At 72.3% G+C, this 55880-nt stretch carries 55 protein-coding genes, 1 tRNA gene and 1 pseudogene (2 of these 57 only partly in view); 30 read left to right on the top strand and 27 right to left on the bottom strand.

The features are described from left to right. Both CP970_RS28325 and CP970_RS28320 read right to left on the bottom strand, forming a co-directional pair. A protein-coding gene (locus CP970_RS28325) for a YfjP family GTPase (protein WP_055546078.1) crosses the window boundary here: on the bottom strand, positions 1-562 show its beginning. 1274 nt of this gene lie to the left of the window's left edge; only the first 562 of its 1836 coding nucleotides appear in the window; its start codon is at positions 560-562; its stop codon lies off the left edge, out of view. A 4-nt stretch (positions 563-566) separates the two neighbouring features. Then, a complete protein-coding gene (locus CP970_RS28320; protein ID WP_191094961.1) occupies positions 567-2264 on the bottom strand; it encodes a GTPase domain-containing protein in 1698 nt (565 codons plus the stop codon). Between the two features lie 271 nt (positions 2265-2535). Between CP970_RS28320 and CP970_RS28315 the strand changes: the two genes are divergently transcribed. From CP970_RS28315 to CP970_RS28300, 4 genes are all read left to right on the top strand, one after another. Next, positions 2536-2608 (top strand) — tRNA-Arg (locus CP970_RS28315). 502 nt (positions 2609-3110) lie between these two features. Then, on the top strand, positions 3111-4895 hold the full coding sequence (locus CP970_RS45565; RefSeq protein ID WP_263406801.1) for a hypothetical protein: 1785 nt from the start codon (positions 3111-3113) through the stop codon (positions 4893-4895). 136 nt (positions 4896-5031) lie between these two features. Then, complete coding sequence (locus tag CP970_RS28305) at positions 5032-7509, top strand: tetratricopeptide repeat protein (RefSeq protein WP_055553095.1); 2478 nt, start codon at positions 5032-5034, stop codon at positions 7507-7509. 85 nt (positions 7510-7594) lie between these two features. Further along, positions 7595-8620, top strand: a complete 1026-nt coding sequence (locus CP970_RS28300; RefSeq protein ID WP_150494079.1) for an NAD-dependent epimerase/dehydratase family protein — start codon at positions 7595-7597, stop codon at positions 8618-8620. Between the two features lie 517 nt (positions 8621-9137). Here the strand turns inward: CP970_RS28300 and CP970_RS28295 are convergent. Both CP970_RS28295 and CP970_RS28290 read right to left on the bottom strand, forming a co-directional pair. After that, positions 9138-10250, bottom strand: a complete 1113-nt coding sequence (locus CP970_RS28295) for a sensor histidine kinase (RefSeq protein ID WP_150494077.1) — start codon at positions 10248-10250, stop codon at positions 9138-9140. 5 nt (positions 10251-10255) lie between these two features. After that, on the bottom strand, positions 10256-11062 hold the full coding sequence (locus CP970_RS28290; RefSeq protein WP_150494075.1) for a response regulator transcription factor: 807 nt from the start codon (positions 11060-11062) through the stop codon (positions 10256-10258). Between the two features lie 225 nt (positions 11063-11287). On the opposite strand from CP970_RS28290, the gene CP970_RS28285 reads away from it, so the two are divergent. From CP970_RS28285 to CP970_RS45105, 3 genes and pseudogenes are all read left to right on the top strand, one after another. Continuing rightward, entirely contained in the window at positions 11288-12001 is a 714-nt protein-coding gene (locus CP970_RS28285; protein ID WP_055543743.1) for a glycosyltransferase family 2 protein, read from the top strand. Then, complete coding sequence (locus CP970_RS28280; protein ID WP_055543744.1) at positions 11998-12663, top strand: TIGR04282 family arsenosugar biosynthesis glycosyltransferase; 666 nt, start codon at positions 11998-12000, stop codon at positions 12661-12663. Before CP970_RS28285 ends, CP970_RS28280 begins: the two co-directional genes overlap by 4 nt. Then, positions 12660-13127: pseudogene (locus CP970_RS45105) on the top strand (methyltransferase domain-containing protein); the annotation flags it as partial. The gene CP970_RS28280 and the pseudogene CP970_RS45105, both read left to right, overlap by 4 nt. Before the next feature lie 200 nt (positions 13128-13327). On the opposite strand, the gene CP970_RS28270 reads toward CP970_RS45105, so the two are convergent. Together CP970_RS28270 and CP970_RS28265 are read right to left on the bottom strand one after the other, a co-directional pair. Then, positions 13328-13828: a hypothetical protein gene (locus CP970_RS28270; protein ID WP_224058761.1), complete on the bottom strand. Its 501-nt coding sequence runs from the start codon at positions 13826-13828 to the stop codon at positions 13328-13330. Next, positions 13828-15078, bottom strand: a complete 1251-nt coding sequence (locus CP970_RS28265; RefSeq protein WP_055543746.1) for a molybdopterin-dependent oxidoreductase — start codon at positions 15076-15078, stop codon at positions 13828-13830. The genes CP970_RS28270 and CP970_RS28265 overlap by 1 nt, the downstream gene beginning before the upstream one ends. Before the next feature lie 163 nt (positions 15079-15241). Between CP970_RS28265 and CP970_RS28260 the strand changes: the two genes are divergently transcribed. Then, positions 15242-16627 carry a hypothetical protein gene (locus CP970_RS28260; RefSeq protein ID WP_055543747.1) on the top strand — a complete coding sequence of 462 codons (1386 nt, stop codon included), beginning with the start codon at positions 15242-15244 and terminating at the stop codon, positions 16625-16627. Between the two features lie 134 nt (positions 16628-16761). On the opposite strand, the gene CP970_RS28255 is transcribed toward CP970_RS28260, so the two are convergent. Both CP970_RS28255 and CP970_RS28250 read right to left on the bottom strand, forming a co-directional pair. After that, entirely contained in the window at positions 16762-18684 is a 1923-nt protein-coding gene (locus CP970_RS28255; RefSeq protein WP_055543748.1) for an AMP-dependent synthetase/ligase, read from the bottom strand. 175 nt (positions 18685-18859) lie between these two features. Continuing rightward, a complete protein-coding gene (locus CP970_RS28250) occupies positions 18860-19498 on the bottom strand; it encodes a TetR/AcrR family transcriptional regulator (RefSeq protein WP_055543749.1) in 639 nt (212 codons plus the stop codon). Positions 19499-19567: 69 nt separating this feature from the next. On the opposite strand from CP970_RS28250, the gene CP970_RS28245 reads away from it, so the two are divergent. From CP970_RS28245 to CP970_RS28235, 3 genes are all read left to right on the top strand, one after another. Further along, positions 19568-20065: an SCP2 sterol-binding domain-containing protein gene (locus tag CP970_RS28245; protein WP_055543750.1), complete on the top strand. Its 498-nt coding sequence runs from the start codon at positions 19568-19570 to the stop codon at positions 20063-20065. A 55-nt stretch (positions 20066-20120) separates the two neighbouring features. Beyond that, on the top strand, positions 20121-21836 hold the full coding sequence (locus CP970_RS28240; protein ID WP_055543751.1) for a hypothetical protein: 1716 nt from the start codon (positions 20121-20123) through the stop codon (positions 21834-21836). A 136-nt stretch (positions 21837-21972) separates the two neighbouring features. Next, positions 21973-22191, top strand: coding sequence for a hypothetical protein (locus CP970_RS28235; RefSeq protein ID WP_055543752.1), 219 nt, complete (start codon positions 21973-21975; stop codon positions 22189-22191). A gap of 64 nt (positions 22192-22255) precedes the next feature. Here the strand turns inward: CP970_RS28235 and CP970_RS28230 are convergent, their stop codons facing one another. Then, complete coding sequence (locus CP970_RS28230) at positions 22256-22537, bottom strand: hypothetical protein (protein ID WP_055543753.1); 282 nt, start codon at positions 22535-22537, stop codon at positions 22256-22258. Between the two features lie 238 nt (positions 22538-22775). On the opposite strand from CP970_RS28230, the gene CP970_RS28225 reads away from it, so the two are divergent. Then, a complete protein-coding gene (locus CP970_RS28225; RefSeq protein WP_055543754.1) occupies positions 22776-23039 on the top strand; it encodes a chaplin in 264 nt (87 codons plus the stop codon). Positions 23040-23122: 83 nt separating this feature from the next. Here CP970_RS28225 and CP970_RS28220 read toward each other — a convergent pair whose 3' ends face one another. From CP970_RS28220 to CP970_RS28180, 9 genes are all read right to left on the bottom strand, one after another. Next, positions 23123-23995, bottom strand: coding sequence for a tyrosinase family protein (locus CP970_RS28220; protein WP_055543787.1), 873 nt, complete (start codon positions 23993-23995; stop codon positions 23123-23125). Between the two features lie 30 nt (positions 23996-24025). Further along, positions 24026-24544: a tyrosinase family oxidase copper chaperone gene (locus tag CP970_RS45100; protein WP_079043129.1), complete on the bottom strand. Its 519-nt coding sequence runs from the start codon at positions 24542-24544 to the stop codon at positions 24026-24028. Positions 24545-24546: 2 nt separating this feature from the next. After that, positions 24547-25059 carry a hypothetical protein gene (locus CP970_RS28210; protein ID WP_055543755.1) on the bottom strand — a complete coding sequence of 171 codons (513 nt, stop codon included), beginning with the start codon at positions 25057-25059 and terminating at the stop codon, positions 24547-24549. Between the two features lie 140 nt (positions 25060-25199). Further along, complete coding sequence (locus CP970_RS28205) at positions 25200-25886, bottom strand: vitamin K epoxide reductase family protein (RefSeq protein ID WP_079043130.1); 687 nt, start codon at positions 25884-25886, stop codon at positions 25200-25202. Beyond that, positions 25886-26389 (bottom strand): DUF5949 family protein, encoded by a 504-nt coding sequence (locus tag CP970_RS28200; RefSeq protein WP_055543756.1) that lies wholly within the window; start codon positions 26387-26389, stop codon positions 25886-25888. The genes CP970_RS28205 and CP970_RS28200 overlap by 1 nt, the downstream gene beginning before the upstream one ends. A 175-nt stretch (positions 26390-26564) precedes the next feature. Continuing rightward, a complete protein-coding gene (locus tag CP970_RS28195) occupies positions 26565-26816 on the bottom strand; it encodes a chaplin (RefSeq protein WP_055543757.1) in 252 nt (83 codons plus the stop codon). Between the two features lie 131 nt (positions 26817-26947). Then, entirely contained in the window at positions 26948-27226 is a 279-nt protein-coding gene (locus tag CP970_RS28190; RefSeq protein WP_055543790.1) for a hypothetical protein, read from the bottom strand. A 307-nt stretch (positions 27227-27533) separates the two neighbouring features. Next, positions 27534-28286: a hypothetical protein gene (locus tag CP970_RS28185; RefSeq protein ID WP_055543758.1), complete on the bottom strand. Its 753-nt coding sequence runs from the start codon at positions 28284-28286 to the stop codon at positions 27534-27536. A gap of 276 nt (positions 28287-28562) precedes the next feature. Further along, positions 28563-28802, bottom strand: coding sequence for a chaplin (locus CP970_RS28180; RefSeq protein ID WP_055543759.1), 240 nt, complete (start codon positions 28800-28802; stop codon positions 28563-28565). Positions 28803-29196: 394 nt separating this feature from the next. Here CP970_RS28180 and CP970_RS28175 point away from each other — a divergent pair, with 394 nt between their 5' ends. From CP970_RS28175 to CP970_RS28135, 9 genes are read left to right on the top strand one after another with little or no spacing between them, the layout of a single operon-like run. Beyond that, entirely contained in the window at positions 29197-30291 is a 1095-nt protein-coding gene (locus tag CP970_RS28175) for a DUF3344 domain-containing protein (protein WP_055543760.1), read from the top strand. A 36-nt stretch (positions 30292-30327) separates the two neighbouring features. Next, positions 30328-31503: a glycosyltransferase family 4 protein gene (locus CP970_RS28170; RefSeq protein WP_055543761.1), complete on the top strand. Its 1176-nt coding sequence runs from the start codon at positions 30328-30330 to the stop codon at positions 31501-31503. Next, positions 31500-32996, top strand: a complete 1497-nt coding sequence (locus tag CP970_RS28165) for an exopolysaccharide biosynthesis polyprenyl glycosylphosphotransferase (RefSeq protein ID WP_055543791.1) — start codon at positions 31500-31502, stop codon at positions 32994-32996. Before CP970_RS28170 ends, CP970_RS28165 begins: the two co-directional genes overlap by 4 nt. Before the next feature lie 5 nt (positions 32997-33001). Next, a complete protein-coding gene (locus tag CP970_RS28160; RefSeq protein ID WP_079043131.1) occupies positions 33002-34396 on the top strand; it encodes an O-antigen ligase family protein in 1395 nt (464 codons plus the stop codon). After that, positions 34393-36018 (top strand): lipid II flippase MurJ, encoded by a 1626-nt coding sequence (locus CP970_RS28155; protein ID WP_079043135.1) that lies wholly within the window; start codon positions 34393-34395, stop codon positions 36016-36018. Before CP970_RS28160 ends, CP970_RS28155 begins: the two co-directional genes overlap by 4 nt. Then, a complete protein-coding gene (locus CP970_RS28150; protein WP_224058758.1) occupies positions 36008-36796 on the top strand; it encodes a polysaccharide deacetylase family protein in 789 nt (262 codons plus the stop codon). Before CP970_RS28155 ends, CP970_RS28150 begins: the two co-directional genes overlap by 11 nt. After that, the gene (locus CP970_RS28145; RefSeq protein ID WP_055543763.1) at positions 36793-37953 is read left to right on the top strand and encodes a glycosyltransferase; all 1161 of its coding nucleotides are present in this window, start codon (positions 36793-36795) and stop codon (positions 37951-37953) included. Before CP970_RS28150 ends, CP970_RS28145 begins: the two co-directional genes overlap by 4 nt. After that, positions 37953-38603: a YveK family protein gene (locus CP970_RS28140; protein ID WP_055543764.1), complete on the top strand. Its 651-nt coding sequence runs from the start codon at positions 37953-37955 to the stop codon at positions 38601-38603. The genes CP970_RS28145 and CP970_RS28140 overlap by 1 nt, the downstream gene beginning before the upstream one ends. Continuing rightward, positions 38600-39724 carry a GNAT family N-acetyltransferase gene (locus CP970_RS28135; protein ID WP_224058757.1) on the top strand — a complete coding sequence of 375 codons (1125 nt, stop codon included), beginning with the start codon at positions 38600-38602 and terminating at the stop codon, positions 39722-39724. The genes CP970_RS28140 and CP970_RS28135 overlap by 4 nt, the downstream gene beginning before the upstream one ends. 30 nt (positions 39725-39754) lie before the next feature. Here CP970_RS28135 and CP970_RS28130 read toward each other — a convergent pair whose 3' ends face one another. Beyond that, complete coding sequence (locus CP970_RS28130; protein WP_055543765.1) at positions 39755-41074, bottom strand: glycoside hydrolase family 26 protein; 1320 nt, start codon at positions 41072-41074, stop codon at positions 39755-39757. Positions 41075-41204: 130 nt separating this feature from the next. Between CP970_RS28130 and CP970_RS28125 the strand changes: the two genes are divergently transcribed. Together CP970_RS28125 and CP970_RS28120 are read left to right on the top strand one after the other, a co-directional pair. Beyond that, positions 41205-42503, top strand: a complete 1299-nt coding sequence (locus tag CP970_RS28125; RefSeq protein WP_079043132.1) for a carboxylate--amine ligase — start codon at positions 41205-41207, stop codon at positions 42501-42503. Then, a complete protein-coding gene (locus CP970_RS28120; RefSeq protein ID WP_055543767.1) occupies positions 42496-43764 on the top strand; it encodes an NAD(P)-binding domain-containing protein in 1269 nt (422 codons plus the stop codon). Before CP970_RS28125 ends, CP970_RS28120 begins: the two co-directional genes overlap by 8 nt. 295 nt (positions 43765-44059) lie before the next feature. Here the strand turns inward: CP970_RS28120 and CP970_RS28115 are convergent, their stop codons facing one another. Both CP970_RS28115 and CP970_RS28110 read right to left on the bottom strand, forming a co-directional pair. Continuing rightward, positions 44060-44251 (bottom strand): chaplin, encoded by a 192-nt coding sequence (locus tag CP970_RS28115; RefSeq protein WP_055543795.1) that lies wholly within the window; start codon positions 44249-44251, stop codon positions 44060-44062. A gap of 347 nt (positions 44252-44598) precedes the next feature. Continuing rightward, complete coding sequence (locus CP970_RS28110) at positions 44599-45012, bottom strand: rodlin (RefSeq protein WP_055543768.1); 414 nt, start codon at positions 45010-45012, stop codon at positions 44599-44601. A gap of 238 nt (positions 45013-45250) precedes the next feature. On the opposite strand from CP970_RS28110, the gene CP970_RS28105 reads away from it, so the two are divergent. From CP970_RS28105 to CP970_RS28080, 5 genes are all read left to right on the top strand, one after another. Beyond that, positions 45251-45661: a rodlin gene (locus CP970_RS28105; protein ID WP_055543769.1), complete on the top strand. Its 411-nt coding sequence runs from the start codon at positions 45251-45253 to the stop codon at positions 45659-45661. A 454-nt stretch (positions 45662-46115) separates the two neighbouring features. Further along, the gene (locus CP970_RS28095; protein WP_055543770.1) at positions 46116-47210 is read left to right on the top strand and encodes an LCP family protein; all 1095 of its coding nucleotides are present in this window, start codon (positions 46116-46118) and stop codon (positions 47208-47210) included. A 114-nt stretch (positions 47211-47324) separates the two neighbouring features. Continuing rightward, positions 47325-47732: a rodlin gene (locus CP970_RS28090; protein ID WP_055543771.1), complete on the top strand. Its 408-nt coding sequence runs from the start codon at positions 47325-47327 to the stop codon at positions 47730-47732. Between the two features lie 284 nt (positions 47733-48016). Further along, positions 48017-48565 (top strand): hypothetical protein, encoded by a 549-nt coding sequence (locus tag CP970_RS28085; protein WP_150494073.1) that lies wholly within the window; start codon positions 48017-48019, stop codon positions 48563-48565. A 67-nt stretch (positions 48566-48632) separates the two neighbouring features. Continuing rightward, a complete protein-coding gene (locus CP970_RS28080; protein ID WP_055543773.1) occupies positions 48633-48920 on the top strand; it encodes a hypothetical protein in 288 nt (95 codons plus the stop codon). A gap of 104 nt (positions 48921-49024) precedes the next feature. Here the strand turns inward: CP970_RS28080 and CP970_RS28075 are convergent, their stop codons facing one another. Continuing rightward, a complete protein-coding gene (locus tag CP970_RS28075) occupies positions 49025-49279 on the bottom strand; it encodes a hypothetical protein (protein ID WP_055543774.1) in 255 nt (84 codons plus the stop codon). Positions 49280-49617: 338 nt separating this feature from the next. Here CP970_RS28075 and CP970_RS28070 point away from each other — a divergent pair, with 338 nt between their 5' ends. Then, a complete protein-coding gene (locus tag CP970_RS28070; protein WP_055543775.1) occupies positions 49618-50040 on the top strand; it encodes a hypothetical protein in 423 nt (140 codons plus the stop codon). Between the two features lie 84 nt (positions 50041-50124). On the opposite strand, the gene CP970_RS28065 is transcribed toward CP970_RS28070, so the two are convergent. Further along, entirely contained in the window at positions 50125-50376 is a 252-nt protein-coding gene (locus CP970_RS28065) for a hypothetical protein (protein ID WP_055543776.1), read from the bottom strand. 230 nt (positions 50377-50606) lie between these two features. On the opposite strand from CP970_RS28065, the gene CP970_RS28055 reads away from it, so the two are divergent. Beyond that, positions 50607-50948, top strand: coding sequence for a hypothetical protein (locus CP970_RS28055; protein ID WP_055543777.1), 342 nt, complete (start codon positions 50607-50609; stop codon positions 50946-50948). A gap of 4 nt (positions 50949-50952) precedes the next feature. Here CP970_RS28055 and CP970_RS28050 read toward each other — a convergent pair whose 3' ends face one another. From CP970_RS28050 to CP970_RS28035, 4 genes are all read right to left on the bottom strand, one after another. Further along, positions 50953-52539, bottom strand: coding sequence for a vWA domain-containing protein (locus CP970_RS28050; RefSeq protein WP_055543778.1), 1587 nt, complete (start codon positions 52537-52539; stop codon positions 50953-50955). Positions 52540-52637: 98 nt separating this feature from the next. After that, the gene (locus tag CP970_RS28045; protein WP_055543779.1) at positions 52638-53699 is read right to left on the bottom strand and encodes a Clp protease N-terminal domain-containing protein; all 1062 of its coding nucleotides are present in this window, start codon (positions 53697-53699) and stop codon (positions 52638-52640) included. 128 nt (positions 53700-53827) lie between these two features. Then, a complete protein-coding gene (locus CP970_RS28040) occupies positions 53828-54694 on the bottom strand; it encodes an ABC transporter permease (RefSeq protein WP_055543780.1) in 867 nt (288 codons plus the stop codon). After that, on the bottom strand, positions 54691-55880 hold the 3' portion of the coding sequence (locus CP970_RS28035; RefSeq protein WP_055543796.1) for an alpha/beta fold hydrolase. Its footprint extends 1528 nt past the window's final position; the window shows 1190 of its 2718 coding nt (coding positions 1529-2718); the start codon falls outside the window, past its right edge; its stop codon occupies positions 54691-54693. Before CP970_RS28035 ends, CP970_RS28040 begins: the two co-directional genes overlap by 4 nt.

Raw genomic sequence — 55880 nt, 5'->3', positions numbered from 1 at the left:
GGCGGCGCAGCCGTCCGGGGATGCCGAGCCGGTCGAGGAGTCCCGCCGCGCCGTCCGTCCAGCTGCACCCGATGGGCGCGGCGGTGGTCGGCCTGCGCACGCCGGTCTCGGAGATCATGACCCCGGCGAGCGCGTTGAAGAGGGTTGATTTCCCGCTGCCCGTGGCGCCCGCGATGGCGACGACGGTGTGCCGTTCGGAGAGCCTGCGCCGGGCGGCGGCCTCGTCCAGGACGCGGCCCGCCTCGGCGAGCGTCCCGCCGTCGAGCCGGGTGCGGGAGAGCCCGACGAGCTCGCGCAGCGCGTCGAGCCGGGCGCGGAGCGGCCCTTCGTACGACGTGGGGGGCGCGGTCGGCAGGTACGCGTGCGTGCCGGTGCCGGTGCCGCTGCCGCTGCCGCTGCCGCTTCCAGTGCCGGGGTCCCGTGGCCCGCCCGCCACGCGCCGCGCGATGAGGCCGTCGTCCCAGGCGCCTTCAGAGCCACCGTGCGGACGGCCGGTCCGCTCCTCGTACTCGGTGTCATCGGCGTGATCGGCGTGATCGGCGTGATCAGTGACGGCGGTCATGCGGTCACCTCTCCTTCTGCAGTACGGACAGGGCGGCGATCAGCTCGGCCTGGGGTTCCGGGTGGACGTCGAGGGCGTCCAGGGGGGCGAGCCTGCGCTCGCGCTCGGCGCCGAGGACCTTCTCCAGGTAGTCGGTCAGCAGGCGCCCGCCCCGGTCGCGCAGCCGGACCGCGCCCTGGGCGCCGATCCGCTCGGCGAGGATCTCGCCCGCCGCGCGGGCCCTGCGTCCGCCGAGCAGGGCGGTGGCGAGCAGCGCGGCGACGACTTCGGGGTCGGGCAAGGGGCTCTTGTCGATCCGCTCGATGCCGCGCACCTCGTCCTCGGCGTACTCCTCCAGGACGCGCCGCCACCTGCGGACGGCCATCCCGATGCGGTGTTCGGCGCTCTCCGCCTCCGGGTCGCGGTCGGCGAGTCCCTGGGCGCCCGCCGCGGGTTCGCGGCGCCACGCCTCGTCGATGCGTTCGTCGGCGGCGGTGACGGCGCACAGGAGCAGCGCCTCCAGGCTCTCGGCGATGGCGTCGAGCAGTTCGCCCGCGCCGCAGTCGAGCGGGTAGCTGCGCCACCGCTTCAGGGCTCCACCGGCGAGCACGCCACCCGCCTGGAGACGGCCCCGTACGCGCGCGTGCTCGTTTTCGTACGCCTCGTCGACGGCGGCCGTGAGCCGCAGCGCGGCCGCGTACTGCGCGGCGACGGCGCTCGCGAGTTCCGGCATCCGGGCGCTGAGCGAGCCGATGACGCCGTGCGCGGTACGGGCGACGGCCTGGGCGCGTGCCGCGGGCTCCTGGACTCGGTGGGTGAGCCAGGCGCGCAGCGGCGCGACGGCGGTGGCGGGGAGCAGCCCGCCGCCGCCCGCGGACTCGGGCAGCTCGGGCACGGTGAAGCGCGGGACGTCGCCGAGGCCCGCCTTGCTGAGCAGCGCCCCGTACTGCCGCGACACCTCGGTCACCACCTGGTGGGGGACGCGGTCGAGGACCGTGACGAGGGTGGCGTCGTGTTCCTTGGCGGTGCGCAGCAGGTGCCAGGGGACGGCGTCGGCGTACCGGGACGCGGTGGTGACCATCACCCATACGTCGGCCGCGGAGATCAGCTCGGCGGCCAGGACCCGGTTGTCGGCGACGAGCGAGTCGACGTCCGGGGCGTCGAGGAGGGCGAGCCCCCGGGGCAGGCTCTCCGCGGTCTCGATCCGCAGCGCCCGCTCCCCGTCGGCCCCGTCCGTGCCGCTGTCGATCCCCAGCAGATCGTCGTCGCCGTCCTCGTCGTCCTCGCCCTCCGACGGCTGTTCCTGGGGCATCCACACGCGCGTGAGGTCCGGCAGGACGCGCATCCCCGCGAACCAGTGGTGATCATCCGGATGGCAGACGAGCACCGGCGTACGCGTCGTGGGCCGCAGCACCCCCGCCTCGCTGACCTGCCGCCCCACCAGGGAGTTCACCAGAGTGGACTTACCCGCTCCGGTGGACCCGCCGACGACGGCGAGAAGGGGCGCTTCGGGCGCCCTCAGCCGGGGCACGAGATAGTCGTCGAGCTGCGCGAGAAGCTCGTCCCGGTTGGCACGCGCGCGTGGCGCCCCTGGCAGGGGGAGCGGAAAGCGTGCGGCGGCGACACGCTCGCGCAGGGCGGAGAGTGCGTCAAGCAATTGAGGCCGTACGTCCAAGGTCACCACATGCGAAGAATGCCCAATTTTGGCGGCTTTCTGAAGCATATGGACGCCTCTGCGCGCCGATCAGGCACAGGGGATGGAAGGGGCGACTGGGGGCGCAGGCATAACGAGTGCACAACACCCGGGGCGTGAGACGCCAAAAGCGATGCGAGATTCGCACCTGCCTGCGATTATCAGGACCGCTTCACTGAACCTCCACATCACGGCGCGGAGGTGAAGCATCAGGGACAGGGCCCCGGGAGCCCTATCCTTGTCCCCGGCAAGGTCACGGATCTCCCCCACATCCGGACTCCATGCCACCCGGCCACACCCGGCCCCCGTAGCTCAGTGGATAGAGCAGGCGCCTTCTAAGCGCTTGGCCGCAGGTTCGAGTCCTGCCGGGGGCGCTTTTTCTCGCGCGACGTTGCGCCCTCCCTTTGGGAGGGCATTTTTGCTGGTCAGAGGCACGTTAGCGCGCCGAGCGTAGTGGTGCCGTAAGACCTGACGAGCTCCCTGGTGAGGCGGATGAGGGTCCGGCTGAGGATCACTTCACATGGTCGATCGGACGCTGTCGGGAGCGCCCTCGACGCCTTGTTCGAGCCCAGTGATCCGCCCCGCGGCACAGGGGCGCACTCCGCGAGGGGACGACGTGGAGGCGGCCGCCGCATCTACGGCGAAACCCGCGCCGCCGTCACCTCCGCCCGCACCCCGCCCCGAGCCCCAGCCCGCCTGGAAGCACGCGCCGCGCCCTTTACGGTTGTCAGGGACGCCCGGGTCCCCAGCCGCACATCTGAAGGTTGCGAGGCAGCTTGAACTACGCTAGTGATCATGCCCGCGAGCCGCGAGCCGCGAGCCGCGAGCCGCGAGCCGCGAGCCGCGTAACCCGCGCCGGACGCTCGGGGGGTCGGGGTGGCCGCGCGCTTCGCTGACGTCCCGTTCCTGCGGGTCCCCGTAGGTGAGGATGCCCATCGTTGGCGGACCTTCCCCGGCGAGCGCACGCTCGTCGTCGCGGCACGCACCCTCACCTCGACCATCCGCATCCTGGAAGTACTGCCCGCGCTGCTGCGCGGCGATGCCCGGATCACCGTGGTCTTCGCGCACGACCCCGGGTCCGCCTTCAGCGACGGTTCGATGGATCTCCTGCACGACTCGGGCTGCCGGGTCATGCCCTGGGAGCAGCTCTCATACGTCGAACCCGACTTGATCCTCAGCGCCAGCGAGCACATCGACCTGCCCGCGGGACACTGCCCGGTCCTGGTGCTCCCCCACGGGGTCGGTTTCCAGAAGTACGTTCCGGACTCCCGTGCCTCGCGCGAGCGCCTCTCGGGCGTCGTGCCGGACGAGCTGCTGGAGGCGGGGCGGGCCTGGCTTGCGGTCTCGCACCCCGAGCAGGAGCGGCAGCTGACCGCCGCCCACCCGAAGACCGCCGGACGCACGCTGCTCGTCGGCGATCCCTGCCTCGACGAGCTGCTCGTGAGCGAGGACCGGCGGAAGGATTACCGGGATGCTCTGGGCATTCAGGACAACCAGCGCTTGGTGATGGTCAGTTCGACGTGGGGGCCGACCTCGCTCATCGCCCGGAACCCCGAGCTGCCCGCACGGCTCCTCGGCCAACTGCCCTGGGACACCCACCGAGTCGGCCTGATCCTGCACCCCAACGTATGGTCGGCCCACGGAGCGTGGCACATCCGGACGCTCCAGGCCGCCGCCCTCGACGCCGGTCTGCTGCTCATGCCGCCCGTGCACGACTGGCGGCCCGCGCTCGTCGCCGCCGACGCGGTGATCGGCGACCACGGATCCGTCACCCTCTACGGGGCGGCGCTCGGCAGACCGACCGCGCTGGCCGCACACGGCAGCGAGGCCGTGCCCGGCACCGCGAGCGCCGATCTGGCCCGGATCGCACCCCGGCTCGATCCCGCTGGCGGGCTCCTCGCGCAGGTCGATGGCCTCATGCGAGATCACGCGGGCCGCCGTCACGATCCGTACGCGGACGTGGTCGCCCGCGCCTTCGAGCCACCGGGCACCGCGCTCGCCCGCCTGCGCGAGGCCGTCTACGACCTGCTCCGCCTCCCGCTTCCGGCGACCGAAGCGCCACGCCCCCGCGCCCTCACCACCCCGGCCGATCCCGCGACCCCTGTCACCTCATGGATCGTGGGCACCCGCCTGGACGCCGACGCCGCGACCGAGACCGAGACCGAGACCACTCCCCCCGGACTCCTCACCATCGACGTCAGCCGCTTTCCCTCCTCCGTCGGCCGGGAGCGGCCCGAGACCGAACACTCCTTCTGGCACCGCGCGGTCAAACCGGCCGAGGAACGCGACCGGCGCCTGAGCGAAAACGCCTCCGTTCTGCTCGGCTCCGCCCCTGCCCCGGACCTCGCCGCCGCACGGCACTGGGCACGCGACACCCTCGCGCGCTGGCCCGGAAGCCTCCTCGCCGCGAACGGGGTGAGCTCCGGGGTGTGTCTGGTGAGCCTTCGCGACGGGAGCGCCGTGGAGGTGTCCTCCACCGGCGCCCCCGCCCCTGGTACCGCCCCCGGCACCGGTACCGATCCAGCACTCGCCGCCTCCGCCGTCTACGCCTGCCTGCGCACCGGCATTCCCCCGTACGGCATCGAAGCGGCGCTGCGCCTCGACGGCGCGGCCGCCGACGGCCGCGAGATCCGCCTGCGCCTGCGCCCCGCCGTGCCCTGAAGCGCCCGACCTCGACGTTCTTCACGGACCTGCTTCATGGACCTGCTACCCACGCGATGACGATCCCTCTACGGTGGTCATCCATACGAGAGGCACGGCTGATGCGGCAGCACGGCCGGTACGTGAAGGGGACCCTGTGGCGATCGAGGTGGCGGCGCTCGCCGCGTCGGGTGCGACGAGCACGGTGGTCGGACTCGCCGTCACCGAGGCGTGGACCCAGGCACGCACTCGCCTCACCCGTCTGTTCAGCCGCCGCTCCCAAAACGCTGACACCGATGACGCTGACACCGATGACGTCGAGCAACTTCGCTCCGCCATCGAGCAGTTGGCAGGCTCACTGCAGTCGGGCAGCACCCACGACGTGGGTGACAGCGCCGATCAGCTGCGGCGGCGGCTGCGGCACTCCTTGCGGCAAGGCTCCGAGACCGCTCGGGAACTCGTGGATCTCTTAAGCCACATGGGCGACATGGGCGACACGGGTGACATGGGCTCCACCTCCACCTCCACCTCCAGCTCCAGCTCCAGCTCCAGCTCCAGCTCCAACTCCAACTCCAACTCCAACTCCCCGATCTCGTACCACGTACCCGAAGCCCTGCGACGCCAAGGCCCGCCGTCACAAGTACCCGCCCTGCGCCACCACTTCATCAATCGCTCGGACGAGCTGGCCGTGCTGGACGGGCAGTTCGACCGGGACACCGATTCCTCGTACGTGGACGTCCGCGTCCTCGCCGGTCCCCCAGGAGTCGGGAAGTCGGCACTGGCCCACTACTGGGCGCACTCGCGCCGGACACGCGAGCGGTTCTCCGACGGCCGGCTCTACGTGGACTTCGCGGCAGCGGGCGCGGACGTCACGGAGGCCGTCGGCCACTGTCTGCGCTCCCTCGGAGTGGCCGATGCCCTGCTGCCCCCGTCCCTCGGCGAACGCACCGCGCTCTTCCGTGACCGGACCGCCGACCTGCGCGTCCTGCTCGTACTCGACGACGTTTCCTCTCCCGCGCAGGTACGGGCCCTGATCCCGAACGGTCCGGGCAGCGCCGTACTCGCGACGAGCACGGGCAAGCTGGGCGAACTCACCCTCGACGGCGCCCGCCCCCTGCCCCTCGAACCCCTCACCGAGGCCGCCGGTCTCCTGCTCCTGGCCGACCGGTGCGGTCAGGAGCGCGTGGCCGCCGATCCCGAAGCCGCCGAGCGCGTGGTCGGCCTCTGTGCGGGCCTGCCGGTCGCGCTGCAGGTGGCCGCGGCTCGACTGGTGAACGAACCCCGCCTCACGCTGGACGCCCTTGCCACGGAACTCACCGACGACGAAGGGCGGTTGTCCGCCCTGAGCGTGGGCGGCGAGTCCCCGGTGGCCGCGGTCCTCGACTCCGCCTACCGGCAACTGTCGGCCGACATGGCCCACGGCTACCGGCTCCTCGGCTGGATCCCCGGCCCGACCTTCGACGCGGCGACAGCGGCGGCGGCCGTCGGCCGGGACCTGGAATCGGCCCAGGTGCTCCTCGACGTCCTCGAAGACATGAGCCTGTTGGAGCTCACGGAGGAACGCCGGTACCGGTTCCACGGTCTCGTCCGGCTCCACGCGCGCGACCGCGCGCGCGTGGAGGAGCGGTTCGGCACCGGACTCGCGGTGACGGAGCGCGTACTGACGCACTATCTGATCCTGACGGCGCTCGCGGACCGCTCGGTGCGTGCGGACCGGCTGCGCGTCGCCGAGCTGCGCACCGTGCCGGCGGGACGGCCCGATCCGTTCGCCGCGCCGAACGGGCCGCGACCGCTGGACTGGCTGGCGGCCGAGCGCGCGAACATCATGGCGGTCCTGCGCGCGGCCGACGACCCCTCGCTGCACGCGCCCGGCTGGCAGCTGGCCGAGTGCTTCACCGTCCTGTTCCTGCACCACCGCCACCTCGGCGACTGGCAGGAGTCCCTGGAACTGGGCGCGCGCTACGCGGCCGCCGCGGTGGCCCCGGCCGCCGAGGCGCGGCTACGGAGTCTGCTCTCCCGCCCCCTGATGGACACCGGCGAACACGAGCGGGCACACCGGGAGTTGACGACGGCGCTCACCTGCGCGGAGATCGCCGACGACCCGGTACTGCACGCCTCGGTCCTCGAATTCTCCGGCCGGTACTGGGACCGCTTCGATCCGGACCGGGCCGTGGCGGCGTACCGGCGCTCCATGGAGCTCAACGCGCAGGGCCGCGAGCCACGCGGGGCGGCCATCGCCGCGTTCTTCCTCGGCCGCGCCCAGGACGCGCGCGGCGACCACGACCAGGCCATCGGCACGCTTCGCCGAGCCCGCGCGGATCTGCTCGCACTACCGACGCCCGACCACCGCATGGCCGCCCGGGCCACCGCCGCGCTCGGCCGCGCCCTCGACAACCTGGGCCGCACCGGCGAAGCCGTGCCGACCCTGCGCGAGGCGGCGCGGACGCTGGAACGGCTCGAAGGACACGCGTACGAGGCGGAGGCCCTCCTCGACCTCGTCGCCATCGCCGAACGCCCCGGCGCCGACCGCTCCACCCTGCGGGATGACCTGACCAGGGCCATCACCATCCATGCGGACATGGGGAGCCCGCTGACGGAGAGCCTGCGCGAGCGTCTGCGCCGCTCCGCTGACTGATACGACTAATGCGGGGTCTTACGGAGCGGTGACGTGCGGGGCGTGGCGCTGGGGTCCGGACGGTGGGACGCCTAGCGTGCGGGGCATGCGTGTACTGGTCACCGGCGGAGCCGGGTTCATCGGGTCCCATGTCGTCGAGGCGCTCGCGGCGCGCGGGCACGAGCCCGTGGTGTTCGACCTCCAGGAGAATCAAGTGACTCCGGAGGTTCCGGGACGTGACGTCCGGGACCGCGACGCCGTCTCCCGCGCGCTGTCCGGCGTGGACGCCGTGTGCCACCAGGCGGCGATGGTGGGCCTTGGGAACGGCTTCGCCGACGCCGCGGAGTACGTGTCGCGCAATGATCTCGGCACCGCCGTACTGCTCGGCGCCATGGCCGATGCCGGGGTGCGACGGCTCGTGCTCGCCGGGTCGATGGTCGTCTACGGAGAGGGCCGTTACGCCTGCGAGCGGCACGGTGTGGTGCGGCCGGGACCGCGGTCCTCCGAGGATCTGGCGGCCGGGCGCTTCGAGCCCACCTGTCCCTCCTGCGGCGCGGCACTGCGGCCGGGGCTCGTCGGCGAGGACGCCCCCGTAGACCCCCGCAACGTGTACGCGACGACCAAGCTCGCGCAGGAGCATCTGGCGGCGGCCTGGGCCAGGTCGACGGGCGGCGCGGCGGTGTCGCTGCGCTACCACAACGTGTACGGGCCCCGGATGCCCCGCGACACCCCGTACGCGGGCGTCGCCTCCTTCTTCCGCTCCGCGCTCGCCCGCGGCGAGGCGCCCCGCGTCTTCGAGGACGGCGCGCAGCGCAGGGACTTCGTCCACGTACGAGATGTGGCGGCCGCCAACGTCGCGGCGCTGGAGGCGGGGCCCGGCCGGGAGGACGGCACCCTCGCCGTCTACAACACCGGCAGCGGTGAGCCGCACACCGTCGGCGAGATGGCACGGGCCCTGGCCGACGCGTACGGCGGTCCCGACCCCGTCGTCACCGGGGAGTACCGACTCGGCGACGTACGCCACATCACGGCGGACTCGTCCCGGCTGCGGGCCGAGCTGGGGTGGCGGGCCGAAGTCGGCTTCCAGGAGGGGATGAAGGAGTTCGCGGGGGCGCCGCTGCGGGGGGAGTGAGGAGGGGGACGGGGCAGGGAGGGACGGAGCAGGGAGGGGCGGAGCAGGCGGGCGAGCGGGCCGAGCGAGCGGGCGAGCGGGCCGAGCAGGCGGGCGAAGCGGGCCGAGCAGGCGGGCGAAGCGGGCGGGCGAGCAGGCGGGCGAGCGGGCCGAGCAGGCGGGCGAAGCGAGCGGGCGGGCGAGCGGGCGGGCGAAGCGAGCGGGCGGGCGAGCGAGCGGGCGGGCGGGCGAGCGGGCGGGCGAAGCGAGCGGGCGGGCGGGCGAAGCGAGCGGGCGGGCGGGCGAAGCGAGCGGGCGGGCGGGCGAAGCAGGCGGGCGAGCAGGCCGAGCAGGCGGGCGAAGCAGGCCGAGCAGGCGGGCGAGCAGGCCGAGCAGGCGGGCGAAGCAGACGGGCGGGCGAAGCAGGCGAGCGGGCCGAGCAGGCGAGCAGGCGGGCGAAGCAGACGGGGCGAAGCGGGCGAGCGGAGCGGGCGGGGCGCTTGGCCGTGTCCGCACGGTCCTTCCCCCTTCGCCCCGCCTACCCCTCCACCGCGGGCAGCGTCACCTCGAAGCGGCAGCCGCCCGGGATGTTCCGTACGGCCGCGCGGCCCTTGTGCGCCTCGACGATGCCCCGGACGATCGCCAGGCCGAGGCCCGCGCCCGCGGGAGGCGTACGCGCGTGGGTGCCGCGCCAGCCCGTGTCGAAGACGCGCGGGAGGTCCTCCTCGGGGATGCCGCCGCAGCCGTCCGTGACGGACAGGACCACGCCTTCGGGCGAACGTTCGGCGGTCACCGCGACCGTGCCGTCGGCCGGTGTCCGGCGGATCGCGTTGACCAGCAGGTTGCCGAGGACCCTGCTCATCTCCTTGCCGTCCACCTCCACCGGCACCGGCTCGACGTGGTCGCCGACCAGGCGGACGCCGTGTTCGCGGGCGAGCGGGTCCGCGCCCGCCAGGGCGTCGCCGACCAGGTCGTACAGGGACATCCGGGACGGGGAGAGGGCGAGGGCGCCGACGTGGATGCGGGAGAGTTCGAAGAGGTCGCCCACCATGTCGTTGAGGCGTTCGACCTCGGTACGGATCTGACGCAGATAGCGGTCGGGATCGGCGGCGACCCCGTCCTCCAGGGCCTCGGACATCGCGCGCAGGCCCGCGAGCGGCGTACGCAGGTCGTGGGAGATCCAGGCGACGAGTTCCCGCCGGGAGGTCTCCAGGGCGCGCTCGCGGTCCCTGGACTCGGCGAGCTTGGCGCTGGTGGCGGCGAGTTCCCTGCCGAGGGCCTCCAGTTCGGCGGTCGCCGGTACGTCGGGGGCCGCGAAGTCGCCGCCGTCACCGAAGGAGCGTGCGGCGACGGCGAGTTCGCGGCTCCGGGCGACGACCCAGCGGCCGAGCAGCAGCGCGCTGGCGAGCGAGACGGCGGCGGCCATCGCGACGACGGTGGTGACCACGGTCAGGTCGTGCGGGGACAGGAACATCGCCCAGGCCACGGCCAGCGTCCCGGCGAGCATCGCGCCCACGGCCACGGAGGCGACGACCGCGATCGACGCGGTGAGCGAGCGGCGGCGCAGCAGGCGCAGCGCGACGGCGCCGAGCAGTCCGGCGCCGAGCGCGCCGAGGAAGGCGAACAGGGCGATGAGGAGTATGTCGCGCACGGCCGTCAGCCGTCCGCATCCGTACGGGCGGCGGGCCGGTCGTCCCCGGGTGCGGGCGGGCCCGCCGGGTCGAAGCGGTAGCCCACGCCCCAGACCGTCTGGATCAGCTGAGGGCGGGCCGGGTCCGTCTCGATCTTGCCGCGCAGGCGGCGGACGTGGACCGTGACGGTCGACAGGTCGCCGAAGTCCCAGCCCCAGACCTCGCGCATCAGGTCCTCGCGGCCGTACGCGTGACCGGGGTGGGCCAGGAAGAAAGCGAGCAGGTCGAACTCGCGCAGGGTGAGGGCGAGTTCGGTGCCGTTCTTGGTGGCGCGGCGGGCGGCGGGGTCGGCGGTCAGTCCTGCGGCGGCGAGGGGGCGGGCCGGGGCGGCGGCGCCGGGGCGGGTGCGGCGCAGCACGGAACCGACCCGCAGGATCAGCTCCCTGGGGCTGAAGGGTTTGGTGACGTAGTCGTCCGCGCCCACTTCGAGCCCCAGGATGCGGTCGTCCTCGTCCCCGCGCGCGGTGAGCATGATGACGGGTACGGGGCCGCGCTCACGCAGCCGCGCGCAGACCTCAAGGCCGTCGATGCCGGGCAGCATGAGGTCGAGGACCACCAGGTCGGGCCGGTGCGCGGCGGCCCGCGCGAGCGCGGCGGGCCCGTCCGCCGCGCGGTCCACGACGTACCCGGCGCGCTCGAGGTACCCGGCGACGACCTCGGCGACGGTCGGATCGTCGTCGACGACGAGGATCCGGTCGGGTCCGGGGGGTGGGGGTGGAGGTGCGGCGGATGCCTTCACTGTCCCCGTCGCCTCCTGCGGTTCGTACTCCATGTCGCCAGCCTCGCACCGTGGCGCTCTCGGCGCCGCACCCGAGGGGCGCACCCGCCCCGACGTCCGTGTTTCGTAAGGACCTGAAGTCCGATATGCACCTTTCGCGCTCGTAGGGTGAAAGCCGTGACACCCCCTCCACCGGATCCCACTGATCCCACTGACCTCACCGACCCCACCCCCACGAGCCCGCCGAACCCCGCATGGCCGGGCGGACCGGAAGTCGACGTGGTCCTCCCCTGCCTCGACGAGGCCGACGCCCTGCCCTGGGTGCTCGACCGCGTGCCGCCGGGCTGGCGCGCCATCGTCGTGGACAACGGGTCCACGGACGGTTCGGCCGACATCGCCCGCGCGCTCGGCGCGACCGTCGTCCACGAGGACCGCCGCGGCTTCGGCGCCGCCTGCCACGCGGGGCTCCTCGCCGCCACCGCCGACATCGTGTGCTTCTGCGACTGCGACGCGTCGCTCGATCCGTCCCTGCTCCTGCCCTTCGTACGAGAAGTGCGGGAGGGCGGGGCCGACCTGGTGCTCGGACGGCGCAGGCCACGAGGTCGGGGCGCCTGGCCCGCGCACGCCAGGGCCGGGAACTTCGCCCTCGCCCACATGCTGCGCCGCCGCACCGGACTGCGCCTGCACGACCTCGGCCCGCTGCGCGCCGCACGCCGCGCACCACTCATCGGGCTCGGCCTCACCGACCGTCGCAGCGGCTACCCCCTGCAGATGGTGGTCCGCGCCGCCGACGCGGGCTGGCGGGTCACCGAACACGACGTGCCCTACCTCCCGCGCACCGGCGCGTCGAAGGTCACCGGCACCTGGCGCGGCACCTGGCAGGCGGTGCGCGACATGAGTCGCGTCCTGGCCGAGCCGCCCGCGCACGAGCACGCGCACGACGGCCTCGGCGCCCGCCCCAGCACCACTCCCCCAGGAGGAACCACCCCGTGACCACGCTCCTCGTCATCGCCAAGGAACCGCTGCCCGGGCGGGTGAAGACGCGGCTCACCCCGCCCTTCACCCCCACCGAGGCCGCGCGGCTCGCCGAGGCCGCGCTCGTCGACACGCTGCGGGCGGTGGCGGCGACTCCGGTACGGCGCCGCGTGCTGGTCCTCGACGGCACGCCAGGCCCCTGGCTGCCGACCGGCTTCGACGTCGTACCGCAGGTCGCGGGCGGCCTGGACGAGCGGCTCGCCGCGGCCTTCGCGGGCTGTACGGGGCCCGCCCTGCTCATCGGCATGGACACACCTCAGGTGACGCCGGAGCTGCTCGGCGCGGGCCTCGACGGCCTCGGCGACTCGCACGACGACCCCTACGAGGACTCCTACGACGAGTCCTACGACGCGTGCTTCGGGCCCGCCGACGACGGCGGCTTCTGGGCGCTCGGCCTCGCGCGCCCCGACCCCGAACTCCTGCGCGGCGTACCGATGTCGACGCCCACGACGGGCGCCGTCCAACGCGCCCGACTGGTCGCCGCGGGACTGCGCGTACGCGATCTGCGGCGCCTCCGGGACGTGGACACGGCCGCCGACGCGGCATCGGTCGCCGCCGCGGCACCGCACGGCAGGTTCGCGGCGGAGCTCGGCCGACTCGGGGCGGTCACCGGCCGATGAGCACCGCACACCACGCCGTACACCACTCCGTGCACCGCACCACGGCGCCCCGTCCCGCTTCGACGCCGCCCTCCTGGTGCGCCGACCCCTACGCCGACGCCCTGCGCGCGGGCCGCGGGCCGCTCTTCCTGCGGCGCGCCGACGGCTGGCTGCTCCCCCTCGACGTGGAGCGCTGGTGCGCGCGGGCCGACGAGACCGATTTGGGGGTGGTGGAGCACTGCGAGGGCGCCGTGCTCGACATCGGGTGCGGTCCCGGGCGGCTCGTCGCCGCCCTCGGCGCGCGCGGCGGGCGCGCCCTGGGCATCGACGTCAGCGAGGCCGCCGTCGCGCACACGGTCGGGCTCGGCGGCCAGGCGCTGCACCGGTCCGTCTTCGAGCCGCTGCCCGGCGAGGGCCGCTGGGGCACCGCGCTGCTGATGGACGGCAATCTCGGCATCGGCGGCGATCCGCACGCCCTCCTGGAGAGGGTCGCCCAACTCCTCGTACCCGGTGGCCTGTTGCTGGCCGAGACCGCGCCGCTGGACATCGACGAACGCGTCCACGTCCACCTGGTGCACGCCACCGACGACGGACTTCGGGCCGACGACGGCCCCTTCCCCTGGGCCCGCCTCGGCACCCCCGCCCTGCTCCGGCACGCCGAGCGGGCAGGCTGGCGCGCCGCCGGTCAGTGGACGGCGGGCGGCCGCTCCTTCGTCGCGCTGCGCAGCCGCGACCAGCGCCGCGACCACGGCCGCGACCGCAGCACGAGGAGCAGCGCGGAGCCGCCGAACAGCACCGCCGTCATCAACAGCCAGCGCGCCGCGAACCCGTCCCCCGAGAGCCCGGTGGCGGACGCGTAGCGCCCGGCCACCTGCCCGCTGATCAGCGGAAACCACACGAGCAGGAGCAGACAGGAGAGCGCGGCGGGCACGCGGACGTACATGACGAGGTCCCGGCGCCGCCCCGCCGCCCGTACGAGCAGGCGATCGAGCCCCGCGTACAGCGGCAGCAACACCAGGTCGTGCACCAGCGCCGCCCCCACGAACCACAGGGCCACCCCGAACCAGTCCCCCGCGAGCAGCCGCACCCCCGCGTACCCTGCGAGCGCGAACGTGCAGGCGAGCAACAGCAGTTGGAACGGGCTACCCAGCACGGGGCGAAAGCCACGACGCGAGCGAGAAGCCATCACAGTTCTCCGAAGGTCATCCGGGCCACCCACTTGGTGTTGAGCACGCCGGGCGCGGCGGGCACGATGATCCGCGCCGGGTAGCCGTGGTCGGGGGTCAGGTCCGCGCCGTTGACGCGCAGGGCGAGCAGGGAGCGCTCGTCGCCGACCTGGTTGGCGCGCAGGGCGGCCCTGCGGAACGCGCCGTGCCGCTGGAGCGACTCCACCAGGACGTCCGTCGGGGCGTCATGACCGACGAGCGCCGCGAGGTCCCGCAGCCGTACGCCGCGCCACTCCTGGTCGGACGTCGACCAGCCCTCCACGCAGGCGATGGGCAACGCGGCGCCGTGGGAGGGGAGTTCGCACAGGTCGGCCCGGCTGAGCCGGACGGTTCCGGTACGGCCGACGACTTCCAGTCGCCAGGCGTCGTCGCGCGTCTCCCGCTCACGGATCCCGGCGTACGCGGCCGTCTTGTTGATCTGGAAGCCGCCGGGCCCGCCGCCCGGTTCGGGCCCGCCGTGCGGGGCGAGCACCGCGGTCCGCCGCAGCGGCCCGTCGAAGCCGCGCCCGAACGTCGTACCGAACAGGAGGAGCGAGCCGCCGCCGACCAGACCGAGGGCGCCGCGCCGGGACACGGTGGGCGCGTCAGGCACATCAGGCGCATCGGGCCGCGGGGAGACCAGCGGATCCCCTCCGCCCGCCCCACGCATCTCCCGCAGGTTGCGCAGCGCCACCGGCACCCGCAGCACCGCATGCGTCACGAACGCGGCGAAGAACACCCAGGCCCCGTAGAAGTGCAGCGGGTAGAACGAGCCGGGGAAGAGGTAGTCGAGCTGCACGTTGAGCACGCCCGTCACGAACTCGAAGAGCGCGCCGCCGACCAGCAGGAGCAGCGAGATCCGCTCGATCGCGTGGGCGAAGGACCGGACGGGCGGCAGCGCGAACAGCTTCGGCACGACCGACCACAGCTTCGCGAGGAGTACGGGGATCAAGGTGATGCCCAGCGTCACGTGGACGCCCTGGGTGAGCCGGTACAGCCACGGCGGGTCGGTCGGCCAGGAGAAGAGGTAGAAGCCGAGCAGCCCCTTGTCCGGGGTCTTGTCGTTGACCGGCGCGAGGTCCGGGTTGTACGCGGCGTACGACAGCAGGCCCGTCACGAACAGCACGGTGATCCCGGCCAGCAGGACGAGTCCGAGCACGGAGGTGAACCAGGGGCCGCGCACGGGGCTGCGCCAGAAACCGGGTGATGAGGGGAGCCGTGGGTCGCTCATGCCCCGAAGGTAGGCCGGGGCCGCCCCCGAACACGGGGTACGACTCATGACGAAACGCTGACGTCGCCCTCTTGGCGAAGCCCGGCGTACGACTCATGACGAAACGCTGACGTCCGGGCCGCGATCGGCCTCGTCCGCCCTGTTCACGCCTAGCGTTCCCAGTGTGAACCGCGATCTCCAGCGTGACCGTCGTGACCTGCGTGACCTGGGCGCCGCTCTCGCCGCCGCCCTGCTCGTCGTGACGGCCGTCGCCGTCGGCACCGCCATCGAGCACTCGGACGGCACCCTGCACGTCAACTGGCCCCCGTTGTACGCCCGCTGGGACCCGCACATCGGGCCCGGCACCCCGGCCGCGCTCGCCGTGGCGGTCGCCGTCGTCGCCTACGGGCCGCGCGTCGCCGCCCGGCTGCCGTGGCGCGCGCTGCTCGGCGCGGCCTGGGGCACCGCGACGGCGTGGACGTTCTCGCTCGCGCTGATCGACGGCTGGCAGCGCGGCATCGCGGGCCGACTGACCACGAAGTACGAGTATCTGCGGGTCGTCGACCGCTTCCAGGACATCCCCGGCACCCTGCGGGACTTCACGCGGCACATCCTGATCGACTCGCCCGACCCCTGGCCCGCGCACACCGCGGGCCACCCGCCCGCCGCGCCCCTCACCTTCGTGCTGCTCGACCGGATCGGCCTCGGGGGCGGCGCCTGGGCCGGGGTCTGGTGCGTCACCGTCGGCGCCACGGCCTGCCTCGGCGTCCTGGTGACGGTGCGGGCGCTGGCCGGTGAGGAGCTCGCCCGGCGGGCCGCGCCCTTCCTGGTCCTCGCGCCCGCCGCGGTGTGGATGGGCACATCGGCCGACGGGTACTTCGCGGCGGTCGCCGCCTGGGCCGTCGCGCTGCTCGCGCTCGCGGTGACGGGCCGCGGGCCGCGGACCGCCGCGCTCGGCTCGGGGCTGCTCTTCGGGCTCACCTGCTACCTGTCGTACGGGCTCACGCTGTTCGCGATCCTCGCGGCGGCGGTGGTGTTCCTGGGCAGCGCACGGGTCCGGCCCGAAAGGCCCCGCACCCTCCGGAACCGGAACCGGAACCGGACCCTGCTCCCCGCCCTCCCCTTCCTCCTCGCCGGGCTGACGGTCGTCCCGCTCCTCTTCACCCTCACCGGCTTCAACTGGTGGGAGGCGTACCACCTGCTCGTCGAGCGCTACTACCAAGGCGCGGGCGGCATCCGGCCGTACGGCTACTGGGTCTGGGCCAACCTCGCGTGCACCGTGCTCGTGGTGGGTCTGGCGACGGCGGCCGGACTGCGCCGCGCGGCGACCGCCGTGGGATCCCCCGCCACGGGCCGGTCCCGGCTCGCGCTGCTCGTGCTCGCCGCCCTGCTCATGCTGCTCGCCGCCGACCTGTCCGGGATGAGCAAGGCGGAGACGGAACGCATCTGGCTGCCGTTCGCGATGTGGCTGCTGCCCGCCTGCGCGTTCCTCGACCGCCCACGGCCGTGGCTGGCCGCCCAGGCGACCGTCGCCCTGCTCCTCAACCACCTGCTGCTGACCGGTTGGTGACGAGCCGGGAGATCGGGAACTTCACGCTCCTGCCCGGCCGTTGAACCGGTGAAGCCAGCGGCGCCCCTGGCCTCACCAGCACCGCCCTCGCGACCCCTCACCCACCTCGCTCACCTCACTCACCGCAAAGCGCGTCACTCCCCGTAAAGCGCCTCGATCTCCCCCGCGTACGCCGCCGTCACCGCATGCCGTTTGATCTTCAGCGAGGGCGTGAGCAGTCCGTTGTCCTCGGTGAACTCGCCCTCCACGACGGCGAACTTGCGGATCGACTCGGCCCTGGAGACCGCCGCGTTGGCATGGTCCACGGCCTTTTGGACGTCGGCGAGCAGCTGCGGGTCCTGGGCGAGGTCGGCGAGCGGCGTGTCCTTGGGGCGCTTGCGCACGGTGAGCCAGTGTTCGACGGCCTCGGGGTCCAGGGTGATCAGCGCGGCGATGTAGGAGCGGTTGTCGCCGACGACGATGCACTGACCGACGGGCGCGCGGCTGCGCAGCCGGTCCTCCAGGACGGCTGGCGATACGTTCTTGCCGCCGGAGGTGACCAGGATGTCCTTCTTGCGCCCGGTGATGGTGAGGTAGCCGTCGTCGTCGAGCGCGCCGATGTCACCGGTGGCGAACCAGTCGTTGGTCAGCACGGCGTCGGTCGCGGCCGGGTTGTTCCAGTACGAGCCGAAGACGATGCCGCCCTTGATCAGTACCTCCCCGTCGTCCGCGATGCGCACGGCCGTGCCGGGGACGGGCAGCCCCACCGTGCCGGGCCGCGGCGCGAGCGGCGGGCTGATGGTGGCGGCCGCCGAGGTCTCGGTGAGGCCGTATCCCTCGTAGATGATGATTCCCGCGGCGTAGAAGAAGAGGTTGAGGTCGCGGTCCAGGGGCGATCCGCCGCTGATCGCGTAGCGCAGGCGGCCGCCGACCTCCTTGCGGATGCGGCGGTAGACGAGGAGTTCGTACAGCGCCCAACCCAGATAAAGGCCGAGCGAGGGCCCGGGCCCTCCCTTGCCGAGGAACTTGTCGAGGTACGCCTCGCCGAAGCGCACCGCGATCCGCTCCGCACGGTCGAACGAGGCACCGCGGCCGATCTTCTCGGCGGTCGCCCGTCCCGCGTCGTGGATCTTCTCGAAGAGGTACGGGACGCCGATGACGAAGGTGGGCTTGAACGAGCGCAGTTCCGGGCGGAGTTCGTCCGGCTTGATGCTCGGGCAGTGGCCGAGCTCGATGCGGGCGAGCATGCAGGAGATCTGGATGGTGCGGCCGAGGATGTGGGCGAGCGGCAGGAAGAGCAGGGTGGCGGCGACCTGCCCGGTGATCTCCTTGAAGATCGGGTGCAGCAGGTCGACGGTGTTGGCGGCCTCGGCGTGCAGGTTGCCGTGGGTGAGGACGCAGCCCTTGGGCCTGCCCGTGGTGCCAGAGGTGTAGCAGAGGGTGGCGATGGAGTCGGGGGTGAGCGCGGCGCGCCGCTTGGTGACCTCCTCGTCGGACAAGTCGGCGCCCAGCGCGGTGAGTTCGGCCATCGCGCCACCGTCGATGTGCCGCACCGTCGGCGGCTCGGCGAGGTCCCGCAGGGCCCCCTGGACCGTCGCGGCGTTCTCGGCCGTCTCGGTGATCAGGAGGCGGGTGCCGGAGTCCCGGACGATCCACTCGATCTGCTCGGCCGACGACGTCGCGTAGATGGGCACGCTCTGACCGCCCGCCGCCCAGATCGCGAAGTCGAGGACGGTCCACTCGTAGCGGGTACGGGACATCAGCGCGACCCGGCCGCCCGGTTCGAGGCCCGCCGCGATCAACCCCTTCGCGATGTCGGTGACTTCGCGGGCGAAGGCAGTGGCGGTGACCGGCCGCCACTGCCCGCCCTCCTTGCGGCGAAGCACCACGGCGTCGGGTGCCTCGGTGGCGTTGGTGAAGGGGATGTCGGCGGTGCTGCCCGTGGCGGCGCGCGGCACGAGCGGGGCGGTGCGCACCTCGCGCACGGTGCCGTGTTCGTCCCTGACGAGCTCGACCTCACCGCGCCCGGCAAGACCACTGTGCCGTCGCGCTCTCTTCAGATCCTTGCGTACGCCCATGACGGCTCCCCGGCTTCCCGTTCCCAGCTGATGTGCAGGCGATCGGCGCGCGTACTTACTCGGGGGTCAACTTACCGACACGTAAGGAAAATTCAATGGGCTGGACGGCGAAATCCGCGAAGCGGGCCTCACATTCGCGGCGCGGGGCTCACCTTCACGGACGCGGGCCTCACCTTCACGGACGCGCGGGGCTCCAGACCTCCCCCTCCAGAACCCGCCCCATACCCACCCACACCATGTTCATCAAGCGCAGCGTCACCCCTTCCGGCGACTGGTCCGGGTGGTCGGCCATCCAGTCGGTCAGCGAGTCCGCCGCGCCGACCAGCGCGTGGGCGACGAAGTCGGCGTCCTCATCGTCCAGTTGGGAGTCGCCGCTCTCCGTGATACCGGCCAGGACCAGGCCCGCCACCTCGGCGAGGACCGCGCGGCGCGCCCCGGCGACGGCGGTCGCGATGGCCTCGCTCAGCTCGGACGCCTGGCGGTGCAGCACCACCCAGCTGTCGCGGTGCTCGGCGACGAAGGCGAAGAACGCCAGGAGGGCGGCGTGCAGCCGGAGTTCGGGGGCCGCTCCACCCGTCGCCGCCGCGCCCTGGAACGCCGCGACGAGCCGGTCCGCCTCGCGGCGCAGACAGGCGAGGAAGAGGCCCTCCTTGGAGTCGAGGTAGAGATACACCATCGGCTTGGAAATTCCCGCGAGTTCGGCGATCTCGTCCACCGACGCCGCGTGGAAGCCACGCTTGGCGAAGACCTGGACCGCCACATCGATGATCTGCTGCTCGCGCTCGTGCCGTGGGACGCGCCGCCTGCCGGTCACCCTTGTCAGCCTCCTCGGTCCGTTCTACCTTACTATTTAGTAAGTTTACTTCAGAGTCAGGAGATTGCCATGGCGGACGGGACCGACGGCATCGAGGATCTCGGCGGCGTGCGGGGCCTTGCCGGGCTCGACTTCGCGAGCGTCACCCCCGAGGAGTTCGCGCAGATCGTGAAGGGCCTCTCCGGCAAGGAGATCGCCGAACTCGCCCAGGACACCGAGCTGCGCGGCCGCGTGCTCGCCGAGGTGTTCACGCGCATGGAGCGGCAGTTCAGGCCGGACACGGCGGGCCCCCTCAAGGCACTCATCCGCTGGAAGATCACCGGCAGCGGGGACAACGAAGAGGCGGTGTACGAGACGGACATCGCCGACGGCACCTGCACCGTCCGCGAGGGCCGCTCCGATGCCGACCCGCGCGTCACCCTGATCCTGGCCGACGCCGAGTTCCTCAAACTGGTCTCGGGAAACGCGAGTCCGGTCGCGATGTTCATGACGCGCAAGGTGAAGATCGCAGGCGACGTCGCGCTCGCCGCCGGACTCACCCGCTACTTCGACATCCCGAAGGCGTAAGCACACCGCACCCCTCCCGTTCAAGCGGCTCCCGGGCCGGGCCGATGTAGCGATCATGACGTCTACGCACTCCCCGGCCCGAGGCCGTCCCCCCGAAGCCGTCGTCGGGCTCCTGTCGACCGCGCGCGGCGGCCGGTGGGACCGCTGGCGCCTCCCCCTCGCGCTGGTGCCCGCCCTGGTGATCCTCGTCGCCGGGTTCCAGCGGCGCTGGATGTCGGACGACGGACACATCTACGTACGCACGGTCCGGCAGATCCTCGCGGGCAACGGACCCGTCTTCAACGCGGGCGAACGCGCCGAGTCGTCCACCGGAACCCTCTGGCAGTGGCTGCTCGTGGCCGCGGGCGCGACCGGCGCCGACATCGCCACCGCCGCGATGTACGGCGGACTGCTGCTCACCGCCGCCGGGTTCGCGCTGGCGGGCCTCGGCGCACTGCGGCTGCGCGACGGGGACCGGCAGGGCGGCGCGCTGCTCCCCTGCGGCGCGCTCGTGCTCCTCGCGCTGCCGCCCGTCTGGGACTTCGCCACCTCGGGCCTGGAGACCGGGCTCGCCACCTGCTGGCTCGCGGGCGCCTGGCTCGCGCTCGTCGCCCGGCCACGGGCCTGGACGACCTGCGTCGTCCTGGGCCTCGGCCCGCTGGTCCGCCCCGACCTGGCGCTGGTCTCGCTCGTCTTCCTGGCCGCGCAGTGGCTCGTGGCGCGCCCCTCCTGGCGCCGCGCGCTCGCGGGAGCGGCGGCCGCGGGCGCGCTGCCCGTCGCGTACGAGATCTTCCGCATGGGCTACTACGGACACCTGATGCCGCTGCCCGGCATCACCAAGGAGGCGTCGCGCAGCCTGTGGACGCGGGGACTCGGCTACCTCGCGGACTTCGCGGGGCCCTATCTCCTCTGGGTGCCGCTGCTGTTCCTCGCCGCCGTCGCACTGCCCTCGGGGCGCGTACGGCACTCAGTACCCCTGGTCCCCGCGCTCGCCCCTGTCGTCGCGGGCCTGCTGTGCTGGGTGTACGTCATCAAGGTCGGCGGCGACTTCATGCACGCGCGGATGTTCCTGCCGGGTCTTTTCCTGCTGCTGCTCCCCGTCTTCCTGGTGCCCCTCACGCGCGCGTGGACCATCGCCGCTCTCGGCGTCGGCATCTGGGCACTCGCGTGCGCCAGCGTCCTGCGCATCCCCTACGAGGGGCGGATCGGACCCTCGGGCGTCGCCGACGAACGAGGCGTCTACGTACAGCAGAACGCGGCGCCCCACCCCCTGCACCACGGCTTCGCGGGCTTCCCCGGCAACAGGGCGTACGCCCGCCTCGTCCACGACGCGGCGGGCGGCGGGGCGCCCGTGCTGCTGCTCGGCAGGACACCCGCCGAGGCCGGTGCGCCGGGGGTGACGGGGGTCTACAACACGCTCGGCTTCAGCGGCACCGTCGTACCGCTGACGGGCGCCGCCCTCGACCCGATCGGCCTCGCCTACCCGCTGGCCGCCCACTCCGAAGGCATCAACGGCCGTGTGGGGCACGACAAACGGCTGCCCGACGAGTGGATCGTCGCCGACCGGGGCAGCGCGGGGGCACTGCCCGCCGGGCTCGATCCGGCGCGGGTCGAGGCGGCCCGGCGCGCGCTGCGCTGCGGTCCCTTCGCGGAACTGCGGGCGGCCACCCGCGAGCCGCTGACAGCGGCACGGTTCTGGCGGAACCTGACGGGCGCGGCGCAGCGCACGTCCTTCCGCTTCCCCGACGATCCGGTGCGGGCGGAGCGGGCGGCCTGCGGAGGTGCCTCCTAGGCCCGCACCGGGACGCCCGACGGGTTCACCCGGCTGGCCGTACTCGACGCGCTGCGGCGCCCGGTGTCGGGCAGCGTGGGCGATGTCCCTGCACGCCCTTGTTGGCGTGTGTACGTCCCCATCGAAGGATTCCCGGATGAAGCGCACAGCACGCGCCCTGACGTTCGTCGCCCTCACCGCGGCCCTGACGGTTCCCACGGTCGGGATCGCCTCGGCGACCGCCCCCGCGGTCGCGCCCGCGACCACCCAGAGCGCCCCGAGCCACGACTGGGACGACGACTGGCACCACTACCACCACCACTACTACCCGGGCGTGGGAGTGGGTCTGGGTGTCGGTCTGGGCATCCTGCTCTGACCTGACCTGACACGCGAGATGGCCGCCACGACTGTCGTGGCGGCCATCTCGTGTGTCAGGCGGATTACTGAACAGCGGGCACGGCGTTGGTGACGGGCGCCACCAGGTCCGTGAGCTGGTGCAGGTCGTTCAGCCGCTGGAGGCCGCTCAGCTGGCTCTCCACGGTGGGCAGCTGGGCCCGGTGCTCTTCCGGGATGGCGGTGGTGCCGAGTTTGTCGATGGCGCTGAGTACGGACGGAGCACCCGTCGCGTCGGCGCGGTCGGTGGCGTGGGCTGTCGGCGCGAGCAGAGCGGCTGCTCCGGCCGCCAGCGAGACAGCAGCGATGAGTCGTCGGGGAGAAGTCACGTTTTCAGAAACGGCTGAGTCCGGGGAAAGACACGGCTCCCGCAATGTTCTCATTCAAGGGGCGCATATGTGCACGGTTATTCGGGAGACAATTCCGCTTTCCTTCCCGGTGCGGCATGAAGCGCGAAGTGGACTTCCTCGGTGGGAAAATCACACCGTGACCTCGGGATGACGATCAGCGTTACACGAAGTGCGACTGCACCTATGCAGCCGCACTTTCGAGTCAAAGGAGAACGTGATGTCTCGCATCGCAAAGGCAGCCGCCGTCACCCTCGGCACGGGAGCCGTCGTGCTCGGCGGCGCTGGTCTGGCCATGGCGGACGCCGGCGCGCACGGTGAAGCCGCCGGCTCCCCCGGTGTGATCTCGGGCAACCTGCTCCAGGTCCCGGTCAACATCCCGGTCAACGTCTGCGGTAACACCGTGAACGGCATCGGCGCTCTCAACCCGGCCTTCGGCAACCAGTGCGCCAACACGGGCGGCGACGCCGGCTACGGCGGCTGACCCCTCCAGGGCTGCTAGACGAGGCGCTCGGCCGGGACTCCCGGCCGGGCGTTTGGCATGGGCGGCTGTCGAGGTGGGTCGGCTCAACTCCCGTAGCGATAGAGCTTTTTGTGCTCCAGGAGATCGTCCGGCCTGACGTCCCAGGGCGGCATCGGCTCGTGCCGCGCGACGATGCGCCGGTACTGGGCCTCCCCCAGCCGGGGCGGCCGCTCGGGCAGATAGGGAGCGGAGTCCGGATGGCGGCGCTGCCAGCGGTCCCACAGGAGATCCACGAAAGCGTGGTGCAGCCAGAAGACCGGGTCGTTCACCGAGGCCCCGCCCAGCATGTGTCCGCCCACCCAGCGGTGTACGCGGTTGTGGTTCCGCCACCGCTCCGTGCCGCTCGCGGACGTCCAGCCCTCGAGCCTGTTGCGGAACCCTCCCTCCGACGTGGAGTCCCACGGCTCGGCGTCGTAGGCGGAGTCCTCCATGGCCCAGGCCACGTCGCGCGCGGTGGGCAGGTCCATGGGGTCCTGGGCCCTGCCCAGGTTGCGGGTGAGGTACTCGCCGTCCGTGACGCCTTCCTTGACGGTCCAGTGACCGCTCCCGTAGGCGAAGGGCCCGGTCGTGACCTGCCCGTCGGACGGCCGTCCGTTGCCGCCCATCAGGTCGGCGCCCCACAGTGACACGGCGGGCGTACGGTCCTTCGTCCAGTCCCAGTAGGGCACCGTGACGCCCGCGTCGACGCGCTGTAACGCGCGCTCGAACTCCAGCAGGAAGCGGCGGTGCCAGGGGAAGAAGGACGGTGTCATGTGGGCCACCCGCAGGGTGCGCTCCCCGTCCGACACGTAGTAGTCGATGTGGGTGCGCACGAATTCGTCGTACCGGCCCGAGCGCTTGAGCTTGAGCACCGCGTCGACGAACCTGCGGCGCTCCGCGCGGCTGAGGCCGCTCTGGTTCTTGCGCGTATGAGCCATGTCCATCCGTTCCACGGGCGGCGGCCGCACTCAGTGGTGACGACCGCTCAATTTCTGGTGGCTGCCGAGCTCGTCGACCGCTGCCCTGGTGGCACTCAGCGGTGTCGCGTACGACTCGTAGTGGTCCACCATGCTGAGGTAACTGCCGTCCGCGCGGCGCATGAGGCCCAGCGGCCGCCCGTCGACCGTGACGCTCAAGTCGCCTGCTGTGTCGGAGCCTTGACCGGCCTGCGGCTGCCCCACGATGCGGCGCCCCCGGTACATCTCGTCGAACAGCGGATCGCGCGAGGGACCCGCCGGATCGGGCGCGGGCTGCGTCTGTGCCGTACGGAAGATGCCCGCGGCGCCGAGCAGCGATGAGAGGGCCACGCCCAGCAGGTGGCGGCGGGTGAGACGGTCGATGAGGGACTTTCGCGGCGGCTTGGGGACGCTCGGGACCTCCGGCGCGGCCGGGGCCTCCAGGACCTCCGGCACGGCCGGGGCGGCCACGGGCAGCACCGCGAGGGCCCGGCCCGCGGCCTGGCCCTCGCACCTCGACTGGGGGGCCATCGTCAGGCGAGCCCGAGGTTGGCCGCGGGCTGCGCGCGCAGTTCCGGTGCCTCAAGTCCCGCGCTGGGCAGCTTCGGCGCGGGCAGGCCCCACAGATCGGGCTGCGGGGCCGTCAAGGGAAGGTCCAGGTTGGGCGTCGGCGTGACCGCCTCGATGGACGACCCCTGGGCCTCGGCGCCGAGGGATTCCACGGTGTCCTCGCCCAGCACCTCCGAGAGCGGTGCCGACAGCTGCGTGTCGGGAAGGACGCCGCTGACCGGGAAGCGCGGGACCGCGCGCTCGGGCAGCAGGCTGTCCTGTGCGTAGCGCGGTCCGTCGAGGCCCTCGCCGGGCAGCGGCACCGGGACGCCCGTCGTGAGTTCGGGGGCCTCCATGTCCAGGGCGTACTCGAGCCCGTTCAACGGGACGGTCACCGAGGGCTGTTCCGCCGCCTGGGCCGCCGTGCCCGCACCCGCGCCCGCGGCGGCCGCGCAGGCAAGGGCTACGGCGAGGGCTCCTCTGGTTGACTTCTTCATTGCTCGATTCGTCCTTTCGCTGTGCCGATCACACGATCCGTAACCCACTCAACGACCCGGCTGTGCCAGTAGTGCGGAATTCGCCCGACTGCATCAATTTCCCTGTACTGAAAAGCTGTTGAAGCGCGGGTCCCGGCGCCTCAGCTGGTCCAGAAATCCCACCAGCGAGTAAGGATCAGCATGCCGATGATCCCCATGTGGAGGACGGGCGCCGCCCACGGGAAATCGGTGAGGACGACGCGGATTCCCGCGGGTACGGGGAGGAATCCCCGGCTGACGTTGTACGACGTCACGTACCAGAACATGAGGAGGGTGGCGGCCCATGCCAGGCAGCACCAGAGGCACAGGGAACTGATGCGGTACAGGGACTGGAACTGCAGCCACGTGCAGAATCCGACGCCGAAGAGCGTGCCCGCGTTGAAGGTGAGCCAGTACCAGCGCGGGAAGCGCGCTCCGGCGAGCAGGCCGAGGCCCACACAGCTCACGACGGGGTAAGTGACCAGGCCGAGCAGGGGGTTGGGGAACCCGAAGGCCGCCGCCTGCTCACTCTTCATGATGTTGCCGCAGGCCACCACGGGATTGAGGCTGCAGCCGGGCACGAAGTCCGGGTCCGCCAGGAGCGTGAACTTGTCGAGAGTGATGACCCACGCCGCCAGCAGACCGAGCGCACCGGTCACCACCAGGAGCAGTCCGAACGCGCGGCTCGCCCCGTTCTCCGGGGCCCACCCCGAGCCCGGCACGGGGGCAGCGGCCTCGCCGGGGGCGACCGGGTCGGATGCACCGACGGCCTGCGGCGGAACCCGGCCGGGCGCGGAGGTGGTGCGCATCAGGCACGCAGGCTGCGAGCCGGCAGCAGACAGTGTGCGGCGTTGAGCAGGGTCTCCTCGTCACCGGCGAACTCGCCGAGCTGTTCCTCGCCGACCTGCTGCCCCGGCTTGCCCTCGGGCCAGGCCCGGGTGGTGACCATGAAGTAGGCGTGGCCGCGCTGCTTGACGGCGGCGAGCCACTCCGGCGGCACCGCGCACTGCGCGTTGACGTGGGGCATGGTGACGACGGCCTGGTCGGCCTCGACGAGGAGGCTGACCGGCATCGACGGAGCACGCGATCCGTCGACGACCGGGCCGCCGATGGGCAGGCCCGCGTTGGCGAGCAGCGTGGTCAGCGCCTCGGCGGTGGACTCCGGACCGCCCTCGGTGTCCCCGAGCGAGTAGGCGAGCAGGAAGGGCATGTCCTTCTGGTCCTCGGGGTGTTCGCCGCTCCAGGCGATGACCGCGAGGGTGCCCAGGTCTGCCGCGTGGAGGGGACGCTGTTCGCTGGTTGTTGAGGTCATGGGGGAACCGTATAGAGGCGCGGACACCACCCCTGGCCGTTGTTCACCCGTGTGGCCGAGCCCCGGGTCTCCATCACACGATGGGGGGACAAACCGAAGGGCCGACCCTGTGGAAGAGGTGGGTCGGCCCTTGCGCCTCCGGTGCGTGACCGGGGCGTCCCCGAGGGGGTGTCGTTCAGTCGTTGACGGCCTCGTTGCCGAACGCCGGGTTCAGACCACCGATGAGCGTGCCGGTGTTGCCCGCGACGTTCACCGGAACGTGGACGGGAACCTGGCCGACGTTGCCGGAGGCGACACCGGGGGACTTCACGGCTGCGCCCTGGGCGCTGGCGCCGTCACCGTCGTTGGCGAAGGCGCTGCCGGAAGCGGCGCCCGCGGCGAGACCGGCAGCGGCGAGAACGAGTGCGGCCTTCTTGACGTTCTTCATTGTCTAAACCTTCCCTTGGGGGTTTGTTTCACCCTATGGATTCGCCTGCGAGTTGCCTCGCAACAACACGCCGATAAGCCCTCTCCACCGTTCGACCCAATTCGCCTTACGGGAGAGGGAATCGAGGGGGATTACTTGGCGAGGGGAAGTCCACCGAGAACCTGAGTGGGCCCACCGGCGGCGTTCAGACCGTCCGCGGCATCCTTGACCGTGTTGACGACGGAGTCGTCGTTCTCGGTGTCAAGCATGTTGCTGCTGAGCGGCTGGGTGCCGAGCAGATCCTGGCTGGCGATGGTCTCCAGGCCGCCGTTCAGGCTGGTCGGCGTCAGGTCGCTGGCGAAAGCGGGCGCGGCGGAGGCGGCGAGAGCGATCGATCCTGCGAGGACAGCAGCAGCCTTCAGGGACTTCATCATGTTCCTTTCCTTGGCGGCTATTGCCGCCTATGGGGGTACCGTTCAGGCGTTGATTACCTGTCGTCTCTGTTCACGGGGACCAACGAGCGCGGGCCGATAAGGAAACTCCCGACGGCAGGAATTCCGGCAACAGGACCGAATGTCGAGCGCGTCCCATTCTCATATCAACTGGCCTATATGTGGTCCTTGTTGACGCCGTCACCCCCGTCGCCACACCGGCACGCGAGAGCCCGCCATGCCGGGGAGATCGGCATGGCGGGCTCTCGCGTGCCGGTGGCCGGGGACAAGCCGCGGCCACCTCGCGTCAGGGGGCGACGGGCAGGGACGGCGCCTGGGGCAGGGCCCCGGTGGGGAGCTTCGGCGTCTCCGGAAGCGCCCCGGTGGGCAGCTTCGGCGCCTCCGGAAGTGCCCCGGTGGGCAGCTTCGGCAGCGGCGGGAGGCCCGGCAGGCTCGGCGCGGGCAGCCCGCCGCTCAGCAGCGTGGCGACGGCCACGTTGACCAGGGCGGTGAGAACCACCGGAGCCTGTGTGAGCACCGTCTTGGCGTCGCCCGCGGTGGCGGCCTTGACGAGGGCGTCCACCGCCGACTGCAGTGCGGCGAGCGCGTCCGCCTTGACGTCGAGCGGAACCTCGGCGGCGCGCTCGGCACCGCCGAGCGGGAGCTTGGGAACCGCCGGGGCGGCGGGCAGCTTGGGGGCCTCCGGCGTGGCGGGCAGCTTGGCGGCCGGGGCTTCGGGGGCCGCCTTGGCCGCCGCGTCGATCGCCGCCTTCACGGCGTCGGCGTGCTTCTTGGCGTCTTCGGGGGAGAGCTTGTTGCCGTCGGCCTTGAGGACGGCGTCGAGCAGTCCGGTGACCGGGGTGAGGACCCCACCGACGTCTGCGAGCTGCTTGACCTGGGCCAGCAGTGCGTCCGGGGCGGGGACGGGCGCGCGGGGAGCGGACCGGGTTTCGTCGTGGGTGACGTCGCCTGCGGCGGCGACGGCGGGTCCCGCCGTACCGAGGAGCAGCGTCGCGCACAGGGTGGTGGTGGCGATACGCCGTACGGGCAGAGCGCGCATAGGTGTTTCCCTTTCGGTGATGCGTCGGATCTTGTGATCACCGTGGAATCGCCCCAGGCCCGCCGCAACCGAGCGCCTGCCGCACATCTCGTCGTTCACCCGACCGGTGCGGCATACATGCAGGTGAGGCGCTGATGTGGTGGACGGTCAGCGGCCCGCGCCGCGCCCGCCATTCGGGGCACACCCCGCTCGCCCGACCGGGCGCGCCCCGGCCCCCACGCACGACGGCCGCCCCTGCGGAAGCAGGGACGGCCGTCGCGGGTGCGGACGACGCACTTAGTCGTTGGCGCACTGGTTGCCGAACGCCGGGTTCAGCAGGCCGATGACGTTGACGCTGTTGCCGCACACGTTGACGGGAACGTGGACCGGCACCTGGGCGGTGTTGCCCGAGATGACGCCCGGGGACTCGGTGGACGCGCCCTGCGCGCCGGAGTCGGCGGCGGCGACGCCGGCGGTTCCCGCCATGGCGGCGGCGGCAACGGCGGAGAGGGCGAGAGCCTTGGTCGTACGCGACATGGGGTACTGCTCCTTGCTGGGTATTGCGAGGGATGGGCGGTTGCCCGTCCTGTGTGTGAACGGCCGATCCGGGTGCCAAGTTGTGCGCCCAGACGGGTGATCCGTGGCGCGTGTCCCCCGTGCTGACGAAACCTGCGCGAGGGCGTTGAGCAGAGTCGTGGCGCGGCCGCGGCTGGATGCGGGCGGGTCGTCGCGGCCTCGCCGCCTCCTCACACCCTTCACTGTTCCGACATACGTCACGGAGTTGACGGATGTGACTCCTTCGAGCCGCTACAGTTGCGCTTCCCCATCGGGGGCATTCCACCCATAAGCCCACAGAAGAGCGCATTACATGCGAAGTTCTCATCTCCGCTGTGGTTCCCAGGTCGTCACACCCCGGAAGGCCAATGCCGTCATGCGCCGTTCTCTGGGCCTGCGCCGTGTGTTCGTCCCACTGCTCGTACTCACCGCGTGCCTCACCACGCACGGCACCGGGGCAGCGGCCCCGCCCGGCCCGCCCGGCAACGAGCGAAGCCGCCTCGAATTCACCCAGCGCTTCCACGCGCTGCAGCACGGCGGCGTCGTCCGGGCCGCCAACTCGGCCATCACCTGCCGCCGTCCCGTGGTGCGCACCACCGCGTCCTGCGCCGATGTGCGCGGCGGCAAGCCGGGGACGAACAGCGACTTCGACATGTTCTACATCGACGTCGACAAGGACCCGAACACCTACAACTCGTCCACCGGCGAAGTACGCCTGCCCCCGCACTCCCGCGTCTCCTACGCCCGCCTGTACTGGGGAGGCAACCTCAGGGTCGGCGAGCAGAAACCGGCCAAGGACAACGGACGCGTACTGATCGCCGAGCCGGGCGGCAACTACAAGGCCGTCCGCGCCGACTCCCTGGTGGGCCATCGCGTCACCGGCGACGCGGATGCCTTCCAGGCGTCGGCCGATGTCACCGGGCTCGTACGGGGCGCCGGGGCCGGCTCGTACACCGTCGCCCAGGTCAATGTCGCGATGGGGCACTCCAAGGCCGGTGCGTGGGGCGGCTGGACGCTGGTCGTCGCCTACGAGAACGCGGCCGAGCCGCGCCGCGCCATCGCCGTGTGGGACGGCTTCGACCGGATCGGCGCCGACGGCCCCCGCCACGCGGTGCGGCTGCGCGACGTGCCGCTCGCCCCGGGCGCGAAGGGCCAGGCCGGTGTGGTGGCCTACGACGGCGACCGCGGCAGCGGCCGCGACACGGTGAGCGTGTCCGACGGACGGGGCAGGCCCGCGCCGCTGTCGAACACCGCCAACCCCGAGGGCGACGTACTGAACTCGACGATCAGCGGTCCCGACAGCCCCACCCGCAGGGAACCGGCGTACGCCAACACCCTGGGCTACGACTCGGACGTCCTGCCCTTCACCAGCGGTTCCGGCACGCGGCGCGGCGATCTGACCGTGCACCTCGCCTCGCAGGACCCGGCCTGGATCGGCGTGGTCTTCGCCGCCGTCGACGCCGGGCGCTAGCCCGCGTCGCTCCGCATCGACTCAAGGGAGTCGCAAATGTATCCACCTCAAGCCTCCCCTCCCGTGCGGGTCCTGCATATCTGTCAGCCGGTGGACGGCGGGGTGGCACGCGTCGTCGTCGATCTCGCCGCCGCGCAGGCCGCGGCCGGGGCGCAGGTGCACGTGGCCTGTCCGGCGGACAGCCCGCTGTCCCGGTCCCTCGGCGCGCTGCCCGGCACCGTGCGGGTGCACCCCTGGGCGGCGTCCAGGTCACCCGGTCGTACGCTCGCGTCCGAAGTACGGGGCGTGCGCCGCGTCGTCGACGCCGTGGCGCCCGACCTGGTCCACGCGCACAGCGCCAAGGCCGGTCTCGCCGCGCGGCTCGCCCTGCGCGGCAAGGTGCCCACCGTCTTCCAGCCGCACGCCTGGTCGTTCGAGGCCGCCGACGGGGTCACCGGTCTGCTCGCCCGGCGCTGGGAACGCGCCGCGGCCCGCTGGGCGGCCCGCATCGTGTGCGTCAGCGAGGCCGAGTGGGTGACCGGCCGCCGGGCGGGGATCACCGGTGACTACTCGGTGATCCCCAACGGAGTCGACCCGGAACGCTTCTCGCCGGGCGACCGGGCCGCGGCCCGCGAACGCCTGCTGCCACCCGGCCATCCGGCGCGGGAGGGCGCTCCGCTGGTGGTGTGCGTGGGCAGGCTCTGTCGTCAGAAGGGCCAGGACGTCCTGCTCGGGGCCTGGCCCCAGGTGTCCTGCGAGGTGCCGGGGACCCAGCTGGTGCTGGTGGGAGAGGGTCCCGAGTCGGCGCCGCTGCGCGCCAGGGCGGGGCGCACCGTGACGTTCGCCGGGGCGGTCGCCGACGCGGGCCCCTGGTACCAGGCGGCCGACGTGGTCGTCCTGCCGTCCCGGTGGGAGGGCATGGCCCTGGCCCCGCTGGAGGCGATGGCCTGCGCGAGGCCGGTCGTGGTCACCGATGTGAACGGAGCGCGGGAGAGCCTTCCGCTGGTCGACCGCGGGCGGTGCCTCGTCCCGCCGGAGGACTCCGGCGCGCTGGCCCGGTCGTTGGTCGCGCTGCTGCGGGACGGCGAACTGCGGGAGCAGCTGGGCGCCAGGGGCCGTCGCCACGTCCTGACTCGGCACGATGCGGAGCGGTCCGCCGAGGCCGTCACGGCGGTGTACCGCGAGGTTCTGGGCACGGCGCCCATCAAGGACAGGGAGTGCACCACAACGTGAGTGCCGAACGAACCGTTGCCTCCTCGTCAGGGCACCAGCGGCTGGACGAGCAGGCCGCGTCCGGGCCCTTCGTCGTCGCCCCGCGGGCGGCGACGGGCGGCCGCGCCGGGACACGGGCGCGGCGGCCCGCGCGCGCCCGCCGTTCGACGGCGGCCCTGGCCACGGTCGACGCGGTGGCCGCGCTCGCCGGTGTCCTGTGCCTCGACGAACCCCGGCAGTACGGCGTGCTCGCGTGCCTGCTCCTCGCCGGGGTGCTGTCCCTGAACGTACGGGGTCGGCTGTACCAGTGCGCCGTGCTGCCCGCCACCCTCGACGAGGCGCCCGCGCTCGCCGGTCGGATCGCGCTGAGCTGGTGCGTCCTGGCCGTCCTCGGCACGGTCCTGCCGCCCCGCGTGTGGCTGAGCCCGACCACGCTGGTCACGGTCGTCGCGGTGCAGACCCTGCTGTGCGTGTGCGGACGCGCCCTCGTGCACTGGTACCAGCGCTCGGGCGTCCGGCGCAGGCCGAGCCCGGTCCTGGTGCTCGGCCCGGCAGGTCAGGCGCGGAGCGTCGCCGCGGCGCTGCTGCGGCGGCCCGGCTGCGGCATGCGGCCCGTCGGCGTGGTGAGCGCCTCGCCCGAGGAGGCGCAGGACAGGACGGGTGATCCGGCGCCGGAGGCCCCTCCCGAGCTGCCGGTGCTCTCGACCGAGGACGAACTGCACCGGGCCGTGATCCAGAACGACGTCCGCAGCGTCCTCATCCTCGCCGGGCACGGCGTCGAGTCCCCGGCCGGGCGGCGGGTCCTCGACGACCTGGGCTGCGACCTCTGGGAGCTCGACGCCTGCTGCCCAGGACCGGCCGCCCCGCTGCCCGACCGGGGGCGGCGGTACCACGTCGCGGGCTTCGCCTGCCGTCCGCTGTCCGCCGGTGACCGCGGGACGAGCGCGGACAAGCGGACGCTGGACATCGCGGTGTCGGCCGTCCTGCTGCTCGTCGCCGCGCCGGTCCTGCTGGGCTGCGCCCTGGTGCTCCGCGTGGTCGAGGGACCCGGCGTGATCTTCCGTCAGGAACGGGTCGGCAAGGACGGGCGGCTGTTCACCCTGCTGAAGTTCCGCACCCACCGGCCCGCCAACCCGCAGGAGGCGGCGACGCGTTGGAGCGTCGCCGACGAGCAGCGGATGGGCCCGTTCTGCCGCTTCCTGCGCAGCACGTCGCTGGACGAGCTGCCGCAGCTGTGGAACGTGCTGTGCGGTGACATAAGCCTGGTGGGCCCGCGTCCCGAACGCCCCTTCTTCGTGGCCCAGTTCAGCCAGACCTACCCCAACTACGCACAACGGCACCGGATGCCGACCGGGATCACCGGCCTGGCCCAGATCCACGGGCTGCGCGGGGACACCTCCATCGAGGACCGGTGCCGCTTCGACAACGCCTACATCGACAGCTGGTCCTTCTGGCAGGACCTAGCCATCCTGCTGCGCACGCTGGGCTGTCTCGTACGACGTACGGGGAGTTGAGCGCGGTGACCGAGTCCGCACTCCGCTCCTGGCCCGCCGCTGACGCGGCACGTGCCGCGCGCCCTGCCGGGCCGCGCGCCACCGTCCTGCGCGCGCTCGCCCGGTACGCTCCGGTCCTGCCCGTCGTCCTGGTGGTCGCGCTGCTCGCCGTGCCGCCGCCGTCCGCCGCCGACACCTCCGGCGCGGGAACCGTCGCCGACGCGGTCTCGGCCCTTGTCGTCGGCTACTGCGTCGTATTCGTCCTGCGCGGCCGACGGCGGCCACTGACGCGCACGGCCGCGGTGCTCCTCGCGCTTCCCGTCGTCGGCATCACCGTGGCCGCGTGCGGTGCCGCGTCCGCCGCGACCGGGGTCCCCGGGGCCGCGCGCTACCTGCAGATCTTCGTCCTTGTACCGGCCGCGGTGCTGATCCTGATCCGGGGCGCGCACCACTTCCGCCTGCTGGCCTGGTCGTTCATCGGCCTTGCGCTGTGGCAGGGCGCCCTGGGCGTACACCAGTACCTCACCGGGACCGGCGCCTCGTACATGGGCGAGGACATCCGCGCGGTGGGCACGTTCGGTTCGACGGACGTCATGGGAATGGCGACCGTCGTCTCGTACGGACTCGTCAGCTCCCTGGCGCTCGCCTTCCGGCCCGGCGCGCGGCGCCAGCGGTCCGCCGCGGTTCTCTGCGCGGCCCTGCTCGCCGTTCCGCTCGCGCTGTCCTTCAGCCGCGGCGCGTGGATCGCGACCGCGGTGGCCTGCGCCGCTGTCCTCTTCCTCGCCGGGGTACGGCGGGCGGGCCGGGTGCTCCTCGCCGGTGGCGCGGCCGCCGTGGTCCTGGTGGCGGGGCTCGGCGTGGGCTCCGCGATGCTGCAGGAACGCCTGAGCAGCATCACCCAGGTCACGGACACCCCCGACCAGTCGGTCACCGACCGGTACACGATGTGGGCGGCCTCGGTCGACATGTGGCGCGCGCAGCCGATGACCGGGGTCGGGCTCAAGGGATTCCCCGAGCACCGGGACGGCCATGCCTCGCTCGCCCTGTCCTCCGGCAGCGACACCGCGGGCGCCGGCAGCGATTTCGTACGACAGCCGCTGCTTTCGCCGCACAACATGTACCTGCTCGTCCTCAGCGAGCAGGGTCTCATCGGTCTCGCCGCACTGGCGGGCAGCTGGCTGGCCGTGCTGGTGTGCGCGCTGCGCCGCTGGGCGCGGCAGCGGCCGCGCCGGGCGGGCGCGGGCGGTCCCGAACTGGACTGCGCGCTGCTGGCGTGCGGGCTGCTCGTCTGGCAGCTGGTCGACTTCGTGTACGCGGACATCGGCGGGCCCTCCACCGTGCTGACCGCGGTCGCGTTCGGTCTCGCGGCCTGGTGGGCCGTGGGCGCCCGCGCGCTGCCGGGAGAGGCGGCGGCGCGGTGACTACAGAGCCGCAGGCGGTGGTGGACCTCGCGCCGCCGCCCGCGCCACCCGCGAGGGACAAGGCCAGCAGCGGCTCGTTCCTCGCCAAGGCGGCGCTGGTCACCGCCGCGCTCTCGGTGGCGGGATCGCTGCTGGGGCTCGTACGCGACCAGGCGCTCGCGCACTACTTCGGCGCCGGCACCGACACCGACGCCTTCCTGGTCGCCTGGACGCTGCCGGAACTGGCGGCGACGCTGCTCATCGAGGACGGGCTCGCCTTCTTCCTCGTCCCCGCGTTCAGTCTGGCGCTCGCCCGCCGCGCGGACACTCCGCACGGGGACCCGGTGCGGGCGCTGGTGCGGACGTCGTTGCCGCGGATGACGCTGTGCTTCGCGGCCACGGCCCTCGCGCTGATCGCCGCGGCGCCGTACATCGTCGCGCTGCTCGCCCCCGGCCTCCCCGACCCCCAACTGGCCGTCGACTGCACCCGGTTGACCGCCACCTGCGCCCTCACCTTCGGCCTCACGGGGTACTGCAGCGCCGCGCTGCGGGCGCACCGGCGGTTCGTGGCCCCCGCGACGGTCTACGTGGCCTACAACACCGCGATCATCGCGGCGCTGTTCGTCCTGGCGGGCCGCTGGGGCATCCGGGCCGCCGCGGCGGGCGTCGCGGTGGGCGGCGTGCTCATGGTGGCGGCGCAGGCGCCGTCCCTGTGGCGTCAGCTCCGGCGCGGCCCGAAGGTGTTCATCCCGAACCCCGCCAAGGCGCCGGGGCCGACGGCGCCGACCATGCAGAGCGCGATCATCTGGACGGTCCTGCTGTTCGCGCTCTGCCGCCAGTCGCAGGTCCTCATCGAGCGGTTCCTCGCGTCGTCGCTGCCCGCCGGGGCCATCTCGCACCTGAACTACGCCCAGAAGGTGGCGCAGATGCCGATGGTGCTCTCCCTCATGCTGTGCACCGTCACCTTCCCCGTGGTCGCCCGCGCCCTGGCCGACGGCGAGATCGAGCGGGCCCGCGACCGCGTCGAACGCGATCTCGTCCTGGCGGGCTGCATCGTGCTGCTCGGAGCGGCCGCGGTCATCGCCACTGCGCCCGCGCTCATCGAACTGCTCTTCCAGCGCGGCGCCTTCGGGGCCCGGGACACCGCCGCCACGGCGGCGGTCATGCGCGTGTACACGCTCGGGCTGCTGGGGCACACGTTGGTGGGGGCACTCGCCCGCGCCTACTTCTCCGTCGCCCGCACCACCTGGGTCCCGCTGTTCTCGATGTTCATCGGGGTCCTCGCCACGGCCGGGCTCGGCTTCCTGAGCGTGGGCACGTGGGGCGTCTACGGCATCGCGGGGGCGAACGCGACCGGCATCTGCGTGACCGCGGCGCTGCTGCTGCGGGGCCTCGGGCCGCGCACCGTACCCGTCAGGACCCGCGCGGTGGTGGGGCAGCTGGCCAGGCTCGCGCTGGCCGCGGCCGTCGCCGCGGTACTCGGCGCGCTCTGCGCCCAACGGATGGCGGGGCCGCTCCTCGCCGTCGTGGCGGGCAGCGCGGTGGTCACCGTCTCCTTCGTGCTCCTCGGTCTGGCCCTGCGGGCGCAGCCCTGGCCGTCCGTCGTCCGCTCCGTCACAGGAAGGCTCCGCCATGCCCGTTGACCTCAGACCGAACGCCCCGCACGGGGCGGAGCCCTTCCTCCTTCGCCGCCCGCCCAACACCCCCGCGTGGGTGGCGATGTACCACTCCGTGGAGAACGCCTCCGAGGACCCGTACCGGATCACCGTCTCGCCCCAGCGCCTCGACGCCCAGCTGCGGTGGCTGCGGCGCCGGGGGCTGCGCGGGGTGTCGATGCGGGAGCTGATGGAGGCGTGCGCCCGGGGCGAGCAGCGCAATCTGGTGGGGCTCACCTTCGACGACGGGTACCGCGACTTCGTCGAACAGGCGCTGCCCGTGCTGCGGCGCCACGACTGCACGGCCACCGTGTTCGTCCTGCCCGGCCGCCTCGACGGTGACAACGCGTGGGACCCGCTGGGCCCGCGCAAACCGCTCCTGGGCGCCGACGGCATCCGGCACGTGGCGGAGAGCGGCATGGAGATCGCCTCGCACGGGCTCACCCACGTCGATCTGACCCTGGCCGACGACCAGTTGCTGCGGCGCGAGGTCGACGACAGCCGCGCGAAGCTGAGCGAACTGACCGGCGCCGAGGTGCGGGGCTTCTGCTACCCCTACGGGCACGTGGACGAGCGCGTGGTGGCCGCCGTGCGCGACGCCGGATACCGCTACGCCTGCGCCATCGATCCGGGCGCGCTCCGCGGCCCTCTCGCGCTGCCCCGGGTCCACATCGGGCAGGGCGACACGCCACCGCGACTGGCCCTGAAGGTGTGGACGAACCGGCTCAGGGGCCGCGCCTTCGACCGGGCGGCGGTGACCGGATGAGGGTGCTGCACATCATCACCGGACTCGGCATGGGCGGCGCGGAGCAGCAACTGCGGCTGCTGCTCAGGCACCAGCCCGCGGACTGCGACGTCATCACGCTGACCAACGCGGGCACGGTGGCGGACGGCATCGTGGCCGACGGGTCCGCGCGCGTGAGCGACCTCGGCATGTCCGGCAACCGGGACGTCGCGGCACTGCCCCGCCTCTCCCGGCTCATCAAGGGCGGCCGCTACGACCTGGTCCACACCCACCTCTTCCGGGCCTGCCTCTACGGGCGCATCGCGGCGCGGACGGCCGGGGTACGCGCCGTGGTGGCCACGGAACACTCGCTGGGAGACACCCAGATGGAAGGCCGCAGGCTGACGGCGGGCGTCCGCGGGCTCTACCTGACCGGCGAGCGCCTCGGCCGGATGACGGTCGCCGTCTCCCCGGCCGTCGGGCAGCGGCTGCACCGCTGGGGCGTGCCTCGGCAGCGGATCCGGGTGGTGCCGAACGGCATCGACGTCGATCGCTTCCTGTTCGACCCGGACGCCCGCGCCAGGACCCGCGAGCACCTGGACCTGCCCGAGCACGCCTTCGTCGTCGGCGGCGTGGGACGGCTGACGCGCGGCAAGCGCTTCGACGTCCTGCTGCGTGCCGCGTCCCAACTGCCCGACGACGTCGTGGTCCTGCTGGTGGGCGCCGGTGACCAGGAGCAGGAACTGCGGCGGCTCGCCGACCGGCTCGCCCTGGCCGACCGGGTGCGCTTCGTCGGCGAGGCGGAGCACGAGGACGGCCGCGCGGCCGGACGCGCGCCGGACCTGCCGTCGCTGCTCGCGGCGATGGACGCGCTGGCCTCCCCCTCCCCGGAGGAGGCCTTCGGGCTCGCGCTGGTCGAAGGTCTGGCCAACGGACTGCCCGTGCTCTACACCTCGTGCCCCGCCATCGACGGCCTCCCCCTCGACGACCTGCGCCCGGGCGAACAGGCCAACGCCTCGCACTGCCCGAGCGATCCGGACGCCTTCGCGCAGGTCCTCTTCCGCCTCCGCGGCCGGGACCTCTCGCACCGCACGGCGGCGGCCGCCGTGCGGCACTACAGCATCACCCGCAGCGCCGACCAGCTGATGGACGTCTATGCCTCAGTTGTCTCGGGCCTGACCCCGAAGGTGAGTCCTTGATGAACGACTCCGCAACCGAGCGCCCCCGCACGGGCGCCCTGCGCGCCCGCGCCGCCCGGCTGCCCCGCTGGTGGGCCCTGCCCGCCTGTGCGGCGCTCGGCGCACTCGCCGGTGCCGGATACGGCGTGCTGCACACCCCCCAGTACACGGCGACGAGCTACGTCATCGCCGTGCCGCAGGAGCGGTCGGATCCCGCCACGGCGCTCGGGTTCGCGCAGGCGTACGGCCGGGTGGCGACGCAGCTCGCGGTGCTCGGCGACGCCCAGGTGGCCGCGGGCATGTCGGCCGCCGAACTGCGGGACCGCGTGCAGGTGGCCACCTCGCCGGACGCTCCGATGATCGCCGTATCGGCGTCGGCGGACCGCCCCGGGGAGGCCGCGATCACCGCCAACGCGGTGGCACGCTCGCTGGCGAGCAGCGCCAACCACGCCAAGGACAGCACCCGGGTCAAACTGCTCGCGTTCTCGCGTGCGGTGCCGCCCACCGAGCCCACCTCGCTCTCCACCGGGGTGAGCGTGCTGGTGGGCGGCTGCGCGGGCGGCCTCATCGGCGGTCTCGCGCTGCTGGTCCGCCCGCGCAGGCGCGCGGAGGCGGCCAGCGCGGCGGCCGTTCCCGGTCCGGCCTCAGGCCTGGTCAGGAGCAACGCGTGAGGGCGGCCTCCGCTCCCGCTCTGCGGGCGGAACTCTGCGTCGACAAGGACGCGTTCGCGGCGCTCGCCGCACCGTGGGGTCGGCTGTACCGGGCGTGCGGGGCGGCGACGCCGTTCCAGAGCCACGCGTGGCTGTCCTCGTGGTGGCACTCCTACGGCCGACGCGGGACGCTGCGGGTGCTCCTGGTCCGTGACGAGGAGGACCGGCTCGTGGCGGCGGCGCCGCTGATGCGGGTGCACCGTCCCATTCCGGCGCTGAAGCCGCTGGGCGGCGCGATCTCCGACTTCACCGACGTGCTGGTGGACGACGCCCGCCGCGAGGAAGGGGCGCGGGCGCTCAGGGCGGCCCTGTTCGGCCTGGCCCGCACCGCGCTGCTCGACTTCCGCGAGGCCCGGCCAGGCGCCTGCGTCGAGGACATCTACCGGGACTGGCCGGGACCCAAGAAGACCCTGGTCGACTCGGCGTGCCTGGAACTGCCCGCCATGCCGATGGAGGACCTGCTCAAGCGCCTGCCCGCACCGCGCGCGCAGCGCACTCGCGCCAAGATGCGCAAGCTGGCGGCGCTGGGTGTGGAGAGCCGCATCGTGCCCTGTACGGACGTCGAGCAGTCGGTGCGCACCCTGCTGCACCTGCACCAGTTGCAGTGGCGCGGCCGCAAGGTGACCTCCGAGCACCTGCAGCCGCGGTTCCGCGAGCATCTGCTGCGCTCGATGCGGCCGATGGTGGCGGCCGGTGAGGCGGTGGTGACCGAGTTCCGCCTCGACGGGCAGGTGGTGGCGGCGGACCTGACCCTGCTCTCGGACACGCTGGCGGGCGGCTATCTGTACGGCGCCGATCCGCAGCTCAGGGAGCGCAAGGTGGATGTCGCCACGATGCTCCTGGAGGCCTGCACGCGGCACACCGGTGGCGAACACCCGCGCGCCCTGAGCCTGTTGCGCGGCACCGAGCCCTACAAGCAGCACTGGCGTCCCGAGCCGGTCACCAATCAGCGGTTCCTCCTCGCCCGCAGGAGAACGGCGCCGTTGCTGTGCGCCGCGTCCGGTGACGCGGCCGCCCGCCAGTGGCTCCGGCAGCAGCGGCAGCGCCGCGGTGAGCACCGCGACGGCGGGGCCTCGTCATGACGGCCCGCGCCACCGCGGTGCTCCCTCGCCTCACGAGCGGTTCTTCTCCTGCCACCAGTCGAACCGGACGCACAGCTTGCCGCCCAGCCAGTACTCGACCCAGTCGCCGAGTTCCAGCGGCGAGCAGGTCGGCGGCGTCACGGGCTCGGTCGGCTCGGGAGTCGGGTTCTCGGTGCGGCCGGAGAGCAGTTTCCGGTACACCTCCGAGGCTTCCGGGTTCTGCTTGCACTGCCACACGCCGTGCGGACAGTAGTCGGTGACCGTGTTGTACAGCGGCTTCTTCTCGTCCATCCACTCCAGCATCCGGCGCATGTACTCCTCGTTGTCGCCGTTACGGAAGAGCCCCCACTCGGGGTAGGAGACGGGCTTGTTGTGGGCCGCGGCGAAATCGACGTGCGCCTGCAGTCCGTAGGGCTCCTTGACCTGCTCGTCGAAGGACATGCCGCGGGGCTGGTCGTAGGAGTCCATGCCGACGATGTCGACGACGTCGTCACCCGGGTAGCAGTCGGTCCAGGGGACGGCGTCGCGGCCTCTGCTCGGCGTGAAGTCGAACGAGAACTTCTGTCCGGGAACCGCACGCATCGCGGTGACGATTTTCTTCCAGTACGTCTTCCAGGACTCCGGGTCCGGGCCACAACGATGGGTGTACGTCGTGCCGTTCATCTCCCAGCCCAGCACGATCACCGTGTCGGGCACCCCGAGAGCGACGAGGCGTTCGGCCAGCTTGGTGAAGTGGCTGTCGAAATCACCGGCCGCGCCCTGCTTCAGGAGCGCGGCGACTTCGGTGTCGCCGACGCCTTCCTCGTTCTTCTCCAGCATCGGCACATTGAGGACGAACATCCTGTCGTCCTTCTCCTGGCGCCATTTCGCCCAGTCCTCGAGGAATCCCGGCGACCCCTCGATGTTGTTCCAGCGGTCACCGGGGAGGTACGTGTGCCCGACCCTCAGTTCGGTTCCGTCGAGCCACTCGCTGAGCTGCTCGATGCGCCGTACGCCGCGCGGACCGAAGTCCAGGTACGCGCCGATGGCGGGAGCCTTGGCCGGGGCGGGGGCGGCGCTCGGCGACGTGGACGCCGCCGGATCCGTCGGTTCCGCCGGGGCCGGCGGAGTCTGCGGCGCGGGGACGAACGGCGTGGGCACCTCCGGCGTGGGCACCGAAGGCACGGGCTCCGCGGGAGTGGGCACCGAAGGGACCTCGGGCGTCAGGGGCGTGGCGGCGGCAGGTGGTGGTTCACCGTCGCGCACGATGCCCACCGTGTATCCCGGCGCACAGGCCAAGGCCACCGACGAGATGATTCCGCCCGCGATGAAAGCAAGTCGTTTGCCGCGCTGGCGACGCTCTGGGGCCATGACTTCTCCTCGTTCCCGAGCCATCCGATAGCTAATAGACCGTCATATTTATATCTATTACGCCAATCGAGTCCTTAATCCCCCGTTCCCCTATATCGCCCGCTTGGGCGATCGAACAGTAAGGGTGACTTTGCAGCCTCTGGACACGCGAACTCCTGCTGTCCTCCTGCGGATCGACAGGAATCCTTTTCATCATGGAACTCTGGGTGCCGTGCGTTCCCTGGGACGCGCGGGCGTGGAGGTCCACCTCGTGGCCGACGACCACGGCAGCCCCGTGCAGCAGTCCCGGTACCTGCACCAGATGCACCCACCGCCCTCGCCCGGTGCCTCGCTCCCGGAGGTGGCCGCCGTGCTGCGCTCGGTCGCGACACGCGTGAGCGCCCCGGCCGTCCTGATCCCCATGGACGACATCAGCGCCCTGGCCATCAGCGCCCTGCACGAGGACCTGAGCAGCCGCTACCTGCTGCCGGGGCGGGCCGGTGGCGTGGCCGAGCGGGTGGCGGACAAGGCGACCCTGGCGCAGGTCTGCGCGCAGGCGGGGGTGGCCCATCCGGTGACCCTGGTGCCGGAGTCGGCAGCCGAGGCCGCGGGCGCCGTGGCGCTCCTGGGCGTGCCCACCGTGGCCAAGTGGAGCCGCCCCTGGACGCTGCCGCAGGGCGTCGGGCTGCGCAGTACGACGGTGATCGGCTCGGCGCGCGAGGCCGAGCAGCTCTTCGCGCGCGGGGCCGAGGCGGGCTGCCGTCTGCTGTTGCAGGCGTTCGTGCCCGGCGTACGGGACGCGGACTGGTTCGTACACGGCTGCGCGGGTCCTGACGGGACCGTGCGCGGGGGCGGGACGGGCCGCAAGCACCGCTCCTGGCCGCGGGCCGCGGGCCTGACGGTGAGCGGCGAGTGGACCGTCAACCCGCGGCTGTGGTCCACGGCCCAGCGCCTTGTCGCGGCGCTGGGCTACCGGGGGGTCTTCGACCTGGACTTCCGCAAGGACGCCGCGACCGGCGACTTCTACCTCATCGACTTCAACCCCCGCCCGGGGGCACAGTTCCGGCTCTTCGCCGACGCGGCGGGCACCGATGTCGTCCGCGCCCTCCACCTGGGCCTGACGCACCGGCCCGTACCGCCCCCGCAACCCTCCCCCGGGCGCACGTTCGTGGTGGAGAACTACGCGCCGCTCACGGCGCTTCGCTCCCTGCCCCGGCCGCGGTCGGCCGAGCCTTCACCGGCCGGTGAACTCGCCTGGCACGCCGACGACGACCCCGCGCCGGGGGCGGCGCTACGCCGCCTGTGGCGCCGCCACATGGGACAGCGCCTGCGGGCCGGTGTCGGCCGCCGGTCGCAGCTGTTCCTCACCCCCCTGTCCCGGCGGACCCCGGCGCAGGCCCCGGCCGTCCTGCCCACACCGAACAGAGAGCGAGCAGCCACCGATGCATGACCTGCTGATTGTCGGAGCGGGCCCCTACGGCCTGTCGATCGCCTCGCACGCCGCCGCGGCCGGACTCGACGTACGGATCTTCGGCCGCCCCATGGCCTCCTGGCGGGACCACATGGCCCAGGGCATGTTCCTGAAGTCGGAACCCTGGGCCTCCGATCTGTCCGACCCCGCGGGGCACTACGGCCTGGCCGCGTTCTGCGCCCGTGAAGGACTGCGCGCCGAGCACGGACACCCCCTGCCCATCGGGCACTTCTCCGCCTACGGACTGTGGTTCGCGGAGCGGGCCGCGCCACCCGTGGACGAGCGGCTCATCGCCTCGGTCCGCGCCTGCGCCGGCGGCGGCTTCGAGGCCCGCACCCAGGACGGCGAGGTGCACCACGCGCGAGCCGTGGCACTGGCCGTGGGCGTCATGCCGTTCACCCAGACACCCCCCGCGCTACGGGGCCTCGGCCCCGAGCACGCCTCGCACAGCAGTCACCACGGCGATCTGGCGCGCTTCCGCGACCAGGACGTGACCGTGCTCGGCGCGGGGCAGGCCGCGCTGGAGACCGCCGCGCTCCTCGCCGAACAGGGCACCCGCGTCCGGATCCTCGCCCGGTCGCCGCAGGTAAACTGGAACACCCTGCCCCCGGCCTGGGAGCGGCCGTGGTGGGAGGCGATGCGCGCCCCGCACACCGGTCTCGGCTGCGGCTGGCGCAACTGGTTCTACGCCCGGACGCCCCACCTCTTCCGGCGGCTCCCCGAGCCGATGCGCGCCCAGGTCGCCGCTTCGGCGCTCGGCCCGGCAGGCGCGTGGTGGGTCAGGGAGCGGGTCGAATCAGGCGTCGAGACACTCGTCGGACGGCAGGTCCACAGCGTCGAACTCGCGGGCGGTCGCGTACGGGTGAGGACCAGTGGCGCGGACGGCGAGGGCCCCTCGTTCGCGACCGACCACATCATCGCCGCCACGGGGTTCAGGGCGACGACCCGGCGCATCCACGTGCTCGCCCCCGAGCTGCGCCTCGCGCTGGACTCCCTCGACGACGAAACCCCCTACGTCAGCAACGCGTTCGAGACGAGCTGCCCCGGGCTCTTCCTCGCCGGGCTGACGACGGCTTCGAGTTTCGGCCCCGCCATGCGCTTCGTGTACGGGGCCTCGTTCACCGCCGGGCGCCTGGTCCGCGGCGTCGAGCGGCACCTGCGCGGACGGCCGACACGCGGTGTCGTCCACCCTCTTACGAGTGACGCATCGGGCGAACGGGTGAACCTTGTTCCTGGCTGAAGTCGCCGAGTGATGCACTGGACGTGCTTCATGGGACAGACCGGGTCGCCATCCGCCAGCCGTCGGCATCATTGCCGTGGATGAGCGGCATCCCCCTACGGTCTGGATTGCCATCCCTCCCACGTCGGCAGGGAAGCCTCGCGCACCTGGCTTCCCTGCCGACGCGCGTTTGTACGCGAGGTTCTCCCCCGCACCCCACCGCCGAGCACCAGACCCGTGTAAAGGGGTCCGGCCCCAGCGACTCGGGGAGCGCTGGGGCCGGATTCGACGCGACTGAGACGGCTTGGCCGCTACGTCAGTCGTTGGCGCAGGTGTTGCCGAACGCCGGGTTCAGCAGAGCGATGACGTCGACGCTGTTGCCGCACACGTTGACGGGAACGTGGACCGGCACCTGGACGACGTTGCCGGAGAGCACACCCGGGGAGCCGGTGGCCGCACCCTCGGCGCCGGAGTCGGCGAAGGCCGGGGCGCCCATGCTCAGCGCCATGATGACACCGGCAACGATCGTCGCGCTCTTCTTGAGCTTCACGGGTAATCCCTTCTTTAGGGTCACGCCTCAACGGCGGTTGCAGACCGGGCGGGAAGGTCCCCTTCTCGCACCGTGACCTGAGTCCTACTCAACGAGCGTTCGCGGGTGAGGAAACCGGAATACGGGCAGATTTCGGAAGTTCACTCGAACGCGGACCAGTACCCAAGCAGGCGCCTCACAGGCGGAGTTGCAACGGCACGTCCCGTGGTGATGCGCGACATGAATTCGCGACACGAAAAAGAACTCGGGCCGCCTCAGGTGAAGTTCACCTGAGGCGGCCCGAGCGATGTCCGCGGTGGGGCGGATCAGCTGTTGTGCTCGCCGTTGCCGGAGAGGACCGGGATCTGGTCCAGGATGTGCGACAGCGGCTCGTCGCCCTTGGCCTGGGTGGAGTTCTCGGTGCACTGCTGGTTCTGCGGCGCGGAGAGGACGTTGATGTCCTGGACCGCGACCGGCACCAGGCCGACCAGGGCGCCCGCGTTGCCCTTGACCGGGAGGCCGACACAGGGCTTGTTCAGCGAGCCCTGCACGAGGGACAGCTGCGGGCTCATGTTGCCCTTGGTGACGGAGTTGCCGAACTCCTGCTTGGCGTCGTTGCCGCTCATCGACGTCGTGCCGCCGTCGTCACCGATGGCGAGCGCGGTGGGAGCCGCGGCAGCCGACATGCCGACGACCGAGACGGCGACCGCGGCCGCGGCCATTGCCTTCTTGTAGTGCATTGCTGTTCCTTTTCTGGACCGACCACAGGTAACTGCGGACTGCCCAACTCGCCCTGCGGCTTTTGGTTCCGCCCATTCACTCCATCGGATCGCCTTTCGAAACCGTGCGATCGGCGCGGTCCCGAGTCGGGCCTCGCCGGGGGTTTGGGCCATCAGAGTGAATCTGAGCAACTCATCGCGGCCGGGGTAGTTGCTCAGGGTGCTCCGCGGACGGGGCTCAGTCATGAAGGGAATCCCTGTGCTCAAGAAGGTTATGGCCGCTGCGGCGGTCACGGCTTCCGTCGTCGGCATGTCGGCCGCTGCGGCCCCCACGGCGCTCGCCACCGGCAACGACGGCGGCACCAACACGATGAGCGGCAACGGCGCCATCCAGGAGTTCGGCAACTCCGCCACGTACGGCAACATGAGCCCGCAGATGGCCCTCATCCAGGGCTCGCTCAACAAGCCCTGCATCGGCCTGCCCGCCAAGGTGAACGCGGGCTCCCTGGTCGGCGTGGTGCCGGTCGCGGTCCAGGACATCCCGATCCTGTCGGCGCCGCAGAACCAGCAGTGCACCGAGAACTCGACCCAGGCCAAGGGCGACGAGCCGCTGTCGCACATCCTGGACGACATCCCGGTCCTCTCCGGCAACGGCGAGGGCAACAACTGACGTTCAGCAATTCAGCGGGCCGCCACCTCCTGTGGCGGCCCGCTGTGCTGTTCCATCTGTGCTGTTCAATCCGTGCTTTTCAATATCGGGGCCAGGGATCCTGCTCGATCAGCCTGTTCCATTCGTGGTCGGGAAGTCCTGGAATCGTCCTTCCCTGCTCGCGCCACATTCTGATCAGGGATTCATAGACCGGGTCGGTGCGGCTTTCCGGGGGCTTCCTGCTCGCCGGGATCACCCCGACCCTCTGCCAGCGTCCTGCGCCATCAGCCATTGGTTCCCCGTCCTGGTTGGAGAGTCGCTGCTCTTGTTCCAACCCGTCTCGCCATCAAAACAGCACGCTGTGGCGAAAGAGTTGTTCCTGTGCGCCGCGCCAGAACCACGGCGGAATGACATGTCATCCCGTTCTACGGTGACCCGAGACTTCCTCCCTCTCACCAAGCCAGCGGAGAACAGCATGAGGACGACCCCCCGCGCACCGTCGCGTGGACGAGGCGGAAAGTGCCTCGGCGCCATCACCCTGGGGGTCGCGCTCGCCGCTTCCCTGACCGGGCTCACCGCCGTCGCGGCGCCGGGGCCCGCCCAGCGACTCTCGGTCTTCGACGGCATGACGAACCGCCCGGAGAACGGTCCCGGCACGAACATCCTGCTGCTGGGAACCGACACCCGCGCGGGCATCACCAAGGCCGAGAAAGAACGCTTCTCCACCGGCAGCGTGGGCTGCAACTGTTCCGACACGATCATGCTCATCCACGTATCGCCGCGGAAGGACCGGGTCAGCGTCGTCGGTCTGCCGCGGGACTCCCGCGCCGTCATCCCCGCGCACCGCGACCGGGCGACCGGCGCCACGCGTGCGGCGCATCCCGCCAAACTCAACGCGGCCTACGCCGAAGGCGGTCCCCGGCTCGCGGTGCGCACGATCGAGCGGATGACGAAGGTACGGATCGACCGCTATCTGGAGATCAACTTCAGGCGGTTCATCGACAGCGTGAACCAGGTCGGCGGCGTCCGCGTGTGCACCCCGCGGCGCCTCAAGGACTTCGCCACCAAGATGGACCTCCCGCCGGGCACGCATCACCTGACGGGTGGCCAGTCGCTGCAGTACGTCCGGTCCCGGCACGTGGACGACAGCGCGGACTTCGGCCGCATCCAACGCCAGCAGCGCTTCCTGGTGGGGGTCCTGCGCACCCTCTCCTCGGACCGCGCGTTCACCGACCCCCTCCGCACGGCCCGGCTGGCCCGCGCCGTCCTCGGGTCCTCGCGCGTGGACCAGGGGTTCACCGTCGATCAGCTCGCCTCGCTGGCCACGGCCCTGCGCGAGCTCCCGCCCTCGAAGATCGAATTCACGACGGTCCCCATCCGCGGGTTCAGCGCGTCGCAGGACGGGATCGGCGCCACGCTGGACTGGGACAAGCCGCGGGCCGCCAAGGTCTTCGGTGCCCTGAACCGCGGTCACGCGTTCGATGCCCGCAAATCCGCGGGAGCCCCCTCCGACCCGCCCCGGCTCGGCAGCAGGGAAATCTTCCACGGCGACAAGGTCGCGTGTGACTGACGGTGAGCACCGCACTCGGCTGAACGGGCTACTCACCGCAACTACCTGGCTGCCACTCAGTTGATAGACATGCGGCTCCACAACGGAGCCGGTCTTCGAAGGGAACCCCACACCATGAAGAAGCTGCTCGCAACGGCCGCGCTCGCCGCGTCCGTCGCCGGTATGTCCGCCGTCACCGCGCCCTCGGCCATGGCCATCGGTGACGACTCGGGCACCACCTCGTCCAGCGGCAACGGCGCGACGCAGAGCTTCGGCAACTCCGCCACCCACGGCGACATGAGCCCGCAGATGTCCCTGGTCCAGGGCTCGCTGAACAAGCCCTGCATCGGCCTCCCGGCCAAGGCCAACATCGGTTCGCTCGTCGGCGTCGTGCCGGTCGCGGTCCAGGACATCCCGGTCCTGTCGGCCCCGCAGAACCAGCAGTGCACCGAGAACTCCACCCAGGCCAAGGGCGACGAGCCGCTGTCGCACATCCTGGACAACATCCCGGTCCTCTCGGGCAACGGCGCGGGCAACAGCTGACCTGTACCGCCCACGGCCGTGCGGGTCCCCTTCAGGTGCGACAGGGGACCCGCGCGGCCGTTTCGCGTTTCTACGGCTCCACGGCTCTACGGCTCTACGGCTCTACGTCAATGTGTCCGCGTCACCCGAGTGGCGGGGCTATCCGCCCGGTGGACCCGGGGTCTGTTATCCGTCGGCGCTCCGGTGGCATAACCCTCCATGCATCGCAGGAGTAAACGAGAGAAACCGCGAACGTCAGACTCTGGGAGTGTTGTGTGATGGGTGCCCGCAGACATCTACTGTTCTTGGCAGCCGTACCCCTGGCCATGGGAGTGACAGCTCTGCCGGCCGGTGCCGATCCCCTGCCGCCCGCTCCCTCGACGCTGCCGGACGGCGGCACGGCCATTTCGACGCGGACCGCCAGCGTCGTCACCGAGCTCAGCGCCCAGGAGGTCTCCCTCGGTGACCGGGCGACCCTGCACGTGAGCGGCCGTCTGGTGGACGGAGACACGCTCGTGTTCCCGCTGTCGCAGCTCGCGGTGTCCGTGGAGATCACCAGTACGGCCGGTGCCGTCCAGCGGTGCAACACCGTGACCACCCGCGAGGGCCGCTTCACCTGTACCTTCCACGTCGCCGCCGATGACACGGCCTCAGCCACCGTCATCTTCCCCGGCAACGCCCTGTTCGCCCCCGGGACGGCGAGCACGACCATCGCCCCCGTGCCTACCGCGCCCACCCCACCGGCCGCGACTCCCCCGGCCGCGACTCCCTCGGTCACGCCCGAGGCCGTCGCCACCCCGAGCGCGACCCCGAGCGCGACCCCGTCGAGCAGCCCCGTTCCTGACGCCCACTAGGGTCGAAAGCGGGCAGTCGCCGGTGCGTCGCCCGGAAAGGGCCGCCGTGAGGGCTGAGGGTCAAGGCATGTTGACTGCGCTCACCACCCACCGACCGTTCCGCCTCACCGTCTGCACCCTCGTACTGTCCACGGGTCTGTGTCTGGCCTCGGGCGGCGCCGCCGTCGCGGCGCAGCGGACGGATCCCGGTCCGTCCTGGCACCAGCAGAGTGTGGACTTCGCCGGTGGCGTCCTCGACTACCGCGAGACGGAGTCCGGGTTCGACGCCGCGGGGACCGCCTACTTCGAGCAGAGCCGACTGACGGTGGGCGGTCCTGAACACATCCGCTACACGACCACGGAATCCCACTCCTGACCCTCGTCAGCGGCCTCGGCCGCACACAGGCGTGAGCCCCGAAGCAGTTGCTTCGGGGCTCACGAGGCGATCCGGCTCAGCGGCCGGACAGCAGGGGGACCACGTCAGGAGTGCGAACCCGTCGAGTTGCCCGTGGCACCCGAGGGGCCGGCCTGCTTCGTGGTGGTCTTGAAGTAAGCCTTGCCGTCAGGGGTGAAGCCGCTGACCGTGCTCGACGACATGCCGCCGCTGGAGTTCGCGGAGTCCTGCGACTTCTTGTAGCCGGGGCCGCCGTCGTGGGCGGACGCGAAGCCCGCGCTGCCGATGACGAGGGGCGTGACGAGAGCGCCGACAGCGACGTACTTGGCAATGCTGCGCATCTTGATGCGGTCCTTTCAGAGTTCGCCGGCCACGGGAAACCCCTTCACAGGGGTCAGCGGAATCGGCCACCTTCCGCCGTGAGCGATCTTGCCCCGCCACCGGGGAGGCCGCATCCGGGGCGATTACCCGCAGTGAGGAACATCCGTCGCGTCGCCTGCCATATGGCAGTTGACCAGTACTGATGCCGCGTCGGATCGGCTGCGGATTCTCCTCCTGACGGTGCATCCGGGTGGCGGACGGCGTCGGGCGGGCTGCCTTTGCGGGCCCGGCGGGATCGGCACAGACTCGATCTGTCCCTGGGTGTGAACCCAGCCCCCACGACCTTCCCGGAGGGTCCATGTCGCACGTCCGCAACCGGCTCGCCCGCACCCTGTCCGTCCTCGCCGTCGGCGCCGCCGCGGCGGCGCTCACCCCCGGGACCGCCGCCGCGGTCGACCGCCTGAGCATCGTCGAGGCCACCGCTGCGGGCGACCACGTCCGGGTGACCGTCCGCTATCGGTGCGAGGCGGAGCTGGGCACCGACACGCTGGCGGTCTCCCTCGCCGACACCCGCGAGGGCGGCGTCTACACCGCCACCGCCGCGCCGACCTGTGACGGCACGTGGCACCGGTCGGTCGTCTCCGCCGCGCGCGGCGCGGGCCCCGTGGCCGCGGCCGATGCCGACGCCGTCATCACCGCGAGCCTCGGCGTCGGCCCCGGCCCGTACGTGTTCTCCACCGCCGACGCCCGCGCCACCCTCACGCTGCGCGCCCCGGCCTGACGCGCCCGCCCCACCGCACGCACGAAGGCTCCCTGCCCGTCAGTTGTGGGCAGGGAGCCTTCGTCTGTGCCAGCTGTGTCAGCGTCAGGAACGCGAACCCGTGCTGTGGCCGGTCGCGCCGGAGGGGCCGGCCTGCTTCGTCGTGGTCAGGAAGTACGCCTTGCCGTCGGGGGTGAAGCCGCTGACGGTCTCCGTCCGCTGGCCGCCACTGCTGTTCGCCGAGTTCTGCGACTTCTCGTAGGCCGGGCCGTCGTTCGCGGACGCCATGCCGGCGGTTCCGATGACCAGCGGGGTGACGAGGGCACCGACGGCGACGTACTTGGCAATGCTGCGCATCTTGATGCGGTCCTTTCGAGGGTGTTCCGGCCGTGGCAGAAAGGCCCCTTTGACCAGGGCCCGGCGGAGTCGGCCGACCTCCGCCTGTTTTGACCCTGCACCCGCCGCGCGGACCACGCATCTTCATGACTCCGTACAGACCAACCCCCCACCGTCCGCACCCCGACGAATGGCGGGCGCACCGGGACGCCTGCACGCTGGCTGGATCTTCCCTCCGTGAAAGGAATCGCATGTCCCGTCGCCGTGCCCTCGCCGTGCTCACCCTTGCCACGCTCGCGTTGAGCCCCGTCGCCGCAGCGCGAGCGGATACCGCCCCGCTCGACACCCAGTCCTGCCGGATCACCGGACACACCGCCGATCAGGGGCCCTACATCACGGTCACGTCCATCCCGCACCCCATCACCGCACAGCGGTGCCGCGACCTCGGCGGGACCGTCACCTCCGCCATGGACGTCTACGTCGTCCCGCCGACCGAGGACACGGTGGTCGATGACACGCTGACCGATACCTCGCTGACCCAGGACGCCGACCTGGCCGTCGAGTCGGAGATTCCTCCGCTGATCGCGCCCTGAGGCCCTAGAGCTCCCGCCCTTCGAGACGGGCCGCCTGTTCGATCGCGGTGGTCAGTTCGCGGACCGGCTCGCGTTCGGCCGTGTCGCCCGGCAACTCATGAGCGCGCTGCGTCAGTTCCTCCAGTGAGGGCGTGCCGGGGAGCGGCCGCACACCCCGCGGCCGCGGGTAGTTCTCCGCACCGAAGCGCAGTCCGTCCGCGAAGTAGGCGGCGATGGCGCTGACTTGGAGTCCGCCGTCCGCCCGCCACAGGGATTCCTCCAGGTCGGCGGCCTCGATCCGGCCCGACTCCTCGTGCGGGGCGCGGCTCTCCGGGTCGAGCCAGCGCACGCTCGCCGTGGCGAGGTGTCCGTCGGCGCCGGGCTTGGCCCGTACCGCGTAGAGCGCCGTCACCGTGTGTCCCGGGCCGATCTCGCCGCCGTCCACGGAGTCGTCGCGGAAGTCCTCGTCGGCGACCCGGCGGTTGTCGTAGCCGATGAGGCGGAACCGCTCGACGGTCTCCGGGTCGAAGGCGACCTGCGCCTTCGCGTCCCTGGCCCGCAGTTCGACGTGGGCGGGGAGCTGCTCGCAGAAGACCTCGCGGGCGTCCTCGACGTCCGAGACGTAGGCGGTGTGGCCGTCGCCCTTGTCGGCGAGCCGCTCCATCAGGGCGTCGCCGTAGTCGCTGCCGACGCCGACCCCGAAGAGGGTGATGCCGTGCTCGCGGCGGGCGTCGGAGATCCGCTCCAGGATGGCGTCGGCGCTGGTCTCGCCCGTGTTGGCGAGGGCGTCGGAGAGCAGTACGACCCGGTTGGTCGCGCCCTTCTCCTTGCCGCGCACAGCCGTGTCGTAGCCGGTCGTGATGCCCGCTTCGAGGTTGGTGGACTGGGTGGGTTCGAGGCGGTCGACGGCCGAGTGCACCCGGGAGCGACTGCCGCCCGTGTCGCCGAGGCGGGTCATGGGCAGGACCGTCTCCGCGGTGTCGCTGAAGGTGACGAGTGCGATCGAGTCGTCGGGGCGCAACTGGTCGGTCATGATGCCGAGCGACTTCTTGACGAGGTCGAGGCGGCCCGGTTCCGCCATGGATCCGGACACGTCGATGACGAAGGTGAGGGCGGCGGGCGGCCGTTCGGACTCCTCGTCGGCGCCGCGCGTGGCGAGGCCGACGCGGACCAGGGACCAGCCGTTCTCGCCGATGCGGGCGCCGTCCACGCTCACCGAGAAGCCGTCGCCGTCCGGCCTGCGGTAGTCCTGCCGGAAGCTGTTGACGAATTCCTCGGGGCGGACCGTCGCCGGGTCGGGCAGCCGCCCCTCGGCGAGCGTGCGCCGCGCGAAGCCGTACGAGGCGGTGTCGACGTCCAGGGCGAAGGTGGAGAGGTAGTCGGGAGCGGGTGCGAACTCCCCCTTGTCTCGGTCCTGTTGCTCGCCTTCGTCCGGTGTGCCGCCCCCGGATTCGGGCGCCGCGGGCGCGGGGAGCGGTGCGGTGCCGCCGCCCCGGCTCTTGTCGTCGGCCGTGGCCTGGTTGTCGCCGCTCCCGCCGCTGCAACCGGTGAGCAGCAGGCCGCCCGCCAGCGCCGCGGCCAGCAGCCCGTGGCGTATCTTCCGGGTCCGCATCCGTCCCCCTCGCGTCGTCCGCTTCCGTGCCTGTGACTGTGACGTGAGGGGGGCTTCGAACGATCGCACCAGGACGTTGCGGAAGGGTCTCGATGCGGCTACGCGGCGGCCAGCGCGTCGACCAGTTGCCGGGCGCGCGTCTCCTCCGTCAGGAGGGCCTCGACCAGCGGGCCCGTGCCCGGGTCCTTGGTCTCGTCGGTCTTGGTCCCGTCGGTCTCGGTCTGGTCGATGTACCGCTCGACAGGCCGGGCATCGGGCGTCAGTCGAAGGCCCTCACCGGCGGTCAGGGCGCTGTGCGCCGAGGCGTAGTCGATGCCCAGGCGGGCCAGTCGCTCGCCGCCCGCGTACCGGGAGCCGGGTCCTGGGGCGCTCTCCCCCGCCAGGTGCGGGTACCGGAGCGCGACCTCGTGGGTGGCCAGGACCGCGAGCAGCACGTGCTCGGTGCCCACCGTGTCGCTGCCGAGACGGCGGGCCTGCTCGTAGGTCTCCATCCTGACCCACCAGGCGGGCCGCGCCGCCCAGTTGACCCCGCTGCGCTTGAGCAGCCAGCGCATCCAGAAGGGCGCCCGGCGGTAGTGGCTGTGACCGAGGAGGACGTCGCGGGTGGCGTGCAGCAGGGGGTCGAGGGCGTCCTCCTGGCTTCCGGCGCCGCGGTCGCTTCCGGTGCCGCCGTCGCTTCCGGTGCCGCCGTCGAGACGGGTGAGTACGGCCTGTGGGGAGATGCCGCACGCGCCCAGCACCTCCACCGCGCGGTTGTCGCCATCGAGGAGTCCCCGCAGCAGGTGCTCGGCGCCGAACTTCCCCGCGCCCTCTCGCCGGGCCCGTTCCATCGCGGCGGTCAGCGCCCCGGCCGCGGCGCCCGTGTAGCGGGTGCGCGCCTCGCCCTCCTCCCCCAGGACGTCCTTCTCGGTGACGGTTCCCTCCGCGCCGTCGCCGGCGCTCCATGCCTCGTCCCGGTCCGTCCTGTCCCGCAGCACCGCGAGGAGCGCGACCTTGGTCGCCCCTTCGGCCGCGAGCGCCTCGCGCGCCGCTCCCTTGGCCGTGGTGATTCCGGCCAGCAGGTGCTCGCTGCCGATGGGTCCTTCGCTGCCGGACCGCGCGCCGCGCGCGGCCCCCAGGATTCCCACGGTGTTCCAGTCGGGTGACGTGGTCGCTGCCATGCGGCCTTCCTCTTCTCACTGGTCCTGGGCAGCAGCCTTCCTGACCGGCGCGGGGACCGCATCACCCTGCGGAAGGAGCGCTTCCTGCACCCTGGGACAGAGGAGCCGACCCCACCCGGACGGCCTCCTCAACTCACCACGTCCTTGCGGGCGAATCCCTGGAAGGCCAGCGCGAAGAGCACCAGTGCGTACGTCACCGAGACCGCCGCGCCCTGGATCATGCCGCCCCACTCCATGCGCGGCTGGATGACGTCCGCCCAGGCGAACTGCCAGTGCGCGGGCAGGAAGTCGCGCCAGTGGCCGAGGGCGGTGACCGCGTCGAGCACGTTGCCCACGATGGTCAGGCCTACCGCGCCGCCGACCGCGCCGAGGGGTGCGTCGGTCTTGGTGGAGAGCCAGAACGCGAGCCCCGCGGTGACCAGTTGGGAGACGAAGACGTACGCGACGACGATCAGGAGGCGCTGGGCCGCCGTGCCCGCGGGGAGCACGCCGCCGGTCGGGATCTCCAGCGGCCCCCAGCCGTACGCCGCCGTGCCGACCAGGAGCGCGATCACCGGGAGCAGCACCATGGCGGCGGCGCTGAGCCCGAGCGCGACGGCGAGCTTGGACCAGAGCAGGCGGGCCCTCGGCACCGGCGCGGCGAGCAGATAGCGCAGGGACGACCAGCTCGCCTCGGAGGCGACGGTGTCGCCGCAGAACAGCGCGACGGGGATGACGAGCAGGAAGCCCGCGGAGACGAACAGACACGTCGCGGCGAAGTTCGCCCCGGACGCGGTGGCCGTGTCCATCAGGGTCACCCGGCCGTCGCGCGAGTCGGGCGAGCCGCCCGCGACCGCGAAGGCGATGACGAGCACGACCGGCAGGAGCGCCATGATGGCGCCCATCACCAGCGTGCGGCGGCGCTTGAGCTGGCGGACCGCCTCGACCCGCAGGGGCAGTGTGCGTCCGGCGCGGTAGCCGGGGGCGGTGTCCAGCAGTCCGGTGGGCGCGCTCACGCGGCACCGCCTCCGATCAGGGTCAGGAACGCGTCTTCGAGGCGGCGGTGCGGGCCCATGGACTCCACGGGCACTTCAAGGCGCACCAGTTCGGGAAGCAGCCGGGCGGCGCTCGCGCCTTCGGTGCCGTCGAGGCGGATCAGCAGCCCGTCGTCCGCGCGGGCCACGGAGACGACGCCGGGCAGCGCGGCGACCTTGTCGACCAGCGGGTCGGGGACCTCGGACGCGAGGCCGACGAAGAGCGTGTCTCCGGAGCCGACGATGTCGGCGACCCGGCCCGCCTGGACGAGGCGGCCGCGGTCCATGACCACCAGATGCGTACAGGACTGCTCGACCTCGGCGAGGAGGTGGCTGGAGACGATGACCGTGCGCCCGCCGCGCGCGTACCGGATCATGACCTCGCGCATCTCGCGGATCTGCGGCGGGTCGAGGCCGTTGGTCGGCTCGTCGAGGATCAGCAGGTCGGGCAGGCCGAGCATGGCCTGGGCGATGGCGAGGCGCTGGCGCATGCCCTGTGAGTACGTGCGTACGGCGCGGTCGATGGGGTCTCCCCTGTTCGAGCGTTTTCGAGAACTTGGGGAAGCGTTGCCGAGACCGGCGATCTCCAGTGCCTCGTCCAGGTGGGCGTCCTCGGTGGGGCGTCCGGTGGCCCGCCAGTACAGCTCCAGGTTCTCCCGGCCCGAGAGGTGCGGCAGGAAGCCCGCGCCCTCGACGAACGCGCCGACCCGGGAGAGGACGGGCGCGCCGGGCCTGATCGCCTGTCCGAAGACGCGGATCTCGCCCGCGTCGGGCCGGATCAGGCCCATCAGCATGCGCAGGGTCGTCGTCTTGCCCGCGCCGTTCGGTCCGAGGAGGCCGAGGACCTGGCCCTTCTCCACGGTGAAGGCGAGGTCCTTGACCGCGTACCGGTCGGTGGACTTCGCGTACCGCTTGCTCAGGTCCGTGATCTTCAGGGGTACTTCGGCGAGCTCGGGGTCGGGCGCGGGCGCCGTGGTCCGCCTGCGTCCGGCGACCAGGAGCAGGGCCGCGAGCACCGCTCCGGAGACCGGCAGCCACCACACCCAGGAGGGCAGCGGCGCGGCGGCGGTCTCCACGCCGGGCGCCGTCGGCACCATGAGGCCGCCCTTCAGGGAGGCGGTGTACGTGGCGGGCTCGGCCGGCGACGCGTAGCCCAGGTCGGTCGAGG

It is taken from the genome of Streptomyces kanamyceticus (genome assembly GCF_008704495.1).
Taxonomy (GTDB): domain Bacteria; phylum Actinomycetota; class Actinomycetes; order Streptomycetales; family Streptomycetaceae; genus Streptomyces; species Streptomyces kanamyceticus.
The sequence above is the reverse complement of the archived record's forward strand: the minus strand, read 5'-3'. Positions and strand labels throughout refer to the sequence as shown.

Excerpts from the sequence above, each read along its gene's own strand:
- CP970_RS28140 (WP_055543764.1), top strand. The coding sequence starts at position 37,953 with ATGAACGACTCCGCAACCGAGCGCCCCCGCACGGGCGCCCTGCGCGCC.
- CP970_RS28190 (WP_055543790.1), bottom strand. The coding sequence starts at position 27,226 with ATGAAGTCCCTGAAGGCTGCTGCTGTCCTCGCAGGATCGATCGCTCTC.
- CP970_RS28320 (WP_191094961.1), bottom strand. The coding sequence starts at position 2,264 with ATGCTTCAGAAAGCCGCCAAAATTGGGCATTCTTCGCATGTGGTGACC.
- CP970_RS28120 (WP_055543767.1), top strand. The coding sequence starts at position 42,496 with ATGCATGACCTGCTGATTGTCGGAGCGGGCCCCTACGGCCTGTCGATC.
- CP970_RS28055 (WP_055543777.1), top strand. The coding sequence starts at position 50,607 with ATGTCCCGTCGCCGTGCCCTCGCCGTGCTCACCCTTGCCACGCTCGCG.
- CP970_RS28210 (WP_055543755.1), bottom strand. The coding sequence starts at position 25,059 with ATGAAGAAGTCAACCAGAGGAGCCCTCGCCGTAGCCCTTGCCTGCGCG.
- CP970_RS28175 (WP_055543760.1), top strand. The coding sequence starts at position 29,197 with ATGCGCCGTTCTCTGGGCCTGCGCCGTGTGTTCGTCCCACTGCTCGTA.
- CP970_RS28290 (WP_150494075.1), bottom strand. The coding sequence starts at position 11,062 with ATGGAGTACGAACCGCAGGAGGCGACGGGGACAGTGAAGGCATCCGCC.
- CP970_RS28185 (WP_055543758.1), bottom strand. The coding sequence starts at position 28,286 with ATGCGCGCTCTGCCCGTACGGCGTATCGCCACCACCACCCTGTGCGCG.
- CP970_RS28095 (WP_055543770.1), top strand. The coding sequence starts at position 46,116 with ATGAGGACGACCCCCCGCGCACCGTCGCGTGGACGAGGCGGAAAGTGC.
- CP970_RS28145 (WP_055543763.1), top strand. The coding sequence starts at position 36,793 with ATGAGGGTGCTGCACATCATCACCGGACTCGGCATGGGCGGCGCGGAG.
- CP970_RS28170 (WP_055543761.1), top strand. The coding sequence starts at position 30,328 with ATGTATCCACCTCAAGCCTCCCCTCCCGTGCGGGTCCTGCATATCTGT.
- CP970_RS28225 (WP_055543754.1), top strand. The coding sequence starts at position 22,776 with ATGTCTCGCATCGCAAAGGCAGCCGCCGTCACCCTCGGCACGGGAGCC.
- CP970_RS28045 (WP_055543779.1), bottom strand. The coding sequence starts at position 53,699 with ATGGCAGCGACCACGTCACCCGACTGGAACACCGTGGGAATCCTGGGG.
- CP970_RS28065 (WP_055543776.1), bottom strand. The coding sequence starts at position 50,376 with ATGCGCAGCATTGCCAAGTACGTCGCCGTCGGTGCCCTCGTCACCCCG.
- CP970_RS28090 (WP_055543771.1), top strand. The coding sequence starts at position 47,325 with ATGAAGAAGCTGCTCGCAACGGCCGCGCTCGCCGCGTCCGTCGCCGGT.
- CP970_RS28130 (WP_055543765.1), bottom strand. The coding sequence starts at position 41,074 with ATGGCCCCAGAGCGTCGCCAGCGCGGCAAACGACTTGCTTTCATCGCG.
- CP970_RS28235 (WP_055543752.1), top strand. The coding sequence starts at position 21,973 with ATGAAGCGCACAGCACGCGCCCTGACGTTCGTCGCCCTCACCGCGGCC.
- CP970_RS28220 (WP_055543787.1), bottom strand. The coding sequence starts at position 23,995 with ATGGCTCATACGCGCAAGAACCAGAGCGGCCTCAGCCGCGCGGAGCGC.
- CP970_RS45100 (WP_079043129.1), bottom strand. The coding sequence starts at position 24,544 with ATGGCCCCCCAGTCGAGGTGCGAGGGCCAGGCCGCGGGCCGGGCCCTC.
- CP970_RS28115 (WP_055543795.1), bottom strand. The coding sequence starts at position 44,251 with ATGGCGCTGAGCATGGGCGCCCCGGCCTTCGCCGACTCCGGCGCCGAG.
- CP970_RS28180 (WP_055543759.1), bottom strand. The coding sequence starts at position 28,802 with ATGTCGCGTACGACCAAGGCTCTCGCCCTCTCCGCCGTTGCCGCCGCC.
- CP970_RS28150 (WP_224058758.1), top strand. The coding sequence starts at position 36,008 with ATGCCCGTTGACCTCAGACCGAACGCCCCGCACGGGGCGGAGCCCTTC.
- CP970_RS28240 (WP_055543751.1), top strand. The coding sequence starts at position 20,121 with ATGACGTCTACGCACTCCCCGGCCCGAGGCCGTCCCCCCGAAGCCGTC.
- CP970_RS28075 (WP_055543774.1), bottom strand. The coding sequence starts at position 49,279 with ATGCGCAGCATTGCCAAGTACGTCGCTGTCGGCGCTCTCGTCACGCCC.
- CP970_RS28195 (WP_055543757.1), bottom strand. The coding sequence starts at position 26,816 with ATGAAGAACGTCAAGAAGGCCGCACTCGTTCTCGCCGCTGCCGGTCTC.
- CP970_RS28080 (WP_055543773.1), top strand. The coding sequence starts at position 48,633 with ATGTTGACTGCGCTCACCACCCACCGACCGTTCCGCCTCACCGTCTGC.
- CP970_RS28265 (WP_055543746.1), bottom strand. The coding sequence starts at position 15,078 with ATGAGCGACCCACGGCTCCCCTCATCACCCGGTTTCTGGCGCAGCCCC.
- CP970_RS28300 (WP_150494079.1), top strand. The coding sequence starts at position 7,595 with ATGCGTGTACTGGTCACCGGCGGAGCCGGGTTCATCGGGTCCCATGTC.
- CP970_RS28050 (WP_055543778.1), bottom strand. The coding sequence starts at position 52,539 with ATGCGGACCCGGAAGATACGCCACGGGCTGCTGGCCGCGGCGCTGGCG.
- CP970_RS28270 (WP_224058761.1), bottom strand. The coding sequence starts at position 13,828 with ATGGCTTCTCGCTCGCGTCGTGGCTTTCGCCCCGTGCTGGGTAGCCCG.
- CP970_RS28110 (WP_055543768.1), bottom strand. The coding sequence starts at position 45,012 with ATGCACTACAAGAAGGCAATGGCCGCGGCCGCGGTCGCCGTCTCGGTC.
- CP970_RS28200 (WP_055543756.1), bottom strand. The coding sequence starts at position 26,389 with ATGACCTCAACAACCAGCGAACAGCGTCCCCTCCACGCGGCAGACCTG.
- CP970_RS28245 (WP_055543750.1), top strand. The coding sequence starts at position 19,568 with ATGGCGGACGGGACCGACGGCATCGAGGATCTCGGCGGCGTGCGGGGC.
- CP970_RS28255 (WP_055543748.1), bottom strand. The coding sequence starts at position 18,684 with ATGGGCGTACGCAAGGATCTGAAGAGAGCGCGACGGCACAGTGGTCTT.
- CP970_RS28070 (WP_055543775.1), top strand. The coding sequence starts at position 49,618 with ATGTCGCACGTCCGCAACCGGCTCGCCCGCACCCTGTCCGTCCTCGCC.
- CP970_RS28205 (WP_079043130.1), bottom strand. The coding sequence starts at position 25,886 with ATGCGCACCACCTCCGCGCCCGGCCGGGTTCCGCCGCAGGCCGTCGGT.